This is a genomic window from Pseudomonas sp. GW821-FHT04C07 (assembly GCF_059420325.1).
The window spans coordinates 569757-627427 of the sequence record NZ_JBWKTM010000001.1; the positions used below are offsets into that span (position 1 = coordinate 569757).

51 protein-coding genes and 3 pseudogenes (2 of these 54 cut by a window edge) are annotated in these 57671 nt (G+C 56.7%); 23 read left to right on the top strand and 31 right to left on the bottom strand.

Features of this window, described 5'->3' with window-relative positions:
* The 7 genes in view from gmd to AC07UI_RS02745 are tightly spaced (at most 3 nt apart) and all read left to right on the top strand, a layout consistent with a single transcriptional unit that may run on beyond the window.
* Positions 1-284 carry the final stretch of a GDP-mannose 4,6-dehydratase gene (gene gmd, locus AC07UI_RS02715; protein WP_494991010.1) on the top strand. 688 nt of this gene lie to the left of the window's left edge, so the window shows 284 of its 972 coding nt (coding positions 689-972); its start codon lies off the left edge, out of view; its stop codon occupies positions 282-284.
* A gap of 3 nt (positions 285-287) precedes the next feature.
* On the top strand, positions 288-1730 hold the full coding sequence (locus AC07UI_RS02720; RefSeq protein WP_494991011.1) for a mannose-1-phosphate guanylyltransferase/mannose-6-phosphate isomerase: 1443 nt from the start codon (positions 288-290) through the stop codon (positions 1728-1730).
* Positions 1731-2528 (top strand): ABC transporter permease, encoded by a 798-nt coding sequence (locus AC07UI_RS02725; RefSeq protein WP_494991012.1) that lies wholly within the window; start codon positions 1731-1733, stop codon positions 2526-2528. It abuts the gene before it with no gap.
* Positions 2528-3793 carry an ABC transporter ATP-binding protein gene (locus AC07UI_RS02730; RefSeq protein WP_494991013.1) on the top strand — a complete coding sequence of 422 codons (1266 nt, stop codon included), beginning with the start codon at positions 2528-2530 and terminating at the stop codon, positions 3791-3793. The genes AC07UI_RS02725 and AC07UI_RS02730 overlap by 1 nt, the downstream gene beginning before the upstream one ends.
* The gene (locus AC07UI_RS02735) at positions 3790-5157 is read left to right on the top strand and encodes a glycosyltransferase family 4 protein (RefSeq protein WP_494991014.1); all 1368 of its coding nucleotides are present in this window, start codon (positions 3790-3792) and stop codon (positions 5155-5157) included. The genes AC07UI_RS02730 and AC07UI_RS02735 overlap by 4 nt, the downstream gene beginning before the upstream one ends.
* Positions 5141-6271, top strand: a complete 1131-nt coding sequence (locus tag AC07UI_RS02740; RefSeq protein ID WP_494991015.1) for a glycosyltransferase family 4 protein — start codon at positions 5141-5143, stop codon at positions 6269-6271. The genes AC07UI_RS02735 and AC07UI_RS02740 overlap by 17 nt, the downstream gene beginning before the upstream one ends.
* Entirely contained in the window at positions 6272-7402 is a 1131-nt protein-coding gene (locus tag AC07UI_RS02745; RefSeq protein ID WP_494991016.1) for a glycosyltransferase family 4 protein, read from the top strand.
* A gap of 33 nt (positions 7403-7435) precedes the next feature.
* Here AC07UI_RS02745 and AC07UI_RS02750 read toward each other — a convergent pair.
* The 5 genes and pseudogenes from AC07UI_RS02750 to metC all read right to left on the bottom strand — a co-directional run.
* Positions 7436-8386: pseudogene (locus AC07UI_RS02750) on the bottom strand (FAD-binding oxidoreductase); the annotation flags it as partial.
* 68 nt (positions 8387-8454) lie between these two features.
* The gene (locus AC07UI_RS02755) at positions 8455-9084 is read right to left on the bottom strand and encodes a glutathione S-transferase family protein (protein ID WP_494991017.1); all 630 of its coding nucleotides are present in this window, start codon (positions 9082-9084) and stop codon (positions 8455-8457) included.
* Between the two features lie 130 nt (positions 9085-9214).
* Positions 9215-10117 carry a LysR family transcriptional regulator gene (locus AC07UI_RS02760; protein WP_494991018.1) on the bottom strand — a complete coding sequence of 301 codons (903 nt, stop codon included), beginning with the start codon at positions 10115-10117 and terminating at the stop codon, positions 9215-9217.
* A 360-nt stretch (positions 10118-10477) separates the two neighbouring features.
* Positions 10478-10822, bottom strand: coding sequence for a DUF3088 domain-containing protein (locus AC07UI_RS02765; RefSeq protein WP_494991019.1), 345 nt, complete (start codon positions 10820-10822; stop codon positions 10478-10480).
* Between the two features lie 116 nt (positions 10823-10938).
* Positions 10939-12126, bottom strand: coding sequence for a cystathionine beta-lyase (gene metC, locus AC07UI_RS02770; protein WP_494991020.1), 1188 nt, complete (start codon positions 12124-12126; stop codon positions 10939-10941).
* 167 nt (positions 12127-12293) lie between these two features.
* Between metC and AC07UI_RS02775 the strand changes: the two genes are divergently transcribed.
* The gene (locus AC07UI_RS02775; protein WP_494991021.1) at positions 12294-12761 is read left to right on the top strand and encodes an Lrp/AsnC family transcriptional regulator; all 468 of its coding nucleotides are present in this window, start codon (positions 12294-12296) and stop codon (positions 12759-12761) included.
* 61 nt (positions 12762-12822) lie between these two features.
* Here the strand turns inward: AC07UI_RS02775 and AC07UI_RS02780 are convergent.
* Both AC07UI_RS02780 and AC07UI_RS02785 read right to left on the bottom strand, forming a co-directional pair.
* Positions 12823-12993, bottom strand: a pseudogene (locus AC07UI_RS02780) (D-cysteine desulfhydrase); the annotation flags it as partial.
* Positions 12994-13095: 102 nt separating this feature from the next.
* Positions 13096-13249: pseudogene (locus AC07UI_RS02785) on the bottom strand (Lrp/AsnC family transcriptional regulator); the annotation flags it as partial.
* A gap of 129 nt (positions 13250-13378) precedes the next feature.
* On the opposite strand from AC07UI_RS02785, the gene AC07UI_RS02790 reads away from it, so the two are divergent.
* The 10 genes from AC07UI_RS02790 to AC07UI_RS02835 all read left to right on the top strand — a co-directional run bounded on the left by AC07UI_RS02790 (position 13379) and on the right by AC07UI_RS02835 (position 22565).
* Positions 13379-13759 (top strand): Rid family detoxifying hydrolase, encoded by a 381-nt coding sequence (locus tag AC07UI_RS02790; RefSeq protein WP_494991022.1) that lies wholly within the window; start codon positions 13379-13381, stop codon positions 13757-13759.
* A gap of 14 nt (positions 13760-13773) precedes the next feature.
* Positions 13774-14817, top strand: a complete 1044-nt coding sequence (locus AC07UI_RS02795; protein WP_494991023.1) for a PLP-dependent cysteine synthase family protein — start codon at positions 13774-13776, stop codon at positions 14815-14817.
* A 22-nt stretch (positions 14818-14839) separates the two neighbouring features.
* Complete coding sequence (locus AC07UI_RS02800) at positions 14840-16018, top strand: trans-sulfuration enzyme family protein (RefSeq protein ID WP_494991024.1); 1179 nt, start codon at positions 14840-14842, stop codon at positions 16016-16018.
* 94 nt (positions 16019-16112) lie between these two features.
* A complete protein-coding gene (locus tag AC07UI_RS02805; RefSeq protein WP_494991025.1) occupies positions 16113-16958 on the top strand; it encodes an ABC transporter substrate-binding protein in 846 nt (281 codons plus the stop codon).
* 42 nt (positions 16959-17000) lie between these two features.
* Positions 17001-17696 (top strand): amino acid ABC transporter permease, encoded by a 696-nt coding sequence (locus AC07UI_RS02810; protein ID WP_494991026.1) that lies wholly within the window; start codon positions 17001-17003, stop codon positions 17694-17696.
* 2 nt (positions 17697-17698) lie between these two features.
* Positions 17699-18388: an amino acid ABC transporter permease gene (locus AC07UI_RS02815; protein ID WP_494991027.1), complete on the top strand. Its 690-nt coding sequence runs from the start codon at positions 17699-17701 to the stop codon at positions 18386-18388.
* 4 nt (positions 18389-18392) lie between these two features.
* Entirely contained in the window at positions 18393-19151 is a 759-nt protein-coding gene (locus AC07UI_RS02820) for an amino acid ABC transporter ATP-binding protein (protein ID WP_494991028.1), read from the top strand.
* A gap of 88 nt (positions 19152-19239) precedes the next feature.
* Complete coding sequence (locus AC07UI_RS02825) at positions 19240-20103, top strand: MBL fold metallo-hydrolase (RefSeq protein ID WP_494991029.1); 864 nt, start codon at positions 19240-19242, stop codon at positions 20101-20103.
* A gap of 59 nt (positions 20104-20162) precedes the next feature.
* Positions 20163-21749 carry a bifunctional protein tyrosine phosphatase family protein/NAD(P)/FAD-dependent oxidoreductase gene (locus AC07UI_RS02830; protein ID WP_494991030.1) on the top strand — a complete coding sequence of 529 codons (1587 nt, stop codon included), beginning with the start codon at positions 20163-20165 and terminating at the stop codon, positions 21747-21749.
* Between the two features lie 9 nt (positions 21750-21758).
* A complete protein-coding gene (locus AC07UI_RS02835; RefSeq protein ID WP_494991031.1) occupies positions 21759-22565 on the top strand; it encodes a sulfite exporter TauE/SafE family protein in 807 nt (268 codons plus the stop codon).
* A 302-nt stretch (positions 22566-22867) separates the two neighbouring features.
* On the opposite strand, the gene glmS is transcribed toward AC07UI_RS02835, so the two are convergent.
* From glmS to rpmH, 21 genes are all read right to left on the bottom strand, one after another.
* Entirely contained in the window at positions 22868-24700 is a 1833-nt protein-coding gene (gene glmS / locus AC07UI_RS02840) for a glutamine--fructose-6-phosphate transaminase (isomerizing) (protein WP_494991032.1), read from the bottom strand.
* Between the two features lies 1 nt (position 24701).
* Positions 24702-25478 carry a DeoR/GlpR family DNA-binding transcription regulator gene (locus tag AC07UI_RS02845; protein ID WP_494991033.1) on the bottom strand — a complete coding sequence of 259 codons (777 nt, stop codon included), beginning with the start codon at positions 25476-25478 and terminating at the stop codon, positions 24702-24704.
* A 214-nt stretch (positions 25479-25692) separates the two neighbouring features.
* On the bottom strand, positions 25693-27060 hold the full coding sequence (gene glmU / locus AC07UI_RS02850; RefSeq protein ID WP_494991034.1) for a bifunctional UDP-N-acetylglucosamine diphosphorylase/glucosamine-1-phosphate N-acetyltransferase GlmU: 1368 nt from the start codon (positions 27058-27060) through the stop codon (positions 25693-25695).
* A gap of 114 nt (positions 27061-27174) precedes the next feature.
* Positions 27175-27600 (bottom strand): F0F1 ATP synthase subunit epsilon, encoded by a 426-nt coding sequence (locus AC07UI_RS02855; RefSeq protein WP_494991035.1) that lies wholly within the window; start codon positions 27598-27600, stop codon positions 27175-27177.
* A 44-nt stretch (positions 27601-27644) separates the two neighbouring features.
* Positions 27645-29021 (bottom strand): F0F1 ATP synthase subunit beta, encoded by a 1377-nt coding sequence (gene atpD, locus AC07UI_RS02860; RefSeq protein WP_494991036.1) that lies wholly within the window; start codon positions 29019-29021, stop codon positions 27645-27647.
* Positions 29022-29048: 27 nt separating this feature from the next.
* Complete coding sequence (gene atpG, locus AC07UI_RS02865; RefSeq protein WP_494991037.1) at positions 29049-29909, bottom strand: F0F1 ATP synthase subunit gamma; 861 nt, start codon at positions 29907-29909, stop codon at positions 29049-29051.
* A gap of 50 nt (positions 29910-29959) precedes the next feature.
* Positions 29960-31504, bottom strand: coding sequence for a F0F1 ATP synthase subunit alpha (atpA, locus tag AC07UI_RS02870; protein WP_494991038.1), 1545 nt, complete (start codon positions 31502-31504; stop codon positions 29960-29962).
* A 21-nt stretch (positions 31505-31525) separates the two neighbouring features.
* Positions 31526-32062 (bottom strand): F0F1 ATP synthase subunit delta, encoded by a 537-nt coding sequence (locus tag AC07UI_RS02875; protein ID WP_494991039.1) that lies wholly within the window; start codon positions 32060-32062, stop codon positions 31526-31528.
* Between the two features lie 12 nt (positions 32063-32074).
* Positions 32075-32545 (bottom strand): F0F1 ATP synthase subunit B, encoded by a 471-nt coding sequence (locus AC07UI_RS02880; protein WP_494991040.1) that lies wholly within the window; start codon positions 32543-32545, stop codon positions 32075-32077.
* 58 nt (positions 32546-32603) lie between these two features.
* Complete coding sequence (gene atpE, locus AC07UI_RS02885; RefSeq protein WP_019694395.1) at positions 32604-32861, bottom strand: F0F1 ATP synthase subunit C; 258 nt, start codon at positions 32859-32861, stop codon at positions 32604-32606.
* A gap of 135 nt (positions 32862-32996) precedes the next feature.
* A complete protein-coding gene (gene atpB, locus AC07UI_RS02890; protein ID WP_494991041.1) occupies positions 32997-33866 on the bottom strand; it encodes a F0F1 ATP synthase subunit A in 870 nt (289 codons plus the stop codon).
* Positions 33867-33882: 16 nt separating this feature from the next.
* Positions 33883-34290 (bottom strand): F0F1 ATP synthase subunit I, encoded by a 408-nt coding sequence (locus AC07UI_RS02895; protein ID WP_494991042.1) that lies wholly within the window; start codon positions 34288-34290, stop codon positions 33883-33885.
* Positions 34291-34438: 148 nt separating this feature from the next.
* Positions 34439-35311, bottom strand: a complete 873-nt coding sequence (locus tag AC07UI_RS02900) for a ParB/RepB/Spo0J family partition protein (protein WP_494991043.1) — start codon at positions 35309-35311, stop codon at positions 34439-34441.
* Between the two features lie 9 nt (positions 35312-35320).
* The gene (locus tag AC07UI_RS02905) at positions 35321-36118 is read right to left on the bottom strand and encodes a ParA family protein (RefSeq protein WP_494991044.1); all 798 of its coding nucleotides are present in this window, start codon (positions 36116-36118) and stop codon (positions 35321-35323) included.
* A gap of 18 nt (positions 36119-36136) precedes the next feature.
* Positions 36137-36781, bottom strand: a complete 645-nt coding sequence (rsmG, locus tag AC07UI_RS02910; protein WP_494991045.1) for a 16S rRNA (guanine(527)-N(7))-methyltransferase RsmG — start codon at positions 36779-36781, stop codon at positions 36137-36139.
* Entirely contained in the window at positions 36778-38670 is a 1893-nt protein-coding gene (gene mnmG / locus AC07UI_RS02915; protein WP_494991046.1) for a tRNA uridine-5-carboxymethylaminomethyl(34) synthesis enzyme MnmG, read from the bottom strand. The genes rsmG and mnmG overlap by 4 nt, the downstream gene beginning before the upstream one ends.
* Positions 38671-39247: 577 nt before the next feature.
* Positions 39248-40618, bottom strand: a complete 1371-nt coding sequence (mnmE, locus tag AC07UI_RS02920; protein WP_494991047.1) for a tRNA uridine-5-carboxymethylaminomethyl(34) synthesis GTPase MnmE — start codon at positions 40616-40618, stop codon at positions 39248-39250.
* Between the two features lie 79 nt (positions 40619-40697).
* Entirely contained in the window at positions 40698-42380 is a 1683-nt protein-coding gene (gene yidC, locus AC07UI_RS02925) for a membrane protein insertase YidC (protein WP_494991048.1), read from the bottom strand.
* A 2-nt stretch (positions 42381-42382) separates the two neighbouring features.
* Entirely contained in the window at positions 42383-42628 is a 246-nt protein-coding gene (gene yidD, locus AC07UI_RS02930) for a membrane protein insertion efficiency factor YidD (protein WP_074872215.1), read from the bottom strand.
* Positions 42621-43022, bottom strand: coding sequence for a ribonuclease P protein component (rnpA, locus tag AC07UI_RS02935; protein WP_208492426.1), 402 nt, complete (start codon positions 43020-43022; stop codon positions 42621-42623). The genes yidD and rnpA overlap by 8 nt, the downstream gene beginning before the upstream one ends.
* Before the next feature lie 16 nt (positions 43023-43038).
* On the bottom strand, positions 43039-43173 hold the full coding sequence (gene rpmH / locus AC07UI_RS02940; protein ID WP_003213577.1) for a 50S ribosomal protein L34: 135 nt from the start codon (positions 43171-43173) through the stop codon (positions 43039-43041).
* A gap of 565 nt (positions 43174-43738) precedes the next feature.
* Between rpmH and dnaA the strand changes: the two genes are divergently transcribed.
* The 5 genes from dnaA (at position 43739) to AC07UI_RS02965 (ending at position 50572) form a co-directional block, all read left to right on the top strand.
* Positions 43739-45253, top strand: a complete 1515-nt coding sequence (gene dnaA / locus AC07UI_RS02945; protein WP_494991049.1) for a chromosomal replication initiator protein DnaA — start codon at positions 43739-43741, stop codon at positions 45251-45253.
* Positions 45254-45292: 39 nt separating this feature from the next.
* Positions 45293-46396 carry a DNA polymerase III subunit beta gene (gene dnaN, locus AC07UI_RS02950; protein WP_494991050.1) on the top strand — a complete coding sequence of 368 codons (1104 nt, stop codon included), beginning with the start codon at positions 45293-45295 and terminating at the stop codon, positions 46394-46396.
* Between the two features lie 20 nt (positions 46397-46416).
* Complete coding sequence (gene recF / locus AC07UI_RS02955) at positions 46417-47520, top strand: DNA replication/repair protein RecF (RefSeq protein WP_494991051.1); 1104 nt, start codon at positions 46417-46419, stop codon at positions 47518-47520.
* 4 nt (positions 47521-47524) lie between these two features.
* The gene (gene gyrB, locus AC07UI_RS02960; RefSeq protein ID WP_494991052.1) at positions 47525-49942 is read left to right on the top strand and encodes a DNA topoisomerase (ATP-hydrolyzing) subunit B; all 2418 of its coding nucleotides are present in this window, start codon (positions 47525-47527) and stop codon (positions 49940-49942) included.
* 327 nt (positions 49943-50269) lie between these two features.
* Positions 50270-50572: a hypothetical protein gene (locus AC07UI_RS02965; protein ID WP_494991053.1), complete on the top strand. Its 303-nt coding sequence runs from the start codon at positions 50270-50272 to the stop codon at positions 50570-50572.
* A 4-nt stretch (positions 50573-50576) separates the two neighbouring features.
* On the opposite strand, the gene AC07UI_RS02970 is transcribed toward AC07UI_RS02965, so the two are convergent.
* The 3 genes in view from AC07UI_RS02970 to AC07UI_RS02980 are tightly spaced (at most 59 nt apart) and all read right to left on the bottom strand, a layout consistent with a single transcriptional unit that may run on beyond the window.
* Entirely contained in the window at positions 50577-53708 is a 3132-nt protein-coding gene (locus tag AC07UI_RS02970; protein ID WP_494991054.1) for a BPTD_3080 family restriction endonuclease, read from the bottom strand.
* Positions 53708-56719, bottom strand: a complete 3012-nt coding sequence (locus tag AC07UI_RS02975) for a site-specific DNA-methyltransferase (RefSeq protein ID WP_494991055.1) — start codon at positions 56717-56719, stop codon at positions 53708-53710. The genes AC07UI_RS02970 and AC07UI_RS02975 overlap by 1 nt, the downstream gene beginning before the upstream one ends.
* A gap of 59 nt (positions 56720-56778) precedes the next feature.
* A protein-coding gene (locus tag AC07UI_RS02980) for a DEAD/DEAH box helicase (RefSeq protein ID WP_494991181.1) crosses the window boundary here: on the bottom strand, positions 56779-57671 show its 3' end. 1519 nt of this gene lie beyond the right edge of the window; the window shows 893 of its 2412 coding nt (coding positions 1520-2412); its start codon lies off the right edge, out of view — the gene reads right to left on this strand; it ends in the stop codon at positions 56779-56781.

Sequence of the window (57671 nt, forward strand, 5' to 3'; positions counted from 1 at the left end):
TGTGGCTAATGCTGCAGCAGGAAAAGGCCGACGACTATGTGGTGGCGACCGGTGTCACCACCACTGTCCGTGAGATGTGCCGTATTGCGTTCGATCACGTCGGCCTGGACTACCGGGACTTTGTGAAAATCGATCAGGCATTCTTCCGTCCGGCCGAAGTTGACGTGTTGCTCGGCAACCCGGCCAAAGCGCAACGCGTCCTGGGCTGGAAGCCCAAAACCAATCTCGAGAATCTGATCCGCATGATGATGGATGCGGACATGAAACGCGTCGCCAAGGAGTAAGGCATGCTGATTCCTGTGATTCTTTCCGGTGGTGCCGGGACTCGTTTGTGGCCGGTTTCGCGCGAAGGTCATCCCAAGCCGTTCATGACCTTGCCCGATGGCCAGACCTTGCTGGGCAAGACCTACCGACGCGCGGCCGGGCTCCTGGCTGCGGGCGGCAATATCGTCACGGTGACCAACCGTGACTACTACTTTCAAAGCAAGGATCACTACCAGGCGGCCAGACTGGAACGCCACCGCGGGCACTTTCTCCTGGAGCCTGTGGGACGCAACACGGCACCAGCGATTGCTGCCGCTGCACTGTCCTTGCAAGCCTTGCACGGCGACGATGTGATTCTGGTGGTGATGCCGGCTGACCATCTGATTCAGAACGAAGACGCTTTCGGGCGCTCTGTCGAACATGCCGTACAGCTGGCGAAGGCTGGGCATCTGGTCACGTTCGGCATCACCCCGACCGCGCCGGAAACGGGTTTCGGTTACATCGAAACCGGCGAACAACTGGATGAGCAAGGCGCGGCCAGGGTTCAGCGCTTCGTCGAGAAGCCCGACCTGCAGACCGCGACCCACTACCTGGAAAGCGGCAATTTCCTATGGAACTCGGGCCTGTTCTGCTTCTCGGCCGCGACCTTGCTGGCTGAGTTGCAGATCCATGCGCCAGCGCTCCTGGAGCTAGGCAAAGCCTGCCTGGCGGCCAGCGCCCCGGTCGAGACAAGCGGGGGCATTCAGCAGGAATTGTCAGCGGCGCACTTCGCCGACATGCCGGATATCTCCATCGACTATGCCTTGATGGAGCTGTCCGACAAGGTTGTGGTGGTGCCTGCGGGTTTCGACTGGAGCGATATCGGCTCCTGGGGTGCGGTCAGCGACTTGATCAAGGCTGATGCCCAGAACAATCGGGCCAGTGGCGACGCGCTGTTCATCGACAGCCACAACAATTTTGTCCAGAGCGAAGGACGTCTGGTAGCCACGGTCGGCGTCGACAATCTGATCATCGTCGATACCGCCGATGCGGTTCTCGTCGCCCATGCCGATCGCGCGCAGGATGTGCGCAAGGTGGTGAAGCAACTCAAGGATAAAAAGCACGAAACCTATCGCCTGCACCGTACGGTCAGTCGCCCCTGGGGCACTTACACCGTGCTGGAGGAAGGTCCGCGCTTCAAGATCAAGCGTATTGTGGTGAAGCCTGGAGCCTCCCTCTCCCTGCAGATGCACCACCATCGCAATGAACACTGGGTCGTCGTCGAAGGCATGGCCAAGGTCACCAACAACGGCGACGGCTCGCACTTTGTCGCCAAAAACGAATCCACCTTCATTGCCGCCGGGCACAAGCATCGTCTGGAAAACCCGGGGGTGATCGACCTGGTCATCATTGAAGTTCAGAGCGGCGAGTACCTGGGAGAGGACGATATCGTTCGCTTCGAAGATAAATACGGAAGGACGGTCTGAATGCTGCTCAATCTGTACCGCTCGCTGTGGGGCTATCGGGGTTTCATCCTCGGTAGCGTCAAGCGAGAGTTCCAAGCCCGCTATCGCAACTCGCTGTTCGGTGCCCTTTGGACCGTCCTTAACCCGCTGTCGATGATCGTCGTCTACACGGTGATTTTTTCCCACGTGATGCGTGCGCGTCTTCCCGGCGTGGATGACGGGATGGCCTACAGCATTTACCTCTGCGCCGGTTTGCTGACCTGGGGACTGTTCTCCGAGATCACCCTGCGCAGCCAGAACATGTTTCTGGAAAATGCCAATCTGCTGAAGAAGATCAGTTTCCCGCGCATCTGCCTGCCGGTGATCGTGCTGCTCAATGCCGGGATCAACTTCGCAATTATTGTGTCGTTGTTCCTGGGCTTTCTGCTGATCACCGGGCGCCTTCCCGGTATGGCCTTGTTGGCATTGGTGCCGTTGCTGGCGTTACAGGTTATTTTCTCGGCCGGTCTGGGGATGATTCTCGGCGTGTTGAATGTGTTCTTCCGCGACGTAGGGCAGTTCTTCGGGATTTGCCTGCAATTCTGGTTCTGGTTTACGCCTATCGTCTATCCGATGTCGATTCTCCCGGAGCCGATCCAGCGGCTGCTCTGGCTCAACCCGATGACTGCCTTGATGGTGAGTTACCAGAACCTGTTTCTGTATGGTCAATGGCCGGTCTGGAGTTCGCTGTTGCCGGTCCTGATCATCGGCGTGCTGTTCTGTGTCCTGGGGCTGCGGCTATTCCGCCGACGAGTGGGTGAAATGGTGGATGAGCTCTGATGGGACACATACGCGTTAGTGGCCTGAGCAAGGCCTACAAGCAATATCCGACACGCTGGAGCCGCCTGCTCGAATGGATCATCCCCTTCTCTGCGGCGCGTCATCGCGAGCACTGGATCCTGCGTGACATCGACTTTGAAGTCGCCCCCGGTGAAGCCGTAGGGATCGTCGGGGTCAACGGTGCCGGCAAGAGCACCTTGCTGAAGATCATCACCGGTACCACCCAAGCCACTTGTGGACAACTTCAGGTGCAAGGACGGGTGGCCGCGCTACTGGAACTGGGCATGGGCTTCCACCCGGATTTCACTGGTCGCCAGAATGCCTTCATGGCTGGCCAGCTGCTGGGCATGCAGGTAGAGGAAATCGAGGCGCTGATGCCGGAAATCGAGGGTTTCGCGGAGATTGGCGAAGCCATTGATCACCCGGTGCGCACCTATTCGAGCGGCATGCAGATGCGTTTGGCCTTCAGTGTCGCGACTGCGCGTCGGCCGGATATTTTGATTGTCGATGAAGCGCTGTCGGTAGGCGACGCCTACTTCCAGCACAAGAGCTTCGAACGTATCCGCAGTTTTCGTCGAGCAGGAACGACCTTATTGATCGTTTCCCATGATCGTTCAGCGATCCAGTCGATCTGCGATTCCGCGATCCTTCTGGAAAACGGTCGCATGGCCATGCACGGTAAACCCGAAGAGGTCCTGGACTACTACAACGCCCTGATGGCCGAGCGCGAGGGCCAGACGGTGCGTCAGGAAATGCTCGCCACCGGCCAGGTCCAGACCATCTCCGGTACCGGTGAAGCAGGCATCTTGAGTGTGCGCCTGCTGGATGCACACGAGCGATCGGTGGAGGTCGCCGAGGTGGGCCAGCCGATGGTGCTGGAAGTGCAGGTCGAGGTACGCCAGGACATCGAGCGGCTGGTGCTGGGCTTCATGATCAAGGATCGCCTTGGACAGTCCATGTATGGCATCAACACCCATCGGCAGGGACAAGCACTGACGAACTTGAGTGCCGGTGAACGGGTCACGTTCCGATTTGCCTTCACCATGCGCCTGGGCAAGGGTAATTATTCCGTAGCCCTGAGCCTGTCGCGCCTGGACTCGCACCTGGACCGCAATTTCGAATGGCGAGACTACGGCCTGGTCTTCCATGTCCTCAACAACCGTCATGAAGACTTCGTCGGCTGCTCCTGGCTCGAAGCCCAAACCACGATCACCCGTTCGACCGTTGCCCCTGCCGGGTCAGTCGCCTTGCAGGCCACGCCATGACGCGCCTGTTGGTCGAATGTACCCATGTGTTCGAGCACCCCAAGGTCAACTCGGGTATTCAACGGGTGGTGCGCAATGTCATCAAGCAGTTGCCCGAGGCCGTGGAGGGTGTGGAATGCCTTCCGGTGGTGATACTCAAGGGCAAGCTCTACCGGGTGCTGAGTCTGGCACCGCTGGATACGCCTTTTTTCAATGCGCTGATGGGTTTCGGTACGCGCCTGGAGCGGGTCGCCCACAGGTTCTGGCAACTTCACCAAAACCTGGAACAACGCTGTCAGTCGCGCTTCGCCCGGCGCGCGCTGTACGTGATGTATCGGCTCACAGCGCTGGCCTGTTTCAGTGTGCCGTTACGTCTGATCGGGCTGGTGAACCAGAAACAACTGCCGAAACGTTGCACACCTTTGCAGCATCAGCCGGGTGATCAACTGGTGCTGCTGGATTCGTCCTGGCACGCCAACTTTTTTCCCATGGCCGAACAGCTCAAGCGTGAAGGGGTGGACATCGTCTCGGTAATCTACGACCTGATCCCACTGACCCATCCACAGTTCTACGACACCCGGCTGGTGCAGATTTTCAACGAGTGGTTCGACTGGATCGCCAGAACTGCAGACGGATATGTCGCCATTTCGGCAACTGTGTGTGACCAGGTCCGCGAAGAGCTTCTGCGCAGGCTTGGACCGCAGCAGGTCAAAACGCTCTGGTTCGATTATTTCCACCTCGGTTCCGAACTGGACCTGAGCAACGATGGGGCGGTTGTGGAGCCGCGTCTTGTGCGGCTGTTCGAAGGGCAAGATCCGGTTTTCCTCATGGTCAGTACCATTGAGCCGCGCAAGAACCATGACTACTTGCTCGACGCCTTCGAACGCGCCTGGGCCGCGGGCTCAAACGCCCGGCTGTGCATTGCCGGGCGTATTGGCTGGAAGTGCGATGCGCTGGTCGACCGCGTTCGCCAGCACCCGGAACTGAACAAGCGACTGTTCATGTTCAACACACTCACCGATAAAAGCCTTGAGCATGCCTATGCACAGGCAACAGCGCTGGTATTCCCGTCCTATGTCGAAGGCTTTGGCTTGCCGCTGGTCGAAGCCATGCAGCGCGGGCTGCCGGCGATAGGCAGCGATATTCCGGTCTTTCGTGAGATTGGTGGCGAGTTCATGGCCTATTTCGATCTGGCCGATCCACAAAGCCTTGCCAATCTGGTTGCGCGCATGGAAAGCACTGGTGAGTTTCCGGCAGTGCGCAATGTCAGCGAGTGGCGCTGGCTGGGCTGGCGCGAGGCCAGTACCCAGTTTGTCGAACGCATCCAGCGCAACTTGAAGAAGGTGCCTGCGCCGGTAGAGAGGCAGCATGCGGATTGCCCTTAACGCACGGATTCTCCAGGCACCACGCACCGGCATAGGTCATTACCTGGCCGAACTGGCGACGGCCCTTATGGCAGAGCCGGACCTGGAGCTCTCGCTGTTTCATGGCTGGGGCTGGAGTGCTGCCCTGCCGGCCGCCGCCATGCCCGGCTATTCCCGAATGACACCTTGGTTGCGACGAGTACCGGGGGCCTACCAGGCCCGTCGTTGGCTGGAGCAGCGGCGCTTCGACCAAGGACAGTCCCAAGCCATCGATCTCTATCACGAGCCGAGCCTGTGGCCCCTGGCGTTCAAGGGTCCGACCATCATCACCCTGCACGACCTGACCCACCTGCACTATCCCTCGACCCAGCCATCGGCCCGGTTGAAAGAGATAGAGCGCCGACTTGGTCATGGCGTGCAGCAGTCACGATTGATTTTGACCGACTCGCAGTACGTGGCCGATGAAGCCCAGCGCTATTTTGGCCTTCCCCATGAACGCTTTGTCGTTGCACCGCTTGGGGTAGCCGCGCGCTTCCATCCACGCTCGATCGAGGCGTTGCAGGAGGCACTCACACCCCATGGAGTGCAACCGCAGACGTATTTCCTCTGTGTAGGAACGCTGGAACCGCGCAAAAACCTGTCACTGGCCTTGCACGCTCACGCGCGATTGCCAGAGCTGATGCGTCAGCGTTTTCCTTTGCTGATTGTCGGAATGGCCGGTTGGGAACGTGGGCAGTTCAGTGATGAGTTGCAAAAGGCCTTGGCCTCCGGCTATGTCCGCCTGATGGGTTATCTGCCGGATGAACAGGTCGCACAGCTCGTGGCCGGGGCCAGAGCGCTGGTGTTTCCGTCTCTCTACGAGGGCTTTGGCCTTCCGGTTCTGGAAGCCATGGCCAGTGGTACTCCGGTGATCCTGACCCGACGCTCGGCAATGCCGGAGGTCGCAGGTGACGCGGGCAATTATATTGAACCTGACGATGTAGACGGCTTGCGCGACGCGATGAGCCGATTGATCGACGATCAAACGCATTGGCTGGAATGCCGAGAGGCTGGATTGCAGCAAGCGAAGCTTTTTTCCTGGGGGCGCTGCGCGAAGGTAACAGCAGGCGCATACCGTCAGGCTATGGGAGGTTGAATGCGCGTTCTACATTTCTTCAAGACATACCTGCCTGACTCGGTCGGCGGTATCGAACAGGTCATCTTTCAGTTATGCGAAAGTGGAGCCCGGCACGGCATTGAGAGCCAGGTTCTGACATTGAGCGCCGAGCCCACGCCTGCGGTCGTCAAGATCGGTCAGCATGAGGTGCATCGGGCCAAACTGGATGTGCAGTTCGCTTCCACCGGTTTTTCCTACAGTGTCTTCAAACAGTTTCGCGAAATGGCCGCGGAGGCGGACGTGGTCAACTACCACTTTCCTTGGCCATTCATGGACCTGGTGCATTTCATCAGCGCCACGAACAAACCGTGCGTGGTGACCTACCATTCGGACATCGTTCGTCAGCAGCATTTGCTCAAAATGTACCGCCCACTGATGAATCGATTCCTCAATAGCGCCGACCGGATTGTCGCCGCCTCGCCCAACTACTTCCATACCAGCGATGTCTTGCAGAACCACCGGGAAAAGACCCGGGTCATTGCTTATGGCTTGAACAAGTCAGGTTATCCACAACCCGAGCCTGAGCGCCTGGCCCATTGGCGGCAACGTCTGGGTGAACGCTTCTTCCTGTTCGTCGGTGTGATGCGTTATTACAAAGGACTGCATATCCTGCTCGATGCACTTAAAGAGGTGGATTACCCGGTCGTGATCGTCGGCGCAGGCCCGCTTGAGTCGGAGTTACATGCCCAGGCAGCCGCTCTGGGCTTGCGCAATCTGCACTTTCTAGGACGCCTGGGTGAAGAGGACAAAGTGGCGCTGCTACAACTGAGCTACGCGATCGTGTTCCCATCGCATCTGCGTTCCGAAGCGTTCGGTATCTCATTGCTTGAAGGCGCGATGTATGGAAAACCGATGATCTCCAGTGAGATCGGTACCGGGACCAGTTACATCAATATCCATGGCGAGACCGGTTTGGTCGTTCCCCCGAGTAATCCACAGGCCTTTCGTGAAGCAATGCGTACCTTGTGGGAAAACCCGCAGCGTGCGGCAGAAATGGGACAGCGAGCCGAAGCCCGCTATCGCCAACTGTTCACCGCCGATGAAATGGGCCGTAAATGGACAGAGTTGTACCAAGAGCTGTTGGAGGAAAAGGCACTTTCCTACGCATGACGTTGGTTGGCGCCAACTGCTGCCCAACGCCTAATCCTGCAAACGTGTCGTGGCCTGATCCCAAGTTCCAGTCATTCGGCTATTGGGCGAGAAACCCTCGAACCGCCAGCGCAAACCCAGCGCTGCCGGTCGGCGCACCATGTGCTCCACATACAGCTTCCAAAGCCGCTCGGCGCCCTGAAAGGCGCTGATTTGCGGCCCGTCGAGGATAATTTCGGTGCGCCCGCTGACCTGCAGCAAATCGCCCGAGGTGAAATCGATGAACAGCAAGCCGGCGCGCGGATTGAGCAACAGGTTGCCCAACGTATTGAAGTGCAAGTTGCCGGCGAAATCGGGAATGGTCAGGCAATTGCCGTCCACCTGGACGAAACCGCTCTGCCCTCCCCGATGAGAGACGTCCACCGAGCGTTGGTTTTCAACGTCAACGTAACTGGCGACAAAGAAGGTGTCGGCTCCACGAATCATCGCGCTCGCCTCGTCATCCAGTTGACTCAGACGCTGCACCACACGCATCGACGGATCTGCGACAGGCACCGATTCAAATTGGCGCAGCTGGATGTACTTAGGGCAATTGCCGAAAGCCTGTTGGACCGCCACGGTAAAGCCGTTATCGGCCATATCGCTGACCTGGCCATTGATTCGGTTCCGCCGCCGCGTGTGCAACTCGATACCCAGCAGGCCGATAGCCGCGCCAGTGTGTAATTGAGCGGGGTCGTTCTGCCCTGGCAGACTGTCCAGCTGCAACAGGGCAGGCTCGGGAGAACAGGCAAAACCTGGTTGCCCCTCGAGAATACTGGCCCAAGGATTACCATCTACATCCACCGCGCCAAATAGCATGAAGGGCAATTGCTGATAGAACTGACGATGTTGATCAGGCAAGTAATTACGGATGACCTTGGGTCCGAACGCTTCCATACGCTCAGCGACACCGACGTGCGCCTGCAGCTGCTTTTCGCCGGCATGCCAGGGTGATTGAAGGTTCATCGCGTTTCTCCCCTGCGCCGAGGGCACAGTCTGAAGGGCACAGCCAGGCTGGGCCGCAGTCACTCATATCAGGCAGTCTGCAAGCCGGCCACCGTGCGCGGCATCGCAACAAAACCGGGCAAGGCTTCGATGCGTGCCAGCCAGGCCCGCACATTGGCATAGTCAGCCAGAGACACATTGCCTTCGGGCGCATGGGCGATATAGCTGTAGCCGGCGACATCAGCAATGGTCGGTTCATCACCCGCCAGATAGGCAGTGTGAGCCAGTTCCTGATCAATCACCTTGAGCAGGCTGTGGGAACGGGCGATCACCTCTTCAGCGTTGTAAGGCGCGCCAAACACAGTGATCAGTCGAGCCGTGGCCGGTCCTGAGGCAATCTGCCCGGCCGCAACCGACAACCAGCGCTGAACCTTGGCCGCACCGACCGGGTCCGCCGGCAACCAGCGGCCTTTGCCATATTTCTGCGCCAGGTACACCAGAATCGCGTTGGAGTCAGCCAACACCACGCCTTGGTCATCGATGACCGGAACCTGGCCAAAAGAATTCAGCGCGAGGAAATCCGCCTGTTTGTGAGCACCGCTGACGAGATCGACGAACACCAGTTCAGTCGGCAGTTCGAGTAAGGACAGCATCAGCTCGACACGGTGAGCATGACCGGAGCGCGGGAAGTTATAGAGTTTGATGGCGGGTTTGGACATGGTGAACTCCGCGGGGCGATCGCGCAGTTCAGGAGAGATCCGCGCCGATGGGAGCTACCTTCCACTTTCGATTAAAACAACAGAATAACCAAAAAACACAATCCATTATTTCAGCAAGTGCAATAAAGCGTCAGGCCTGCAACGCCGGATGTTCGCGAAGCGCCTTCACCGCAAAATCCACAAAGCTGCGCACCCGCGCTGGTGCCTTGCGACCCCCCTGATACACCACATGGATCGGCAGCGGCGCCAGCTCAAAGTCTTGAAGAACGATTTCCAGCTCGCCTGCGGCCACCTTGCTGGCGACCTGATAAGACAGTACCCGGGTCAACCCCCAACCCAGACAAGCCGCAGTAATCGCCGCCTGATTCGCAGTGACCACCAAACGCGGCTCCGGGCGAATGCTCAGGGCTGTTCCTTGCTCCACAAACTGCCAGCTCCTGACCTGCCCAATGGAAGAGGTAGCGACAATCCGTGCCTGGCACAGGTCATCAGGATGCCGAGGTCGACCGTGGCTTGCGAGGTAACCGGGAGACGCGCAGATCACACGTCGTACTTCACCCACCTGGATCGCGTGCAGATTGCTGTCCGGCAATTGTGCGATACGCACCGCGACATCAATCCCCTCCTCGACCATGTTCACCACACGGTCGACGAGTACGGCATTGATACTGACCTCGGGGAACTGATCAAGGTAACCGACCATCACTGGCGTCACGAATAGCTCACCGAACAACACCGGCGCCGTGATGGTCAGTTGCCCCCGGGGCTGGGCGTGGCTGCCTGCCGCCGAGGCTTCCGCCTCCTGGAGCTCAGCCAGAATGCGCCGGCAGTCTTCCAGATAACGCTGACCGGCCTCGCTCAGGTGAATACTGCGGGTAGTGCGCACCAGCAGCTGGGTGCCTATGCGCTTTTCCAGCGCCGCGACCGCCCGTGTGACGCTCGCAGCCGACATGCTCAAGCGCCGCGCGGCAGCAGAAAAACTCTGCTCTTGCGCCACGGTGAGGAACACCTGCATTTCCTGAAACCTGTCCATGGAGCAAACCTCTATTGGTGCCGAACAAAATATTGTGACAACGCAAGACCAAACCAGATAGCTGCCGAGATGTCAGCACTTTAGAGTGCACAGCAGTGTGGCTCATTGCGCCAATTCCAAATAATGGCATCAACCTACCGATCCAACAGAGTCCCTATAAAAAGAACAAGTATCGGAGGAGTCAGCGTGACCTCCCTCCCCAATACCTACTGGCAAAAGTGCATTCCAAACGGCTGTGTCGTTCAGCTCTGGTCGCGCCAAAGGAACGGGCCGGCGGCTCACAAGCGAACCGTCGGCCCGTGGCCTGCCGTCACGAGGAGCGGCGGACCGTTTTCGATGCGTGCGCCTGAGCGCTACCGATCACGACGCCTGCGCGACGCTGTACTGTGACGACAGGTAGCGCCGGATATCGTCGGGCGCGTTGATGAAGCGCGTGCCGTTGTGCTCCTGAACCGCGATGGACGTGTCCTTCGGTACCTGCCTGTTGCCGAGCACGATCACTGGCGCAGACTGGTTGTCTTCGCCGATCAGCGCGACGATCGCGTTGCGCGGACGAGGCGCGTCGATGTAAGCGACCTCGACCACGTCTCGAAGCTGTGGGAAGAAGCTCAGCAAGCCTTCGACGGATACCGAGTCGCCGCAGTAGAACGGGCCTTCGGCGCCGCTGAAGAAGCCCGGACGAAGAATGAGCAGTTTGTCTTTCATGGTTGTCTCTCTGTGGGTGGATGTAGAAAGTTGAGGTGATGTGGCGGCGATGCGCGTGATCGTCGCGTCGCGAACCGAAGCATCGATACGCGAATCTTCGACCTGCGCGGGTCGGATCAGACTTCCATTCGCGTCAGCCCAGCGGCGCGCAGCCGTGAGAATGCGGCTTCGAGATCGGCGATCATGTCGTCCGGGTGCTCGAGGCCCGCGTGAATTCGTAGCAGCGGGCCTTCCCACGGCCATTGCGTCGCCGTGCGGGAGCTCGCCGGGTTCGACCGGAGAATCAGGCTCTCGAAACCGCCCCAGCTATAGCCCATGCCGAAGCAGGTCATGCCGTCGAGCATCGCGCGCATCGCTTCGTCCGATTGCGGATTCAGCACCACGCCGAACAGGCCGCTCGCACCCGTGAAATCGCGCTTCCACAGCGCGTGCCCAGGTGAATCCTGCCGCGCCGGATACAGGATCTGAGCGACTTCCGGCTGCTGCGCGAGCCATTCCGTCAGAGCATGCGCGTTGCGCTGGTGCCGCTCGAGCCGCAGCGACAGCGTGCGCAAGCCGCGCAGTGCGAGATACGCGTCGTCGCCGCTCACGGTCATGCCGAGCTGCCGATAGAAACGGTTGATCTTCGCAAAGAGCGCCTCGGTCGTGAGGATCGCGCCCATTAGCACGTCGGAGTGCCCGGAGATGTATTTCGTCGCCGCGTGAATCGATACGTCGACACCATGCTCGAATGAACGGAAATGCAGCAGCGTGGCCCAGGTGTTGTCCATCAGCACGATTGCGCCGTGCCGATGCGCGATCCGGCTGATCGCCGGAATGTCCTGCACCTCGAACGTCAGCGAGCCGGGCGACTCGACGAACACTGCGCGCGTGCTCGGACGCATCAGCGCTGCGATGTCCGCGCCGATCGACGGATTGTAGTACGTCGTTTCGATGCCCAGGCGCGCGAGCGTCTCGGCGCAGAACGCGCGAGTCGGATCGTAGACCGAGTCTGTCATCAGTAAATGATCGCCGGGACCGAGCACCGCGAGCAGCGATGTCGTGATCGCACTGAGCCCGCTCGGCGTGAGCATCGCTCGATGCGCGCCTTCGAGGCGGGCGAGCGCGTTTTCGAGCGCGCGGGTGGTCGGACTGCCGCCGCGGCCGTATGCGTTCGGCGTACCGCTCGCCGTTTTCAGCGCCTCGATGCTGTGAAAGAGCAACGTCGATTGCCGGTAGACCGGCGGGTTCACCGGCGCGCCGAGCTGGCTGTGCGTGCGGCCCTCGTGGACCAGAACGGTGTCGGTCGAATACGTGGTGTTCAAGGCGTGATCCTTTTTCGTCGGTTCAATCGAGGCGAATCAAGCGGTGCCGCATCGTCGCGGCAGTCGCTGTGCTTGATGACATGTTAATTGCGCGAAGACGAAAATAGTTTCCAAAGAATGGCGTCGATCCAGATAAGATTAGAAAAAATTTCTACATCGGAGGCGATATGGACAAACGCGATGCACAGATGCTCACGATGCTTCAGGCGGATGCGACGATCGGTCTGAACAACCTGGCGAAGGCGGTGAATCTGTCGCCGACGCCATGCTGGCGAAGGTTGCAGAAGTTGCGGGACGACGGTGTGATCTGCCGGCAGGTTGTGCTGTGCGATCCGGCCAAGCTGAACCTGGGGCTCACTGCATTCGTGACGGTGCGCTCGAACCAGCACGGCGATGCGTGGACATCGCATTTCGTCGAGGCTGTTTGTGCGATTCCGGAGATCATCGAGATCTACCGGATGAGCGGCGACGTCGATTACCTGCTCAAGGTCGTCGTGCCGAATATTGCCGGATACGACAGAGTCTACAAACGGCTGATCAAGAGCGTCGAGCTGATGGACGTGAGCTCGGCATTCGCGATGGAGGTGATCAAGCGCACGACCGCGCTGCCGACCGATTACATCGTGACGGAATGATGCAAACAGCGCCGCCCACGATCGGCGACGAGCGGCGCGTTCTGCGTTATTGCGGCGAGGAGACGGCCGCGAAGTCGAGCCCCGCCGCAGAGATCTGCTGCTCGAGCTCGAGGCCCGCGCGAACGTAGCCGAGCGCATTCGAGCCGCCAATCGGGATCACGTATGGGCGACGGCCTTCGTCGCGCAGACGCTGAGCCGCAGCGTCGAGCTGCCGGTCCGCGGTGTCGAAATCGTTCTGGTGGTCGGCGGAGTCAATGCGACACACGCCGCCCGGAGAGCAGGCCCGTCATCATCCCCGTCAGCGCGCATTCACCGTCCGGTCTTTGCCTTTATTAACCTTGGCTCTGATATAGCCCCCTTCCTCGAGCTTGTTTACCCACTTCCAGCAGGGGAGTTGTTGAAAGGTTGACGGCCTCGGCCAGTTCTTTGAGGAGGATGGTGGTATCGCGTTGCAAGAGGGAGAGGATGTGGCGATCGAAAATATCAATTTCTCTAATGACGGCAAATTGTAGAATTTTTTTCTAAAAACCAGCGTAAAGAGCAGGAAGTTTAAAACTCTTTTCCTGGAGGGCGACTGTAAAATTTATCCCATGAAACGTGCCCGGAGAGCCCCGAATATGAAGAAGATCATCACCACCCGCGCCGCTCCTGAGGCGATTGGCCCTTACTCGCAAGCCGTACAATGCGCAGCCACCCTTTATGTTTCCGGTCAGATCGCCCTGGACCCACAGAGCATGCAGATGGTCGTAGGCATCGAAGCACAGGTCCGGCAAGCCTTTGCCAACCTGGGTGCGATTCTCGAAGAGGCCTCAATGGGCTTCGCCGATGTGGTCAAGCTGACCATCTACCTGACTGACTTGAGCCATTTCGCCTTGATCAATTCGGTGATGGAAGAGCTGTTCGCCAAACCCTATCCCGCACGAGCGGCGATCGGCGTGAGTAGCTTGCCGCGGGCAGCATTGGTGGAAATTGACGCGATCGCTGTGGCCGCATGCTGAGCCGGGGGAAAACTATGATGAATGAATGGATCCGGTCTGCGACCAGGAGTATCTCCTGCGACCTGTTACGCTCCGCCGACACCCATATCCACAAGCTGGACATTCCGGGGTTGAAGGGCGTCGACATCTACCTCAAGGACGAGAGCACACATCCAACCGGCAGCCTCAAGCACCGGCTGGCACGCTCGCTGTTCTTGCACGCCATTTGCAGCGGCAAGATCCGCGAGGGCACCCATGTGGTCGAGGCTTCCTCGGGTAGCACGGCCGTGTCCGAAGCCTATTTCGCCAAACTGCTTGGCCTGCCTTTCACCGCGGTCATGCCGCGCAACACCGCGAGCAAAAAGATCGTACAGGTTGAGCAGCTCGGCGGACGTTGCCACTTCGTCGATCAATCGTCCCAGGTCTATTCCGAGGCGCAGCGCCTGGCGCGCGAAAGCGATGGCCACTACATGGACCAGTTCACCTATGCCGAGCGGGCAACGGATTGGCGCGGCAACAACAATATAGCCGACAGCATCTTCCAGCAGATGACCGGCGAGCCGCACCCCATTCCCCACGCAATTGTCATGAGTGCAGGCACCGGCGGCACCTCTTCGACCATCGGCCGCTACATCCGCTACAAGGGGCACGATACCCGATTGATAGTGGTGGACCCGGAGAACTCGGTGTTCTATGAAAGCTACCGAACAGGCGACTCAAGTCTCACCAGCACCCATAGCAGCCGCATCGAAGGCATCGGTCGTCCCCAGGTGGAGCCGTCCTTCCTGCCGGACGTGATCGACGACATGCTGAAGATTCCCGACGCTGCCAGCATCGCCACTCTCTACTGGCTGGAAAAGTTGCTCGGCAAGAAAGCCGGTGGCTCCACCGGTACCAATATGTGGGGCGCGCTGAGTGTTGCGTTGCGGATGCAGGAGCAAGGTCTGAAGGGCTCTATCGTGACCCTGATGTGCGATAGCGGCGAACGCTATCTGGACACCTACTACGACCATGACTGGGTCGCTCGTACTATCGGTGACATCACACCCTATTCGAAACAACTCGATCGCTATCTTTAGTCTTCGCAAGGTATTACCGACTATGAGCCAGAACAAGAGCAACTTTTCCACCCAAGTGATCCACGCCGGCGAACAGTCGACCTACGCGGACAACACGATCTTCCCCTCGATAGTCACCTCCAGTTCGTTCATCAAGCGCAGCCTTGACGACAGTCCAGACTATGCCTACGGGCGCGTCGGCAACCCCACCCGCCATGCCTACGAGAGCTGCATTGCACAGTTGGAGAGCGGCCGTGGTGCTGTGGCCTGCGCTTCGGGCATGGCTGCCACCGCCACCGTGCTCGAGCTCCTGCCGAAGGACTCCCATGTGATCGTGATGGCTGGCGTCTACGGTGGCACCTTCCGCCTGATGGAGGACTACCGAAGCAAGACCTCCGGGCTAAGCGCCAGCTACATCGACCTCAACGACCTTGAGTCACTGGCAGCGAGCCGCCGCGATAACACCCGGATGATCTGGATCGAAACGCCGACCAACCCCCTTCTGCAACTGGTCGACATCCAGCGCGTGACAGAGTTCGCCCGCGCTCACGGCATCCTGACCTGCGTCGACAACACCTTCTGCTCGCCCTGGAACCAGCGCCCGATCGAGTACGGCGTCGACCTGGTGATGCACTCGGCGAGTAAATACATCGGGGGGCACTCCGACCTGATCGGTGGCGTGGTGGTCGCGGCTGACGAGTCACTATTCGCTCGCCTGCGCTCCATCAGCATGGCCATCGGCGCGGTCCAGGGGCCGTTCGACTGCTATCTCGCCCTGCGCGGGCTGAAGACCCTTGACGTGCGCATGGAGCGCCAGTGCAGCAATGCGGCGAAGATTGCCCACTTCCTGAGCACTCACCCGCAGGTCGAGGAAGTATTTTACCCGGGGCTGGAAAGCCATCCGCAACACGCGCTGTGCAAACACCAAATGCGCTCCGGCGGCGCGGTGGTCTCGCTGAAGTTGAAGGCCGACCGTAAAGCGCTGACCCCCTTCATCGAGCAGTTGTCGATTTTTGTGCTGGCCGACTCCCTGGGCGGGGTGGAAAGCATGATCAACCACTCCTACAGCATGTCGCACAACTCCTTGAGCCATGAACAGAAGATCAGCCTCGGCATCACCGAGAATCTGATCCGGCTGTCCATCGGACTGGAGCACGTCGACGACCTGATCGCCGACTTGAGTGCGGGCTTCGAGCGGCTGCGTACTGCTTCCGCCGAATAACTAATACCACTATCGACAAGAGGCACCTCGACGTTCGCTCCACCCAATGCTGACTAAAACTGGAATGCTTTTTCACAATAATAAGGTCAAGAAAATGCAAACAAACCGCGTAGTCAAAGCCCACTGGAAAACTGCAGTACTGGCCCTGGCGCTTGCAACAAGTGTCTCGGCGTCAGCCGACCAACTCAGCGATATCAAGGCAAAGGGGGAGTTGGTCTGTGGCGTGCTCGGCACCGACGAGCCGTTCAGCTTCATGAAGAACCCGGCAACTCGCGAAATCGTGGGTTACGACGTGGATCTTTGCACTGCCATCGCCGCGAGTATCGGTGTCAAGCCGGTGGTGAAGCAATTGGCGAACACAGCACGCATACCCGAGCTGCAGCAGGGCCGTGTCGACCTCCTGACCGCCTCCTTGACCCATAGCAAGGAGCGTGAGGCATTGATCAACTTCTCGCTCTCGACCTTCATCACCGGTCAGAAGGTGATGGTCAAGGCTGACAGTGGCATTGATCAACTTGACCAGCTGGCAGGCAAGAAGATACTGACGATCAAAGGCACCACGATGGAGCAGAGCGTCAGATCGAAGATCCCCACCGCCCAGATCGTTTCGTTCGACACCAATCCTCAGGCCTTGCTCGCTCTGCAACAGGGCAAGGGTGTGGCTTACGCCAACGACGAGACTTCATTAGCCGGTAATTTCGCCAAGCTCGGTGATGCGGCAAAAGACTATCGGATCCTCCCGCAGAGCTTGTCGACCGAGCACTTGGCGTTGGGCCTGAAGAAAGGCGAGCCCGCCTTCCAGGAGCAGGTGAACAAGACTCTGCGTGATCTGGAGTCTTCCGGCGCGGCCGACAAGCTGTTCATAAAATGGTTTGGTCCGGACTCCAACATGAAGTTCGCCAGCCGGTCGTTCAAGATCGAAACCGACAACATCAACTGACTTGTTGAAGGCCCGGCCTTCGGCCGGGCCACGGGCCCATTTATGAATACGTTTGATTTGTCGATCGTGCTGTCCGGGCAGTATCAGGAATGGCTTGTCAGTGGCTTCCTGCTGTCCATCCAACTCGCCCTGATTACCTTGGTCATCGCGCTGCCTCTGGCTATCTTTCTGGCCGTCTTGCGACTCGCCCCCTACGCCCCGTTACGAGGCATCGCGATCACCTACGTGGAAGCGATCCGCAACGTGCCGCTGCTGGCGCACATGCTGTTCTGGTATTTCGGCGCACCGGAGCTGCTGCCGGCCCCCATCAAGTCCTGGATTTACCAGCACAACATTGAGGCGGTCAGTGCGGTCATCGCCTTGGTGCTCTATACCGCGGCCTATATGGCCGAGGACATCCGCAGCGGCTTGCGTTCCATTCCCAAGGAGCAAATGGAGGCGGGCCGCACTCTCGGTTTTGGCTTTATCAGCACCATGCGCCTGGTGATCCTCCCGCAGTCGTTGCGGATGACGGTGCCACCGCTGATCAGCCAGACGCTGAACCTGTGGAAGAACACCAGCATCGCCATGGTGATCGGCGTCGCTGAAATGATGTATCAGGCCCAGCAGGTGGAAAGCGCCACCTTCCGGGGGTTTGAGTCGTTCGCCGTAACCACCGCCGGTTATGTCAGCGTCTCGATCGCCATCACCCTGCTGTCCAGCTGGTACCAGCAACGCTATCCCGTACGGAGTGCCTGACGATGCTCGATATCATCCAAACCTATGGGCTGTACTACCTGATCGGCCAGTATCCGAACGGCCCTTTGGGTGGCTTGTTGATGACCCTGATTCTGGCGGCATTGGCACTGGTACTGGCCTTTCCAGTCGGGGTGCTGCTCGCACTTTGTCGCATCAGTCCGTTCGCGTTTTTACGCGTGCCGGTCACTGGGTTGGTGCATGTACTACGTGGCACCCCGTTGTTGATGGTGATCTTCTGGGCCTATTTCCTCCTGCCGACTATTACCGGTCAACGCACCGATCAATTCGGCACCATGCTTGCAGCCTTGGTGATTTTCGATGGGGTCTACCTCGCCGAAATCATCCGCGCCGGGATTCTTGGATTGCCGCGCGGGCAAATGGAAAGCGCTCGCTCACTGGGCTTCTCGTACCTGGCCTCGATGCTGTTGGTGATACTGCCCCAGGCCTTTCGCAACATGCTGCCCTCCCTGGTGAATCAGTTCGTCTCCACTATCAAGGAGACCTCGCTGGGCTACATCATCAGCCTCTCCGAAGTGTCGTTCGTCGCATCGCAGATCAGCGCTCAGCTGCCGACCAAACCGGTCGAGATCTATGCACTACTCGGCCTCACTTACTTCGTCATGTGCTTCAGCCTGTCGCGCTTCGCCTTCTGGCTGGAAAAGCATCTCGCCGTCCGTTCTGCAAAGGTTTAATCCCATGATCAAACTAGAAAACGTCAACAAGTGGTACGGCAGCTACCATGCTCTGGCTGACATCAACGAAACCGTGGCCAAAGGTGAAGTGGTCGTGGTCTGTGGCCCGTCTGGTTCAGGCAAGTCGACGATGATTCGCACCCTCAACCGGCTGGAAGCCATCCAGAGTGGCAACATTTTCATCGACGGCGTGGACATCTATGAGCGCTCCGTCAGTGTCAACGCACTGCGTAGCCGGATCGGCTTCGTGTTCCAGCAGTTCAATCTGTTTCCACACCTCACCGTGTTGCAAAACTGCACCCTGGCACCGCGCCGCTTGCGCAAGCTGCCCGCCAAGGAAGCGGACGACCTGGCCATGAGCCTGCTGGAGCGCGTCGGCCTGGCCCACAAGGCCGGCGCTTATCCCGGTGAGCTCTCGGGCGGTCAGCAACAGCGCGTGGCCATTGCCAGGGCACTGGCGATGAACCCGCCGGTGATGCTGTTCGATGAGCCCACCTCCGCGCTGGATCCGGAAATGGTCGGCGAGGTGCTGCAAGCGATGAAAGGTTTGGCTAAGGAAGGTATGACCATGGTCTGCGTCACTCACGAGATGGGCTTCGCCCGCGAAGTGGCCGATCGAGTGATCTTCATGGATCAGGGCAAGGTGCTCGAACGCGCGACACCCGAGACATTTTTCCAGCATCCAGAGCACCCGCGTGCGCAGCGCTTCCTGTCCGATATTCGCTCGCCATTGGCCGGGGGCGGTATGTCGCTGGCGTCTTGAATGGAGTACAGCAGTGCGGCTCAACCGCCGCGCTGCTGTGCGTTGCCGGCAGTACTGACCCAGACGATCCGAGCGTGGAAAAGTGACTATGCAGTTTGACATTGAACCTGTCTTCGACCCGGATAGCTGCACCTACAGCTACCTGATCAGCGACCCGAAGACCCGCCGCTGTGCGATCATCGACCCGGTGCTCGACTACGATGCCGCCGCCGCCCGCATCTCGTACGCCAGTGCCGACCGCCTGATCGAACAGGTGCGCACCAACGGGCTTGTGCTTGAGTGGATTCTGGAAACCCACGTGCATGCCGACCACCTTTCGGCTGCCCGCTATCTGCAGGGGCAACTGGGCGGACAGATCGGCGTTGGCGATCGTATTCCTCAGGTACAGAGCACCTTCGCCAGGCTGTTCGACGCCGAAGACGGATTCAAGGCAGACGGCAGTCAGTTCGACCGCCTGTTCGCCGACAGCGAAACATTCCACATCGGTGAGCTGGCCGTCCGCGTACTGCACACCCCCGGCCATACTCCGGCTTGCGTGACCTATCTGATCGAAGATGCGGCTTTCGTCGGCGACACCCTGTTCATGCCCGACTGCGGCACGGCCCGCTGCGACTTTCCCGGTGGCGACGCACATCAGTTGTACCGTTCGATTGGCCGGCTGTTCGAGCTGCCAGGTAGCACCCGCCTGTTCATGTGCCACGATTACAAATCCCCCAGCCGCGACGTCTACCGTCACCAGACCACGGTGGACGAGGAGCGCGTGCACAACATCCATGTCGGCCAAGGCATCGGCGAAGTTGAATTCGTTGCCTTGCGCACTGCGCGCGACAAAACCCTGAATCAGCCCAGGCTGCTGCTGCCGTCAGTGCAGATCAACATGCGGGCCGGGGAGAGCCCCGTGGCGAAGGCCAATGGCATCAGCTACCTGAAGATTCCGCTCAATGTGTTCTGAATCCTTTTATTGAATTCAGGCAGCGCGACATGGATAACCTCTTTAAGAGTCTAAATGGCATGCAAGTCACCACTCATAGCAAAGATTTTGCAACAACCGGTCAAATAGCCCCGGAAGATCTCAACGAAGCGGCCAGGCTAGGGTTTAGCTCAATCATCTGTAACCGACCGGATCATGAAGGTGGCGTGGATCAACCTGCCAGTGCAGCCATTCAAGCCGAAGCCAAACGGCTGGGCCTGGACTTTGCCTATCTCCCGGTCCAGCCCAATAACATCAGCGACCGTGAAATCCAGCAGTTCGGCCAACTGTTGGGTACTCTACCTGCACCCGTTTTGGCGTTTTGTCGTACCGGTAATCGCTCAACCCAGCTCTACCAACAAGCGTCGGCGAGCGCCGCTCTCAGCGAAGTCGCCACAAGTCACGCCGATATCAGCGCCGACATCGTGGTCATTGGTGGAGGATCGGCGGGCATCGGGGTCGTGGCAAGCCTGCTCAAGCGCGCTCCCGATCTGCAGATCACGCTCATTGAGCCCAGTGACAAGCACTACTACCAACCGGCCTGGACGCTGGTTGGCGGGGGGGCGTATGACGTGCGCAAGACCGTCAGACCCATGTCGCAGGTCATTGCGCGTGGCGCAACCTGGATCAAGGCTGCTGTGGTCGAGGTCCTGCCAGACAGCAAGCGCCTGTCGCTGAGCGACGGTAAAAGCGTCGCTTATCAAAACCTCATCGTCTGCCCGGGGTTGAGGCTTGCCTGGGAAAAAATCGAAGGGCTGGAAGAAACCCTGGGCAAGAATGGGGTGACGTCCAACTACCGCTATGACCTATGCGCCTACACCTGGCAGCTGGTGAAGGGGTTACGCCGCGGTACAGCCCTCTTTTCCCAGCCAGCCATGCCGATCAAATGTGCCGGCGCCCCGCAAAAGGCCCTGTACCTTTCCTGCGATCATTGGCAAAAATCAGGCGTGCTGCAGGACATGGATGTCGAGTTCAATCTCGCTGGCGCAACGCTGTTCGGCGTGGCGGCCTTTGTCCCGCCACTGATGAAGTACATCGAGAAGTATCAAGCGCAGCTGAAATTCGGCTCGAATCTGGTCAAAGTCGACGGCCCGGCCAAAACAGCCTGGTTCGAAAGCCTGGACGAGCTCGGCAAGCCCACTCAGTGCGCCAAAAAATTCGACATGCTCCATGTGGTCCCGCCACAGGTATCCCCCGACTTCATTCGCAGCAGCCCCTTGGCGGACTCAGCAGGCTGGTGCGAGGTAGATCCGGCGACGCTGCAACACAGCCGCTATCCGGACGTATTTGCGCTTGGCGATATCTGCTCCACCAGCAACGCCAAAACCGCTGCCGCAGCCCGCAAGCAAATCGTCGTAGTGGCCAAGAACCTCCTGGCGTTGCGCCGCCATCAACCTATGTTGCTGCGCTACGACGGCTACGGGTCGTGCCCGCTCACGGTCGAAAAAGGCAAGGTGGTGCTCGCAGAGTTCGGCTACGGCGGGAAATTGCTGCCATCGTTCCCCCTGGACCCGACTGTAGCCCGGCAGTGCGCATGGTTCCTGAAAGCCAGATTCCTGCCCTGGTTTTACTGGAACGGCATGCTCAAGGGGCGTGAGTGGCTGACCAGTCTCTCCAAGGCTGAGTGAGGGTCCAGCATGCTACTTAGTGCAATGTTCGGGACAGTCATTGGCATCATTCTTGGCCTTACCGGTGCCGGTGGCGGCATTCTGGCCGTACCCGCACTGGTGATCGGCTTGGGCTGGTCCATGACGGCGGCAGCCCCTGTGGCGCTGTTTGCCGTCAGCGCTGCGGCGACGTTAGGGGCCATGGATGGACTCAGGAAAGGGCTGGTACGTTATCGTGCAGCCCTGGTGATGGCGCTGTTGGGCGCCGTGTTCTCGCCCCTGGGCGTGCACATTGCCCATTCGCTGCCCAACACTGTACTGATCTCCCTGTTCAGCATGGTGATGGTCGTTGTGGCGATACGCATGATTCGACAGACGCGCGGCAGTAAGGCTGAAACCGCAGACACTGAGCAGCGTTGGCAACACAAAAACTGCATGCTCAACCCTGAGACCGGCCGCCTACGCTGGACACTGAAATGCTCAACCACCTTAGCCCTCGTCGGCTCGCTCTCAGGGCTGTTAACGGGGATGCTCGGTGTGGGTGGAGGGTTCCTGATCGTGCCTGCATTTCAACAATTTTCAGACATCAGAATGCATGGCATCGTGGCTACCTCGCTCATGACCATTGCCCTGATCTCAGCCACTGCGGTGACGGGTGCTATTCACGCAGGTGCCCACATAACGGCTACAGGTGGGGTTTTTATAGCCACCAGTGTCGGCGGGATGCTGTTGGGAAGAATCATCTCCCCCAGGATTCCCGCCAAAGCCATACAACTCGGTTTTTCTGCGGTGTGCGTTGTGGTTGCTGGCTACCTGATGCTCAAAACCTGGATGTAGAAAACATAATCAGGATGGCCGCTGCTTACTTTTCCAGGGAGTGCGGCTGAATTACGTCTTCATCTGCCAGATGGCTGCGGGTATTCCATCCGGCGGCATTGCCTGACATTGAATGCCCCCCAGCGACTACTACGCCTGGCTCGGAGAACCAAAGTCTGTACACGGCAACCAGACGAAAGCGGGATGAGGAAAACGGACAAACGGCTCTCTAAACAAGCAGAACCCCCCGAAAATCGGGGGGGTTTAGGCATTGTGTCTAACTATGTTGTCTTGTGTCAGACAGACCGCTGGCTGTGGATAACTCACTCCACCGTTACAGATTTCGCCAGGTTGCGTGGCTGGTCAACGTCCGTGCCTTTGAGCACCGCGACGTAGTACGACAGCAGTTGCAGCGGGATGGTGTAGAGGATCGGCGACAGAATGTCGTGGATGTGTGGCATGTTGATAACGTGAGTACCTTCGCCATTGGTCATGCCGGCCTGTTCGTCAGCAAAGACGATCAACTCGCCGCCACGGGCGCGAACTTCCTGCAGGTTGGATTTGAGTTTCTCCAACAGCTCGTTGTTCGGCGCCACGGTGACCACCGGCATGTCGTTGTCGACCAGCGCCAATGGGCCGTGCTTCAGCTCACCGGCCGGATAAGCTTCAGCGTGAATGTAAGAGATTTCCTTGAGCTTGAGCGCACCCTCCATCGCCACAGGGTATTGCGCGCCACGGCCGAGGAACAGGGTGTGGTGTTTGTCGGCGAACAGCTCGGCAATTTTCTCGACCGTGCTGTCCATCGCCAGGGCTTCACCCAAGCGAGTCGGTAAGCGACGCAGCTCTTCAACCAGCTTGGCTTCCATACCATCTGCTAACGTGCCACGTACCTGGCCCAGGGACAGGGTCAGCAGCAACAGCCCGACCAGCTGAGTGGTGAAGGCTTTGGTCGAGGCCACGCCGATTTCGCGACCAGCCTGGGTCAGCAGGGTCAGATCGGACTCACGCACCAGTGAACTGATCCCAACGTTGCAGATCGCCAGGCTGGCGAGGAAGCCCAGCTCCTTGGCATTACGCAGCGCCGCCAGGGTGTCGGCAGTTTCACCGGACTGCGAGATAGTCACGAACAGAGTATCCGGTTGCACCACTACTTTGCGGTAGCGGAACTCGCTGGCGACTTCGACCTGGCACGGAATCCCGGCCAGCTCTTCCAGCCAGTAACGGGCAACCATACCGGCGTGATAGCTGGTACCGCAGGCGACGATCTGCACGTTACGGACCTTCGCAAACAGCTCTGCAGCCTGCTGACCGAATGCCTGGACCATTACCTGATTCTGGCTGAGACGACCTTCCAGCGTACGTTGCACCACAGACGGCTGTTCGTGGATTTCCTTGAGCATGAAGTGGCGGAACGCGCCCTTTTCGGCCGCTTCGGCGCCATCGCGATATTGCACGGCTTCGCGTTCGACCGACTGACCGTTGACGTCCCAGATCTGCACGCTATCGCGATGGATCTCAGCGATGTCGCCCTCTTCCAGGTACATGAAACGGTCGGTGACCTGCCGCAACGCCAATTGATCGGAAGCCAGGAAGTTTTCGCCCAGCCCCAGGCCGATCACCAACGGGCTGCCACTACGTGCCGCTACCAGGCGATCAGGTTGGCGGGCGCTGACAACCGCCAGGCCATAAGCGCCGTGCAGTTCTTTGACAGTGGCTTTGAGTGCCACGGTGAGGTCACTATGGTGTTTGAGTTTGTGGTCCAGCAGGTGGGCGATGACTTCGGTATCGGTCTCCGAAGTGAACACATAATCCAGCGCTTTCAATTGCTCGCGCAGAGCTTCATGGTTCTCGATGATGCCGTTGTGCACCACCGCCAGATCACCGGAGAAATGCGGGTGGGCATTGCGCTCGCACGGTGCGCCGTGAGTTGCCCAGCGAGTATGAGCGATACCGAGCCGACCTGTTAGCGGCTCACCGGCCAGGGCTTGCTCCAACTCGCTGACCTTGCCCGGGCGGCGAACGCGCTCAAGCTTGCCGGCATTACTGAAAACCGCCACGCCCGCGCTGTCATAACCGCGGTATTCCAGGCGCTTGAGGCCTTCGAGCAAAATGGCGGTGATATTCCGTTCAGCGACCGCGCCAACAATTCCACACATGCTATTTCTCCTGGCTGACTGCCGCGCAAATCAAGTTAATGCCGCGGGCCTGAATCTGTTCGCGTGCCTCGAGTGGCAAACGATCATCAGTAATAAGGGTATGGACGCTGCTCCATGGCAGCTCCAGGTTGGGGATTTTGCGGCCGATCTTGTCGGCCTCGACCATTACGATCACTTCACGGGCCACTTCCGCCATCACCCGGCTGAGGCCAAGCAGTTCGTTGAAAGTGGTGGTGCCACGAATCAGATCAATGCCATCGGCACCGATAAACAGCTGGTCGAAATCATAAGAGCGTAGTACCTGCTCGGCGACCTGCCCCTGGAAAGACTCTGAATGCGGGTCCCAGGTTCCGCCGGTCATCAACAGCACGGGTTCGTGCTCCAACTCGCTCAAGGCATTGGCAACATGCAGGGAGTTGGTCATGACCACCAGACCTGGCTGTTGGCCGAGTTCCGGGATCATCGCGGCGGTAGTGCTGCCGCTGTCGATAATGATCCGCGCGTGTTCGCGAATCCGCGTAACGGCGGCGCGTGCAATGGATTGCTTGAACTTCGAGACGGGCTGGCCGATCTCGCTGACCAACTCTTGCGGCATGGTGATCGCGCCACCATAGCGGCGCAACAACAGACCATTGCTCTCCAGGGCAGCCAGATCCTTGCGAATCGTGACTTCAGAGGTTTCGAAACGTTTGGCCAACTCATCCACACTGACTTCGCCCTGCTCATTGAGCAAAGCGAGAATGTTATGACGACGTTGTGGTGTATTTCGTTTCGACATGGGCTTATAAGTTTCGTTTCGAAAGATAGCGAAGGCAATCAAAACCTATCTGAAGAAAATCGTCAAGCGGGCGGAATGAAAAAGATCTGTGGATAAAAGCATCGCGGGCAAGTCTCGCTCCTACAAATGATAACGTCTGTAGGAGCGAGGCTTGCCCGCGATAGCTATCTGATGAGCGCCACAGACGCCGAATCGGAAACGCTCTGTGGATAACTCAGCTCTTCTTGATTTTCACCGGCCGTTTCCAGCCATCGATATTGCGCTGACGAGCGCGGCCGACTGCCAACTGTTCGACACCCACGTCAGAAGTAATGGTCGAACCCGCCGCCGTGGTCGCTCCAGATGAGATATCCACAGGCGCCACCAACGAGTTGTTGGAGCCGATGAATACGTCTTCGCCCAGTATCGTCTTGAACTTGTTAGCGCCGTCATAGTTGCACGTGATGGTGCCAGCGCCAATATTGGTGCGCGCGCCGATCTCTGCGTCGCCCAGATAGGTCAAATGACCAGCCTTCGCGCCTTCGCCCAGGTGGGCATTCTTCAGCTCTACAAAGTTACCCACATGGGCGCGGGCTTCCAGCACAGTCCCCGGACGCAGTCGAGCAAACGGGCCGGCATCACTGCCCTCGCCCATGACTGCACCTTCGATATGACTATTGGCCTTGATTACCGCACCTTTGCGCAGGGTGCTGTCTTTGATCACGCAGTTCGGACCGATGACCACATCATCTTCGATGACCACCCGACCTTCGAGAATCACGTTGATGTCGATCAGCACATCACGACCGACACTGACTTCGCCACGCACATCAAGGCGCGCCGGATCACGCAACGTCACGCCCAGCGCCATCAAGCGACGACCTTCACGCAATTGGTAGTGGCGTTCCAGCTCAGCGAGTTGCTTGCGATCGTTGGCGCCCTGCACTTCCATGGCGTCATGGGGTTGCTCGGTGGCGACGACCAGACCATCGTTGACCGCCATTTCGATCACATCGGTCAGGTAGTACTCGCCCTGGACGTTGTTGTTCGACAAGCGGCCCAGCCAATCAGCCAAACGCGCGCCAGGCACCGCGAGAATCCCGGTGTTGCCTTCGCAAATGGCCTTCTCGGCGTCAGAGGCATCCTTGTGTTCGACAATGGCAGTGACGTTACCCTCGGCATCGCGGACGATCCGGCCGTAACCGGTCGGGTCTGCCAGGGTTACGGTCAACAGTCCGAGTTGTTCAGGGCTGGCTTTCTTCAGCAGACGCTGGAGCGTCTCAACTTCAATCAGTGGCACATCACCGTAAAGGATCAGCACATTTTCAGCCGTCAGAAACGGCAAAGCCTGAGCGACGGCGTGACCCGTGCCGAGCTGCTTGTCCTGCAAGACGAAATTCAGATCGTCTGCGGCGAAACGTTCGCGCACCACATCGGCACCATGGCCGATGACTACGTGGATGCGCTGTGGATCAAGTTGCCGGGCGCTGTGGATAACATGACCAAGCATGGAATTGCCCGCGACCGGGTGGAGAACTTTCGGCAGTGCCGAACGCATGCGAGTGCCTTGACCGGCAGCGAGAATAACGATTTCGAGAGACATGACTGGCTACCAATCCTGGGTGGTCAGCGGCTGTGACCAGAAAGTGAATTGCACAAAAAGAAAAAGGGTAGCCGAGGCTACCCTTTTTAATCAATCACACAAAAAGCTGATGGCTTAGCCGCCGAACTTCTTGCGGATCTGCTGGACGGTGCGCAGCTGAGCTGCAGCCTCGGCCAGACGAGCGGCAGCAGAACCGTAATCGAACTCCGCGCCTCTTTCATGCAGGGCCTTCTCGGCAGCCTTGACGGCTTCCTGAGCGGAGGCTTCGTCCAGGTCGGCAGCACGTTGCACAGTGTCGGCAAGAACCTTGACCATGTTCGGCTGAACCTCGAGGTAACCACCGGAGATGTAAAACACCTCGGCTTCCCCACCCTGTTTGATCAGGCGGATCGGACCCGGCTTCAGTTCAGTGATCAGCGGAGCGTGACCTAGAGCGATACCAAGATCACCCAGGCTGCCGTGCGCGATCACCATCTCGACCAGACCGGAAAAGATTTCTCCTTCCGCGCTGACGATATCGCAATGGACTGTCATAGCCATCTGCTTGCCTCAACCTGATTAGCGCCCGTTGCCGGGCGCCGGGATTACAGTTTTTTGGCTTTCTCGATCGCTTCTTCGATGCTGCCGACCATGTAGAACGCTTGTTCTGGCAGGTGGTCGTAGTCACCGTTGAGGATGCCTTTGAAGCCAGCAATGGTGTCTTTCAGGGAAACGTATTTACCCGAAGCACCGGTGAAGACTTCAGCCACGAAGAACGGCTGCGACAAGAAGCGCTGGATCTTACGAGCACGGTTTACCAACTGTTTGTCGGCTTCCGACAGCTCGTCCATACCCAGGATCGCAATGATGTCCTTCAGCTCTTTGTAGCGCTGCAACACATACTGTACGCCGCGAGCGGTGTCGTAGTGTTCCTGGCCGATAACCATCGGGTCCAGCTGGCGCGAAGTCGAGTCCAGTGGATCGACCGCTGGGTAGATACCCAGGGAAGCGATGTCACGGGACAGTACGACGGTGGCGTCCAAGTGGGCGAAGGTGGTCGCTGGCGACGGGTCGGTCAAGTCATCCGCCGGTACGTATACCGCCTGGATCGAAGTGATCGAACCTTCCTTGGTCGAAGTGATACGTTCTTGCAGAACGCCCATCTCTTCAGCCAGGGTCGGCTGGTAACCTACTGCCGAAGGCATACGGCCCAGCAGTGCGGATACTTCAGTACCAGCCAGGGTGTAACGATAGATGTTGTCGACGAACAACAGTACGTCGTTACCTTCGTCACGGAACTTCTCGGCCATGGTCAGGCCAGTCAGTGCTACGCGCAGACGGTTACCCGGCGGCTCGTTCATCTGACCGTAAACCAGTGCAACTTTGTCCAGAACGTTGGAATCCTTCATCTCGTGGTAGAAGTCGTTACCCTCACGGGTACGCTCACCCACACCGGCGAACACGGAATAACCGCTGTGCTCGATGGCGATGTTACGGATCAGTTCCATCATGTTTACGGTTTTGCCTACACCGGCACCACCGAACAGACCGACTTTACCACCCTTGGCGAACGGGCAAACCAGGTCGATAACCTTGATACCGGTTTCCAGCAGGTCGTTGCCGCCAGCTTGTTCAGCGAAGGATGGCGCAGGACGGTGAATGCCCCAGCGCTCTTCGGTGTCAATCGGGCCTGCTTCGTCGATCGGGTTGCCCAGAACGTCCATGATCCGGCCCAGAGTCGCTTTACCGACCGGTACGGAGATGGCTGCGCCGGAGTCGATAACGCCCAGACCGCGCTTCAAGCCTTCGGTGGAACCCATCGCAATGGTACGAACTACGCCGTCGCCCAGCTGTTGCTGAACTTCCAGGGTAGTTTCCGCGCCTTGTACTTTCAGCGCGTTGTAGATGCTCGGTACGCTGTCGCGTGGAAATTCCACGTCGATAACGGCGCCGATGATTTGAACGATACGTCCGCTACTCATAGCTGGATCCTCTGAATATTTGAACCGTTAAACCGCGGCAGCGCCGCCGACGATTTCCGAGATCTCTTGGGTGATCGCAGCCTGACGCGCCTTGTTGTAGATCAGCTGCAAATCGCTGATCAAATCACCGGCGTTGTCGGTAGCGTTCTTCATCGCGATCATCCGCGCTGCTTGTTCAGCTGCGTTGTTCTCGACCACCGCCTGGTACACCTGCGACTCCACGTAGCGCACCATCAAGCCGTCAAGCAGCTCTTTGGCGTCTGGTTCGTAGAGGTAGTCCCAGTGATGCTTGAGTTCTTTTTCCGGGGTCGCCACCAATGGAATCAACTGCTCCACGGTAGGCTGTTGCGTCATGGTGTTGATGAACTTGTTGGATACCACGGACAGGCGGTCAATACGGCCGTCCAGGTAGGCATCCAGCATCACCTTGACGCTGCCGATCAGATCATTGATCGACGGCTCTTCACCCAGGTGGCTGATAGCAGCGACTACGTTACCGCCGAAGTTGCGGAAAAATGCCGCACCTTTGCTGCCGACCACGCACAGATCGATCTCTACGCCGCGTTCGCGGTTTACCGCCATGTCCTTGATCAAAGCCTTGAACAGGTTGGTATTCAAACCACCGCACAAACCACGGTCACTGCTCACTACGACATAACCGACGCGCTTGGTTTCGCGGTCGATCATGAACGGGTGGCGATATTCCGGGTTGGCGTTGGCCAGATGACCAATAACCTGGCGGATGCGCTCCGCGTAAGGACGGCTAGCAGCCATGCGCATTTGTGCCTTGCGCATTTTGCTGACCGCCACTTTTTCCATGGCGCTGGTGATCTTTTGCGTGCTTTTGATGCTCGCAATCTTACTGCGAATCTCTTTTGCGCCTGCCATGTAACACCTATCAGGTTAGCAAGCGGGAGCCTCTCGGCCCCCGCTGCGGCTTACCAGGTTTGGGTGGCCTTGAACTTTTCGATACCGGCTTTGAGGCCAGCGTCGATTTCGTCATTGAAGTCACCCTTCACGTTGATCTTCGCCATCAAATCGGCGTGATCGCGGTTGAAGTAAGCAATCATGGCCTGCTCGAAGCTACCGATTTTTTGAATCTCGACGTCAACCAGGAAGCCACGTTCAGCGGCATACAGGGACAACGACATGTCGGCGATGGACATCGGCGCATATTGCTTCTGCTTCATCAGCTCGGTAACGCGCTGACCATGCTCAAGCTGCTTGCGAGTGGCTTCGTCCAGGTCAGAAGCGAACTGAGCAAATGCAGCCAGTTCACGGTACTGAGCCAGAGCGGTACGGATACCACCGGAAAGCTTCTTGATGATCTTGGTCTGAGCGGCACCACCCACACGGGATACCGAAACACCGGCGTTCACAGCCGGACGGATCCCGGAGTTGAACATGGCCGATTCCAGGAAGATCTGACCGTCGGTGATGGAAATCACGTTGGTCGGAACGAACGCGGAAACGTCGCCAGCCTGGGTTTCAATGATTGGCAGAGCGGTCAAAGAACCGGTCTTGCCAGTCACGGCACCGTTGGTGAACTTCTCTACGTACTCTTCCGAAACGCGGGATGCACGCTCCAGCAGACGGGAGTGGAGATAGAACACGTCGCCTGGGTAAGCTTCACGGCCTGGTGGACGGCGCAGCAGCAGGGAAATCTGGCGGTAGGCCACTGCTTGCTTGGAGAGATCGTCATAAACGATCAGCGCGTCTTCACCGCGGTCGCGGAAGTATTCGCCCATGGTGCAACCGGAGTACGGTGCCAGGAATTGCAGCGCAGGAGATTCGGAAGCACTGGCAGCCACGATGATGGTGTTTGCCAGGGCGCCGTTTTCTTCCAGCTTGCGAACCACGTTAGCGATGGTCGATTGTTTCTGACCGATTGCTACGTAGACGCAAAAGATGCCGCTGTTTTTCTGGTTGATGATCGCGTCGATCGCCAGAGCGGTTTTACCGATCTGACGGTCACCGATGATCAGCTCACGCTGGCCACGGCCGACAGGGATCATGGCATCGACAGCCTTGTAGCCAGTCTGTACAGGCTGGTCTACCGACTTACGCCAGATCACGCCTGGTGCAACTTTCTCGACCGCATCGGTCTCGGTGTTGTTCAGCGGACCTTTGCCGTCAACTGGGTTACCCAGTGCGTCGACTACGCGACCCAGCAGTTCCTTACCAACTGGAACTTCGAGGATGCGGCCAGTGCACTTGGCGCTCATGCCTTCAGCCAGAGACTGGTAAGAGCCCAATACAACGGCGCCTACAGAGTCTTGCTCCAGGTTGAGGGCCATACCGAAGACGCCGCCCGGAAACTCGATCATCTCGCCGTACATGACGTCGGCCAGACCGTGAATCCGCACGATACCGTCAGATACGCTGACGACAGTGCCTTCGTTACGGGCTTGGGAGGTCACATCGAGCTTGTCGATGCGGCCCTTGATAATTTCACTTATTTCGGAAGGATTGAGTTGCTGCATTGCTCTGCTGCCCCTTCAAACTCAAGATTTCAATGCTTCGGCAAGGTTCGCGAGTTTGCCGCGAATCGAGCCATCGATAACCAGGTCGCCGGCGCGAATGATGACACCACCGATAAGGGTGGAATCCTCCGCAACTTGCAGGCGCACTTCCCGGTCGAGTCGTGCACTGAGAACCTTGGCGAGTTTGTCTTGCTGTTCTTGGTTCAATGCAAAAGCACTGGTGACTTCCACGTCTACCGATTTCTCTTGTTCGGCCTTGTACAGGTCAAACAGAGCGGCGATCTCCGGCAAAAGCTGAAGACGGTCGTTCTCGGCTGCAACGTGAATGAAGTTCTGTACCTTCACATCAAACTTCTCGCCACACACGTCAATAAACGTGGTGGCCTTGTCTGCGCTCGTCAGTCGCGGGGCCTTGAGCACGCGCTGCATGGTGTCGTCTTGCGACACTGCTGCAGCCAGGCCGAGCATGGCTGACCAAGAGGCCAGCTGCTGGTGGGCCTGGGCGTGCTCGAAGGCTGCCTTAGCGTAAGGTCGGGCCAACGTGGTCAGTTCTGCCATGATCGCCCTCGCTTAAATTTCAGCAGCCAGTTTGTTAACCAGCTCCGCGTGCGCGTTTTGATCGATTGTGGCACCCAGGATCTTCTCGGCACCGCCAACGGCCAGAGCACCCAGTTGGGCACGCAGCGCGTCTTTGACACCATTCAGTTCCTGCTCGATCTCGGCCTGAGCCTGAACCTTCACACGTTCAGCATCGACACGGGCTTTATCAACAGCCTCATCGACGATCTGATTACCGCGTTTCTTGGCTTGCTCAATGATTTCGGCTGCCTGAGCTTTTGCTTCGCGCAGTTGTTGACCCACTTTATCTTGGGCCAATTCCAGGTCGCGAGCTGCTCGGGCGGCAGCGTCCAGTCCATCCGCGATCTTCTTCTGACGTTCGTGCAAAGCCGCGATGACCGGAGGCCACACGAACTTCATGCAAAACAGTACAAAAATGAAGAACGCAACGGACTGGCCAATCAGGGTTGCATTAATGTTCACGCCAACACCTCGCTCGTTCGTTGTCCATCACACTTGCTCAACTCGAAAAACCGAGTAATTAGTGAGCGAGTTGACCAACGAAAGGGTTCGCGAAGGTGAAGAACAGAGCGATACCAACGCCGATCATGGTTACGGCGTCGAGCAGACCGGCAACGATGAACATTTTAACTTGCAGCATTGGAACCATTTCTGGCTGACGCGCTGCGCCTTCCAGGAACTTGCCGCCCAACAGGCCGAAACCAATTGCGGTACCCAGTGCGCCCAGGCCGATCAACAGTGCAACAGCGATAGCGGTTAGACCAACTACAGTTTCCATCTTTCCTCCCGACTTTTACGTCGTATGGTTTAGGTTTTTTAGATTAAAGCGGTAAAACAAAATCGTTTGATACATCAGCCCCAATGGGCACCCTCGCGCCAAAACGAGAGGGTCATCAGACTCGCCAGGCGGGTCTTAATGGTTCTCTTCGTGCGCCATCGACAGATAGACGATGCTGAGCATCATGAAGATAAACGCTTGCAGGGTGATGATCAGGATGTGGAATACAGCCCACGCCCATTGCAGCACCACGCCCAGGCCGCTGAGCCAGAGCAGGCCGCTGCCGAACATGACAGCGATCAGGATGAACACCAGCTCGCCAGCGTACATGTTGCCGAACAGACGCAGTGCCAGAGAGATCGGTTTGGCAACCAGCGTCACGAATTCAAGCAGGAAGTTCACCGGAATCAGCAGAGCCTGAACGAAAATGTTCTTGCTGCCGAACGGGTGAAGGGTCAGTTCGCCGATGAAACCGCCGATGCCCTTGACCTTGATGCTATAGCAAATGATCAACGCGAACACCGACAGGGACATGCCCAGAGTCGCGTTCGGGTCAGTGGTAGCAACGGCGCGGAAGACCAGATGTTGGTCCCCGGAAATCATTGCGGCCAGTTTAGGAATCCAGTCGACCGGTACCAGGTCGATAGCGTTCATCAGGAATACCCAGACAAAAATCGTCAGGGCCAATGGCGCGATCAACGGGTTACGGCCGTGAAAGGTGTCTTTCACGCTGCCGTCGACGAACTCGATCAGAACTTCAACAAAGTTTTGCAAAGCACCTGGTTGACCGGAAGTCGCCTTCTTTGCCGCCATGCGGAAAAGAAGGACGAAAATCAGACCCAACGCAACAGACCAGCCGAGGGTATCGACGTGGAATGCCCAGAAGCCCATTTCTTTGGCTTCTGCTGCGGTGTGGGCAAAACCCCAGCCACCGTTAGGTAGATGACCGAAGGTCAGGTTCTGCAAGTGGTGCTGGATATAGCCCGAAGCGGTTTCTGCTGCCATGGTTGCCTCAAACGCCCTAAGGTCTCGAAAGTCTTGTTTTCATTAGCAGGGGAGCGAACCAGCTGACCAGTTGGGTCAGCACGAAGACGCCAAATACAGCTAATGGCGCCAATGGCTTCACACCTGCAAACGTCAGTGCAAACAGCACAGCCGTCAAAATCAGTTTGCCCGCCTCGCCAGCATAAAAAGACCGGACGATGGCTTGAGCTGCTCGGGCGCCGGAAAACCGAAATGCCCTGTGAGCGAAATACACATTGGGCAGCAAGGCTATCAGTCCTCCGCAGAGTCCCGAGTATCCGGCTACGACTCCATGCCATCGCCAGAGCGCCAAAGCGGCGAGCAGCAAAACGACAAATTGAGCCAATAACACCGGAAATACCGCCAAGCGATGGAACGGCAAGCGGTTTGGCGTGCGGCTTTCCATCACTATTGCCCCCCAAGGGCCGGCTACCAAAATTCAATAACTTGGCATAATTTGTGCCGACAAAATGCGCGCAGAGTATAGGGGCGGTTCTGCCCCTATTCAACTGCCAGGTAGTGATTTCCGTCTGCGCGCTACATATGGATTTGTTTCAGCGGATGTGTGCGAGAACGCCTTGCAACTCATCGAGTGAGTTATAACCGATGACCAACTGTCCTTTGCCCTTCTTTCCGTGGCGGATCTGCACCGCAGAGCCCAGGCGCTCAGCCAGACGCTGCTCGAGACGGGCAATATCAGGGTCAGGTTTGGTGGGTTCGGCAGGCTCCTGTTTACCACTCAACCACTGGCGAACCAGGGCTTCAGTCTGGCGAACAGTCAGGCCACGTGCGACAACGTGTCGCGCCCCTTCAACCTGTTGATTTTCCGGCAAACCCAGCAATGCACGTGCATGACCCATTTCCAGGTCACCATGGGACAGCATCGTCTTGATTACTTCAGGCAACGTGATCAAGCGCAGCAAGTTGGCCACGGTCACGCGGGATTTACCCACCGCCTCGGCGACTTGCTGCTGAGTCAGCTGGAATTCCTGCTGCAAGCGCTGCAGGGCGACCGCTTCCTCGATAGGGTTGAGGTCTTCGCGCTGGATGTTCTCAATCAGCGCCATGGCGATCGCGGTCTCATCCGGCACATCGCGCACCATCACCGGGATGGTTTCCTGGCCGGCTTGTTGACTGGCACGCCAGCGGCGTTCGCCAGCAATGATTTCAAAGCGACCGCCACCGATCGGGCGAACCACAATCGGCTGCATCACACCCTGTGCCTTGATCGACTGAGCCAGTTCTTCCAGCGCTTGTGGATCCATGTCCCGACGTGGCTGGTATTTGCCACGTTGAATCAGGTCCAACGGCAAGTGCTGCAGCTCACGCTGATCTGCCTGCACCGCCTGCTCTTCCAGCAAGCTGACAGTCGGACCACTCAGCAGTGCATCCAGTCCACGTCCGAGACCTCGTTTCTTGACGGCCATGGGGATTCCTTAAGTTGCCTGAGCAGCGGCAGTGCGTGAGTTTTTGCGTTGGCGACGAACCATCTCGCCCGCCAGGGCCAGATAGGCCAGCGCGCCACGGGATTGTTTGTCGTACGCCAGAGCCGGCATGCCATAACTCGGTGCTTCGGCCAGACGAATGTTGCGCGGAATCACAGTGTCGTACAGCTGCTCACCGAAGTGTTCCTTGAGCTGGGCTGAAACGTCGTTCATCAGGCTCAGGCGCGGGTCATACATGGTCCGCAGCAAGCCTTCGATTTTCAGGTTCGGGTTCAGCAGTTCAGCGATACGCTTGATGTTATCCACAAGGTCGCTCAGACCTTCCAGTGCGAAATACTCGCACTGCATGGGGATAATCACGCCATCGGAAGCCACCAGAGCGTTGAGCGTGAGCATCGACAGCGATGGCGGGCAGTCGATCAGAATGTAATCGTAATTCTCACGGATCGGCGCCAGGGCGCTGCGCAGACGGCTTTCTTTCATCTGCATTTCCAGCAGAACGACTTCTGCCGCAGTCAGATCGCGGTTGGCCGGTAGCAGTTGATAACCGCCATGCTCGGAAAAATGCATGGCCTGGGCCAGATCGCATTCACCGATCAGCAGGTCATAGACCGAATTTTCCAGGCCGTGTTTATCCACACCGCTACCCATGGTGGCGTTGCCCTGTGGATCGAGATCGATCAACAGCACCCGACGCTTGGTCGCGACCAGGGATGCTGCGAGGTTGATGCAGGTGGTGGTCTTGCCCACACCACCCTTTTGGTTCGCTATCGCGAATACCTTAGCCATTCTTGCTTGTGTTCCCAATCATGCCGTGCGGCGCAGTATCAGCAGATGGCGTTGGCCTTGGCAACCAGGTACGGCCAGGGCATGTTCGCTATCGAGGTGGAAGTCTGCCGGCAATGCTACCAGCTCATCCGCAGGATGAACGCCCTTCATTGCCAGCCAACGTGTGTCGCTATCGCCTAAGTGGCGAGTCCAGTTGCTGAAGTTCTCCATACTGCTGAACGCCCGGGAAATGATCCCGTTGAATGGCAGTTCGGGCTGGAAGGCTTCGACGCGACTGTGGATAACTTGCAGGTTATCCAGTTTTAGTTCGAGTTTGACCTGGGTCAGAAAACGGGTTTTCTTGCCATTGCTGTCCAGGCAGGTCACTTGTGACTCGGGAAACAGGATTGCCAACGGGATGCCAGGCATCCCGCCGCCGCTACCGACATCCAGCCAGCGACCGTTTTCGATGAAGGACATCACGCTCAGGCTGTCGAGCAAATGCCGTGAAACCATTTCGTCCGGATCACGTACTGCCGTGAGGTTGTAAGCCTTGTTCCATTTTATCAACAGGGCCAGGTAGTCCAGCAGCTGCGCATGTTGGGCGTCTGTCAGGCTGACACCCAGCTGGCGAGCGCCTGTGGATAACTCTTCGGCGTGTTGCGAGGTGACCAACGAACTCAAGCGCTTTGCTCCAACTGACGGCCCGCGCCGCGTTTTTTCAAATGAATCATCAACAGCGAAATCGCTGCCGGGGTAACGCCCGGAATCCGCGAAGCCTGGCCCAGGGTCTCCGGGCGGGTCGCGCCGAGCTTGCTTTGAATCTCTTTGGAAAGCCCCGAGATGTTCGTGTAATCGATATCCACAGGCAACCTGGTGTCTTCGCTGGCCCGCAGGCGAGCGATTTCATCTTGCTGGCGATCGATGTAGCCGGCGTATTTGGTCTTGATTTCAACCTGCTCGGCGACTTGTGGATCTTCCGTGCCCGCGCCAGTCACCGAGATCAAACCAGCGTAGTCGATTTCCGGACGGGTCAGCAGGTTCAGCAAGTTGTATTCGTGAGTCAGCGGCGTGCCGAATTTTTCAGAGATTGCATCGCCTTGTTCGGTGCCAGGGCGAACCCAGGTACTTTTCAGACGCTGTTCTTCCAGCTCGATGCTTTCGCGTTTCTTGCAGAAAGCCGCCCAACGCACGTCATCCACCAGACCCAATTCACGACCTTTTTCGGTCAAACGCAGGTCCGCGTTGTCTTCGCGCAGGATCAAGCGGTATTCGGCGCGGGAGGTGAACATCCGGTACGGTTCCTGAGTACCCAGGGTAATCAGGTCGTCGACCAATACGCCGATGTATGCCTCGTCGCGACGCGGGCACCAGCTGTCTTTGCCCTGGGCACGCAGTGCCGCGTTGGTGCCGGCCAGCAAACCCTGGGCACCGGCTTCTTCGTAACCGGTGGTGCCGTTGATCTGCCCGGCGAAGAACAGACCGCCGATGACTTTGGTTTCCAGGCTGTACTTCAGGTCTCGCGGATCGAAGTAGTCGTACTCGATGGCGTAGCCCGGGCGAACAATGTGAGCGTTTTCCATGCCACGGATCGATTGCACGATCTGCAGCTGCACATCAAACGGCAAGGATGTGGATATCCCGTTCGGGTACAGCTCGTGAGTGGTCAATCCTTCCGGTTCGATGAAGACCTGGTGGCTTTCCTTGTCGGCAAAGCGGTGGATCTTGTCTTCGATCGACGGGCAGTAACGCGGACCGATACCTTCGATCACCCCGGAATACATCGGCGAACGATCGAGGTTCGAGGCGATGATCTCGTGTGTACGGGCATTGGTGTGGGTAATCCAGCAACTGACCTGCGCTGGATGCTGTTCTTTGGACCCCAGGAACGACATCACCGGAATCGGCGTATCGCCGGGTTGCTCGGTCATTACCGAAAAGTCCACAGAGCGGCCATCGATACGCGGTGGCGTACCGGTTTTCAGGCGACCCACGCGCAAAGGCAGTTCACGCAGACGATGTGCCAGGGCGATCGACGGTGGATCGCCGGCACGACCGCCGGAATAGTTCTGCATCCCGATGTGGATAAGTCCGCCGAGGAAGGTGCCAGTGGTCAACACCACGGAGTCTGCGAAGAAACGCAGGCCCATTTGGGTGACAACACCACGCACTTGTTCCTGTTCAACGATCAGGTCATCGGCAGCCTGTTGAAATATCCACAGGTTTGGCTGGTTCTCGAGAATCTCGCGTACAGCGGCCTTGTACAGAACGCGGTCGGCCTGAGCACGAGTAGCGCGCACGGCTGGGCCTTTGCGGCTGTTCAACACACGAAACTGAATGCCACCTTTATCGGTAGCCATGGCCATCGCGCCACCAAGGGCATCGATTTCCTTGACCAGATGGCTCTTGCCGATCCCGCCAATCGCGGGATTGCAGCTCATTGCTCCGAGGGTTTCCACGTTATGCGTAAGCAGCAGGGTTTTTACCCCCATGCGTGCTGACGCAAGTGCAGCCTCGGTACCGGCATGACCGCCGCCGATGACGATCACTTCAAAACGGGAAGGGAAATCCACCACGCACCTCGTGCCTGCTTCTATGGGTTATTCGGATAGACCGGCAAGTATAGGGACTTCGACCTTCTTAAAGAACCCTTTGCACAAAATTTAACCAGCTGTGGATGAATCACAGATAATAGAAATTAAAAGAGAGAGATTTATTAAATCTTTGTTTTTATGTTTATTTCTACTGAGCCTGTATTCTGTGGATAGATCTATACAGGCCTTTATTTTCAATGTGTACAGAGATTTATAAGTCTGTGGTTAGGTGGCAATGAGGCCCTTGGATAACCGGTTTAAGCCTGTGGGTAAAAGTGATGGTTGTCCACAGGCGGGGTTTTCCTCAGTTTTCTGGCCCTGTTATCAACTGAGCCTAAGGGCGGTTATTCACAGGGCTTAATCCACAGAAAAGCGCTGAATGGAACAAATTCCACCCACGGCGAAACCACCGAAGCGGTCGATGCCGCCTGCGGTTTAAATAATTTGGAGAAATGTGCAGAGGTGGGAGCCTGGCTTGCCAGCAAACGATGCGATGCGGTTTGTCAGATAGGCCGCTTCGCGAGCAAGCTTGGCTCCTGCAGAGGGAGTGGTGAGGTTATTTGCCGATGCAGAAGCTGGAAAAGATACGGCCAAGCAGATCATCGGAACTGAATGCACCGGTAATCTCACCCAAAGCCTGCTGGGCCTGACGCAAATCTTCTGCCAGAAGCTCACCAGCACCAGCAAGGGTCAATTGCGCACGACCATGCTCGAGTGAGGTACTGGCATGGCGCAAAGCTTCCAGATGTCGCCTGCGAGCACTGAAGCTGCTTTCCGAGGTCTGCTCATAGCCCATGCAAGCTTTGAGGTGATCGCGAAGCAACTCCAGGCCTTCGCCGGCAGACCTGGCGCTCAGGCTGATAGTCACGTGGCCATCCTCACTGACTTCCAGCGCGATCGCTTCCCCCGTCAGGTCGGCCTTATTGCGAATCAAGGTTACTTTTGCCGGATCCGGTCGCTGCTCCAGGAACTCAGGCCACAGCGAAAACGGATCAAGGGCTTCGGGGGCGGTGGCATCGACCACCAACAAGATCCGATCAGCTTCACCAATAGCCTTTAGAGCTCGCTCGACGCCAATTTTTTCGACCTGGTCATCGGTGTCGCGTAACCCTGCAGTATCGACCACATGCAGCGGCATGCCATCAATGTGGATATGTTCGCGAAGGATATCCCGAGTGGTTCCGGCAATTTCCGTGACGATCGCCGCTTCACGCCCGGCCAGCGCATTGAGCAGGCTGGATTTGCCGGCATTTGGCCGACCGGCGATCACTACGGTCATGCCATCACGCAGCAATGCCCCTTGCCCGGCTTCACGCAGTACTGTTGATAACTCGTCACGCACCGTATCGAGCATCTTCAACACATGGCCATCGGCAAGGAAGTCGATTTCCTCCTCCGGGAAATCAATCGCCGCTTCGACATAGATACGCAGGCTGATCAGCTGTTCCGTGAGGTTATGCACACGCTGCGAAAACGCGCCTTGCAACGAACGCAAAGCATTTCGTGCGGCCTGTGTAGAACTGGCTTCAATCAGGTCGGCGATGGCTTCAGCCTGAGCCAGGTCGAGTTTGTCGTTAAGAAACGCTCGTTCGCTGAATTCCCCCGGACGGGCCAGACGGCAGCCCAATTGCAGACAGCGCTGAAGCAGCATATCGAGCACGATCGGACCACCGTGGCCCTGGAGCTCGAGCACGTCTTCGCCGGTAAATGAATTCGGCCCCGGGAAATATAGGGCAATGCCTTCATCCAGAACTTCGTCCTGCTCGCTGAGGAACGGGCCGTAGTGCGCAAAACGCGGTTTCAGTTCACGGCCGCTGAAGGCTTTCGCGGCGATGCTTGCGAGCGGTCCGGAGATTCGGACGATGCCCACACCGCCACGACCTTGAGCGGTAGCGACGGCAGCGATGGTTTCACGAGGGACGCTCATAACCCAATATCCAGACAAAAGTGACAGATAGCAAAACGCCCCACTAGGGGGCGTTTTCAGTGGTTATCAACAGAGTAAGTTACGCAGCGGCTTTTTTGGTAGCAGCTTCGATCTTACGCGTGATGTACCACTGTTGTGTGATCGACAGGCAGTTGTTGACCACCCAGTACAGCACCAGACCAGCCGGGAACCACAGGAAGAAGAAGGTGAAGATGATAGGCATCAGCTTCATCACCTTGGCCTGCATCGGATCCGGAGGAGTCGGGTTCAACTGCTGCTGGATGAACATGGTGGCGCCCATGATGATCGGCAGAATGAAGAACGGATCCTTGATCGACAGGTCAGTAATCCACAGCATGAAGGGTGCCTGGCGCATTTCCACGCTTTCCAGGAGAACCCAGTACAGCGAGAGGAAAACCGGCATTTGCACAAGAATCGGCAAGCATCCACCCAGCGGGTTGATCTTCTCTTTCTTGTACAACTCCATCATCGACTGCGACAGTTTCTGCCGGTCATCACCATGTTGCTCTTTCAGAGCCGCCAATTTCGGCGCTACTGCACGCATGCGTGCCATGGATTTGTAACTGGCTGCCGACAGCGGGAAGAAGAGCCCTTTGATCAGCATGGTCAGGAAGATGATCGACCAGCCCCAGTTACCGACCAGCGCGTGGATATGTTGCAGCAACCAGAAGATCGGCTGGGCAATGAACCACAGAATGCCGTAGTCGACAGTCAATTCCAGGCCTGGGGACAACTCTTTCAGTACGGCCTGGCTTTTCGGACCGGCATAAAGCGTAGCGGTCGTTTCAGCCTTGGCGCCTGGCGCAACGGTCAACGCCGGGCCAGTGTAACCAATGATGTAGTTACCTTTGCTGTCTTTACGGGTCTGGACGATGTTGCTTTCGCCTTTCGCCGGAATCCACGCAGTCACGAAGTAGTGCTGCAACCAGGCAACCCAACCACCTTGAACGGTTTCTTTCAGCGAGCCTTTGTCCATGTCCTTCATCGACACTTTCTTGTACGGCTCGGAACTTGTCCACAGGGCAGCGCCCAGGTAAGTAGCGGTGCCGGTAGCAGTGCTGGAAGAAGGATCGGCGCTGTTGTCACGCTTCAATTGCGCGAACATTGCACCGGACCAAGGCTGAGCGCTTTGGTTGTCGATCAGGTAGGAAACGCCTACATCGTACAGACCACGCTTCAAGGTGAAGCGCTTGATGTAATTGACGCCGCCGGCGCTGTATTTCAGGTCGACGATCAGTTGGTCCTGACCGTCAGCCAGTTGATAAGTCTTCTTCTCGGACGAGAATACCGGGCGACCCGATGAACTGGCATCCGGACCGTTGGTCCCGATCAGACCGCTTTGCGCCAGATAGGTCCGTTCACCGCCGTTATCGAACAGCTGGAATGGAATTTCCGGGTGATCCTGACGACGTGGATACAGCGGCAGCTTCAGCTGGGCGATATCACCACCTTGTGGATCGATAGCCAGGTCGAGCACATCCGTTTTGATCTGGATGAGGTCTTTGCTTGCAGCCACTGGAGCTTCGGCTGGTGCACTGGTATCGCTTGCCGCGCGTGGAATGTCGTCACTAACGGAGGCGTTATTGCCAGTCGCCGTTTCCGGCAGGCCCGGTGCGGTAGTACTGGCGGCAACATTCTGAGTCGGCAGGGCAGCCTGACCATAGTCCTGGTTCCATTTAAGAACCATAACGTAGGACACGATTGCCAGGGCGACGATCAGGATCGTGCGTTTAATATCCATGATTACTCGGCCATCGAAGAAGAACGGGAGGTAGGGATAGATGGAACCGGGTCATAACCACCGGGATTCCACGGATGACAGCGACCTAAACGACGAAAGGCCAGCCAGCCACCGCGCAGAAGGCCATGATTTTCTATGGCTTCGTACGCGTAGCAGGAACAACTGGGGTAGAAACGACAGTGACTGGCCATCAGAGGACTAATGGCATAGCGGTAAAACTGGATCGGAACGAGTGCCAGTTTACGCATCGGGACTGTCTACCCCTACAGTTTCGGTTTTGACTGCTGGTACCGGCTTGCTGCGTGCCAGACGTTTCCAGAGTTTGCCGAAATGCTGAATCAATTCGGGGTTTTCTACGTCACCCAAACCTTTGCGCGCGACGATAACGATGTCCCAACCGACCAGAGAATCCTGGTGGAGGCGAAACGATTCGCGCATCAGACGTTTGAGGCGATTGCGCTCAACGGAGAGCTTTACGCTCTTCTTGCCGATCACTAACCCCAGACGGGGGTGATCCAGATCGTTGTTACGCGCAAGGAGCAGGAGATTTTTCCCCGGAACCTTGCCGGTGGGGGAGTCAAAGACTGCCTTGAAATGCCGGGGTGTAAGCAGACGCTTTTCCCGACTGAAGTCCTGACTCACCACCAGTACCGGATTATCAAACTGCCAGACGCGCACGACCTTTGGCGCGGCGACGCGACAGGACTGCACGGCCGTTTTTGGTAGCCATGCGAGCACGGAAGCCGTGAGTACGGGCGCGTTTGATGGTGCTTGGTTGGAAAGTACGTTTCATGTCGTGTTACCTGGTTCGTCCACAACGGGCCGGAATGGCCCCCGTTTTAAGAGACCGGCGATTCTAGAGAAAGCAAGCCTCTAGGTCAATTTCCAACCAGCTTTTCCTTAAATTAGATGTCTGTGGGTTTTTGCCGTCTGACAGAGGGTGACCAGATATAGAAATAAAGAAGGGAATTATTTAAAGCTTTTCTGTAAAGCTTATAAAAGCTAGGGCCGCCGGCATCTGTGGATAAGTACCTTCAAGCCTTACATCACTTGATGTACAGAGAATGACAACCATGGTGAGAAACGGTGTTCTGCCTGTGCTGCGCTATCGGATAAGCTGTGTGTGGAATGCCATGTTATCCACAGGCAGGTTATCCACCGGGTTTGCCCCCCACTTGTACAACGAGCTCAGGCGGGCTTATCCACAGAGCTTATACACATACCATTGGTCGTGTTTTTTATGGATAAGGCGTTGATTCTTCATGACCTGTCAGCAACCTACATGTGGATAAGTGTGCGTCTGGTCGCTACAATGGCGGCTGTTTTTGCCTCACCGGCTTTCAACTTAGGGGATATCCGTGTCAGTGGAACTTTGGCAGCAGTGCGTGGAGCTTCTGCGCGATGAGCTGCCTGCCCAGCAATTCAACACCTGGATCCGTCCACTACAGGTCGAAGCCGAGGGCGACGAGTTGCGTGTCTACGCACCGAATCGTTTTGTTCTCGATTGGGTCAACGAAAAGTACCTGGGCCGCGTGCTCGAGCTACTTGATGAGCATGGCAATGGCCTGGCGCCTGCGCTTTCCTTATTAATAGGTAGCAAACGCAGCTCGGCACCTCGTGCTGCGCCTAATGCACCTTTGGCTGCGGCGGCGTCTCAAGCCCAGGCTGCGGCGACACCTGTGGTCAATACCCCGGTGCCGACTGCGCCAGCCAAACGCTCTACGCAAAAGGTTGCCCAGGTCAGTGAAGAGCCTTCTCGCGACAGCTTCGACCCAATGGCCGGCGCCAGCTCGCAACAAGCCCCGGTACGCTCCGAGCAGCGCACCGTGCAGGTTGAAGGCGCGCTAAAGCACACCAGTTACCTGAACCGCACCTTCACCTTCGAGAATTTCGTCGAAGGTAAGTCCAACCAATTGGCCCGGGCTGCTGCCTGGCAGGTCGCGGACAATCCCAAGCATGGGTATAACCCGCTCTTCCTTTATGGTGGGGTTGGTCTGGGTAAAACCCACTTGATGCATGCTGTGGGTAACCATCTATTAAAGAAGAACCCGAATGCCAAGGTTGTGTACCTGCATTCCGAGCGCTTCGTCGCGGACATGGTCAAAGCGTTGCAGCTCAACGCAATCAATGAGTTCAAGCGCTTCTACCGTTCGGTCGATGCGCTGCTGATCGATGACATCCAGTTCTTCGCCCGCAAGGAACGTTCCCAGGAAGAGTTCTTCCACACGTTCAACGCACTGCTTGAAGGTGGCCAGCAGGTCATTCTTACCAGTGACCGTTACCCTAAAGAGATTGAAGGGCTTGAAGAGCGTTTGAAGTCGCGCTTCGGTTGGGGGTTGACGGTTGCCGTGGAGCCGCCGGAACTGGAAACCCGCGTTGCGATTCTGATGAAGAAAGCCGATCAGGCCAAAGTCGATCTGCCCCATGACGCTGCGTTCTTTATTGCCCAGCGTATTCGCTCCAACGTACGTGAGCTGGAGGGTGCACTTAAACGTGTTATCGCCCACTCGCACTTCATGGGCCGCGACATCACCATCGAGTTGATTCGTGAATCCCTGAAAGACCTGCTGGCACTGCAAGATAAGCTTGTATCTGTGGATAATATTCAGCGCACTGTCGCCGAGTACTACAAGATCAAGATTTCCGATCTGCTGTCCAAGCGTCGTTCGCGCTCGGTCGCACGTCCACGCCAGGTAGCGATGGCATTGTCAAAAGAGCTGACCAACCACAGTCTGCCGGAAATCGGCGATGTGTTCGGTGGCCGAGATCACACCACGGTCTTGCACGCATGCCGCAAGATCAACGAGCTCAAGGAATCCGACGCGGACATCCGCGAGGACTACAAGAACCTGCTGCGTACACTGACCACTTGATGAAGACCAGCGCAGCTTATTAAGGCAAGGGACTAGACCATGCATTTCACCATTCAACGCGAAGCCCTGTTGAAACCCCTGCAACTGGTCGCAGGCGTCGTTGAGCGCCGACAGACCTTGCCGGTGCTTTCCAACGTGCTGTTGGTTGTCGAAGGCCAGCAACTGTCGCTGACCGGTACTGACCTGGAAGTCGAGCTGGTCGGTCGCGTGCAACTCGAAGAGCCTGCCGAGTCAGGAGAAATTACCGTTCCTGCACGCAAGCTGATGGATATCTGCAAGAGCCTGCCAAACGACGCCTTGATCGATATCAAGGTCGACGAGCAGAAGCTTGTGGTGAAAGCCGGCCGTAGCCGCTTCACCTTGTCCACGTTGCCAGCCAATGATTTCCCGACTGTCGAAGAAGGCCCGGGTTCGCTGACCTGCACACTTGCGCAAAGCAAACTGCGTCGTTTGATCGAACGCACCAGCTTCGCCATGGCTCAGCAGGACGTTCGCTACTACCTCAACGGTATGTTGCTCGAAGTGTCCGCCGGCATCATCCGCGCAGTGGCTACCGACGGTCACCGTCTGGCCATGTGCTCGATGCAAGCCGATATTGGCCAGACCGATCGCCACCAGGTGATTGTGCCGCGCAAAGGTATTCTGGAGCTGGCTCGCTTGCTGACAGAGCCTGAGGGGCAGGTAAGCATCGTACTGGGTCAGCATCACATCCGTGCGACCACTGGTGAATTCACCTTCACTTCCAAACTGGTCGACGGCAAGTTCCCGGACTACGAGCGCGTTCTGCCTAAAGGCGGTGACAAACTCGTTCTGGGCGATCGTCAGGCGTTGCGTGAAGCGTTCAGCCGTACTGCGATTCTCTCCAACGAGAAGTACCGTGGTATTCGTCTGCAATTGGCCAACGGCCAGTTGAAGATCCAGGCGAACAACCCTGAGCAGGAAGAAGCCGAAGAAGAAGTCGGTGTGGAGTACAACGGCGGCTCGCTGGAAATCGGCTTCAACGTGAGCTACCTGCTAGATGTGTTGGGCGTGATGACTACTGAACAAGTACGTTTGATTCTGTCCGACTCCAACAGCAGTGCGTTGGTACAAGAGTCTGATAACGACGACTCGGCTTACGTTGTTATGCCGATGCGCCTGTAATCATGTTCAGCAGAAGCTAGATGTCCCTCAGTCGCGTCTCGGTCACCGCGGTGCGCAATTTGCACCCGGTGACCTTCTCCCCTTCCCCTCGCATCAACATTCTTTACGGCGCCAACGGCAGCGGCAAAACCAGCGTTCTGGAAGCCATCCATCTGCTAGGGCTCGCTCGTTCGTTCCGCAGTGCCCGTCTGTTGCCGGTTATTCAATATGAGCAATTGGCGTGCACCGTGTTTGGTCAGGTTGAATTGGCTGAGGGTGGGCACAGCGCCTTGGGGATTTCCCGTGATCGCCAAGGGGAGTTTCAAATCCGCATCGACGGGCAGAACGCTCGCAGTGCGGCGCAGCTGGCTGAAATACTGCCATTGCAATTGATCAATCCGGACAGCTTCCGATTGTTGGAAGGCGCTCCAAAAATCCGCCGACAGTTTCTGGACTGGGGTGTGTTCCACGTGGAACCACGTTTCATGTCCACTTGGCAGCGGCTGCAGAAGGCCCTTCGGCAGCGAAACTCATGGCTGCGGCATGGTACACTTGACGCCGTTTCGCAAGCGGTTTGGGACAGGGAACTGTGCCAGGCCAGCGCTGAAATTGATGAATACCGCCGCGCTTATATCAAAGCCTTGAAACCAGTCTTTGAACAGACCTTAAGCGAACTGGTTGAGCTCGAGGGCTTAACGCTTAGCTATTACCGAGGCTGGGATAAGGAGCGAGAGCTGAGTGCAGTGCTCGCCACATCCCTTCATCGGGATCAGCAAATGGGACATACCCAGGCCGGACCACAACGTGCTGATTTGCGTCTTAGATTGGGCGCACATAACGCCGCGGATATCTTGTCCCGTGGTCAGCAGAAGTTGGTGGTCTGTGCGTTGCGGATTGCCCAAGGGCATTTGGTCAGCCAAGCCCGGCGTGGCCAGTGTATTTATCTAGTGGATGACTTGCCGTCCGAACTGGACGAGCAGCACCGCCGCGCACTTTGCCGCTTGTTGGAAGACTTACGCTGCCAGGTGTTTATCACCTGTGTAGACCACGAATTATTGAGGGAAGGCTGGCAGACGGAAACGCCAGTCGCTCTGTTCCACGTGGAACAGGGCCGTATCACCCAGACCCACGACCATCGGGAGTGAAGGCATGAGCGAAGAAAATACGTACGACTCAACCAGCATCAAAGTGCTGAAAGGCCTGGATGCCGTACGCAAACGTCCCGGTATGTACATTGGTGACACCGACGATGGCAGCGGTCTGCACCACATGGTGTTCGAGGTGGTCGATAACTCGATCGACGAAGCTTTGGCCGGCCATTGCGACGACATCAGCATTATTATCCACCCGGACGAGTCCATCACCGTACGCGACAACGGTCGCGGCATTCCGGTAGACGTGCATAAAGAAGAAGGCGTTTCGGCAGCCGAGGTCATCATGACCGTACTGCACGCCGGCGGTAAGTTCGATGACAACTCCTACAAAGTCTCCGGCGGTTTGCACGGTGTAGGTGTCTCGGTAGTGAACGCTCTTTCCGAGTTGCTGGTGCTGACGGTTCGTCGCAGCGGCAAGATCTGGGAACAAACCTACGTTCACGGTGTTCCTCAAGAGCCGATGAAAATCGTCGGTGAGACCGAATCCACCGGTACCCAGATTCACTTCAAACCCTCTGATCTGACCTTCAAGAACATCCACTTCAGCTGGGACATCCTGGCCAAGCGGATTCGTGAACTGTCTTTCCTGAACTCCGGTGTCGGTATCGTCCTCAAGGATGAACGCAGCGGCAAGGAAGAACTGTTCAAGTACGAAGGCGGTCTGCGTGCGTTCGTTGAATACCTGAATACCAACCGGACTGCGGTCAATCAGGTGTTCCACTTCAACGTCCAGCGTGAAGATGGCATCGGTGTAGAAATTGCCCTGCAGTGGAACGACAGCTTCAACGAGAACCTGTTGTGCTTCACCAACAACATCCCGCAACGCGATGGCGGTACTCACCTGGTGGGGTTCCGTTCGGCGCTGACCCGTAACCTGAATACCTACATCGAAGCGGAAGGTCTGGCGAAGAAACATAAAGTCGCGACCACCGGTGACGATGCCCGTGAAGGTTTGACGGCGATTATTTCGGTCAAGGTGCCAGATCCGAAGTTCAGCTCCCAGACCAAAGACAAGCTGGTTTCTTCCGAAGTGAAGACCGCTGTCGAACAGGAAATGGGCAAGTACTTCTCCGACTTCCTGTTGGAAAACCCTAACGAAGCCAAGCTGGTTGTCGGCAAGATGATCGACGCCGCACGTGCTCGTGAAGCGGCGCGTAAAGCCCGTGAGATGACCCGTCGTAAAGGTGCGCTGGATATCGCCGGCCTGCCGGGCAAACTGGCTGACTGTCAGGAGAAAGACCCTGCCCTTTCCGAGCTGTACCTGGTGGAAGGTGACTCTGCTGGCGGTTCCGCCAAGCAGGGACGTAACCGCAAGACTCAAGCGATTCTGCCTCTGAAAGGTAAAATCCTTAACGTTGAAAAAGCCCGCTTCGACAAGATGATTTCCTCGCAAGAGGTTGGCACTTTGATCACTGCGCTGGGCTGCGGCATCGGTCGCGACGAGTACAATATCGAAAAGTTGCGTTACCACAACATCATCATCATGACCGATGCTGACGTCGACGGTTCGCACATCCGCACATTGCTGCTGACCTTCTTCTTCCGTCAGTTGCCTGAGCTGATCGAGCGTGGCTACATCTATATCGCTCAGCCACCGTTGTACAAAGTGAAGAAAGGCAAGCAAGAGCAATACATCAAAGACGACGACGCCATGGAAGAGTACATGACGCAGTCGGCGCTTGAAGACGCGAGCCTGCACCTGAACGAAGAAGCTCCGGGTATTTCCGGTGAAGCGCTTGAGCGTCTGGTGAATGACTTCCGCATGGTGATGAAGACTCTCAAGCGTTTGTCGCGCCTGTATCCACAGGAACTGACCGAGCACTTCATCTACCTGCCAGCGGTAAGCATGGATCAACTGTCCGATCACGCAGCAATGCAGGATTGGCTGGCCCAGTACGAAGTCCGTCTGCGCACTGTGGAGAAATCCGGCCTGATCTACAAAGCCAGCCTGCGTGAAGACCGTGAGCGTAACGTCTGGCTGCCAGAGGTCGAACTGATCTCCCACGGCCTGTCGAACTACATCACCTTCAACCGCGACTTTTTCGGCAGCAATGACTACAAGACGGTCGTCACCCTTGGCGCTCAATTGAGCACCTTGCTGGACGAAGGCGCTTATATTCAACGCGGCGAGCGCAAGAAAGCCGTCACCGAGTTCAAGGAAGCTTTGGACTGGTTGATGGCTGAAAGCACCAAGCGTCACACCATCCAGCGCTACAAAGGTCTCGGTGAGATGAACCCGGACCAGCTTTGGGAAACCACCATGGACCCAAGCGTGCGTCGTATGCTGAAAGTGACGATCGAAGATGCCATCGGTGCCGACCAGATCTTCAACACCCTGATGGGTGATGCGGTTGAGCCACGTCGTGACTTCATCGAAACCAACGCCTTGGCGGTGTCCAACCTGGACTTCTGATCAGGTGTAGGTAGGCAAAGTTATTTGCCTTTTCGGCCAGAGTTAAAGGATTCGGTCAAAGTTATCGAGCGATAACCTGAAATAGAAAGCCCCTGCTGATGTAAATCAGCAGGGGCTTTCTCGTTTTAGATGATCGTCTCAGCTTCTGATCAGTTGGCCAATCAGCCAAAAATGTCTCTGGTCTCTGTAGGCGATGCTTGGTCTTGTACTACCTCGACGACTCCTGCTGATTTCATCCTGCTGGGTCGGATTCCCGTAACTTACTCCTTGTGCTGTCTAGTAAAACTATCCTGTAAAATGGCGAATGAATTTTATGAGAGTCGCACTGTGAAACTGCTGAATACCTACGACGATCATGATGATGCCAAGGAGGCTTCTGAAAAGCTGGTTGGCGAGAAGCGCCTGGCCAGTGAGCGAGATGCCACAGTCGTGATCTACAACCTGTTTGGAACTCCCAGCTGGGGGAATTTTCACCGTCTGGGGATGTACAACTTGGTCGAGTTGAAGGGGCTGCTGGATCGAAAAGCTTCTTGGCAGGCTGAAGACGCTAAGCGCCATCAGGAAATCCTGGCCACTTTAAATATAGTGGCCAAGAACTACTCGCTAGAGCTTCCCTCTCACTGGCTGTAACAGGTCAAGCCGCGTTTCCTTGAAGCTTTTCCAGACTGAGCTGGTTGAGTTCCACACCCAGCTTGCTTGGATCCTGCACGACCATGTAATGCCATAGTCCGTGCTCACCGCTGCGGTTCACTGCATCAACCCAGCGCTGAGCTGCCTTGGCCTTGAGATCCGCGTCATCGTTGTACTGACCCTTGATCTCAATAATGACCTTCAGCTCGATATCAAGCTCAGCAATGAAGTCAGGCACATAGCTGTGCTTGATGTTTTGCTTACGATAACTGATGGCAAAGCCTAAACGATCATTTTTCACCCACTTCAAGACTCCGGGGTGAATGTCGAGCAGAAAGCCTGCACTCTGTTCCCACTTAGCGGTATCGGCCACCATCAAATTTAGATGGCACTTGGTAACAGCGCGCACAGGCTTAGTTGTATGAAAGTCCACATATAGCGTGCTTGCAAGCCCGGCAGAACCCTGAGGAATTATCGGCAAGAACCCGTGCCTTTCCTCTGTACCGCTTTGCAAGGCGTTGTATAGGCTACCGATCACTGACTGGGTGTAGTTACCGCTGGCCAGTACGTCGCAGGCATGAGAGTCACCCTTAAGAACGAGTTTCTCTCGTAAGAACCGCGAACACGCATTCAGTACCTTTGGAAACAGCGTTGCTATCGGCATGCTGTCACCACGCTCAGTGCGCCACTGTTTGCAGATTTCTTTGGCCAAGATGAAGGCTACCTGCTGATCACGGAAAAGATCTCGCCATTCAGCCAATGTCACTGAGGATTTCTTCCCTGCGCCAAAAGCGGTAAGGCTGCCATCAGGCGCTACCATCTGCCCAACCTGAACGGTTGTCGGCAGTGTCATAGGGTTGATAGTGACTTGGGCTACTTGAGACCAATCAACCACGACATCGAACTGATTCACCTCTTGGTAGCCCATGACGATGGGGAAGTCGATGCGATACTGCTCACGCTCCGGCATCGAGAAAATATGATGCTGCTCGCGCTCTGAAACTGTCGGATTAACCGAGCGGGTTTTGAATGGAACCAACTCGAATGGCACGCCAAAGACCTTGGCCGTCTCTTCAGTGAAGAGCCCTGTATCGTCATTAACTACATAGCTAGCACGACGCAGTGCACGCCCTACTACTTGCTCGCATAGGAGCTGCGAACCAAACGGACGTAGCCCGACGATATGGGTAACCGTGTTGGCATCCCAACCCTCGGCTAGCATGGCTACGGAGACGATACAGCGGATATCCCGGCCCGGCGGTATGCGCTCGTCGATCCATTGCAGGCCTTCGCTATCTTCCTCATCGTCGTCGCTGTTGAGCTTGTCATTGTGCTTGCGCACCAGTTCTGACCACTCCTCAGGTACTTTATCGCCCGGCCATTTGGCTTTGCCGATTGTGTTGAGGATAAAGCGCATACGCCTCACCTCATCGCTACCGCTGCCTGCCTCCATTTCCTCAGCGATCTTGGAGTCAACCCGAACAGTGAGTTCTTTGCGAGGGAAATTGCGGAACCACTCGGGGGCTTCACCATAGCCGCCATCGTTGTTGGCGAGCCAACCATGGACTTCCTTGGCAACTTTGGTATCGCGGCACACGACGATGAACACGGGAGGAATGGGATAGCGCTGTTTCTCTTTATGCAGCAACTCCCATTCCTGGTACTTCTTATACCAATCGGTTGCGAGCAGGGTAATGGGCGTACTGGCGTAGTTCATCACCAACTGTGGTGTGAGTTTCTTGCCATGGCCATCCTCTTCAGCTTTGGCTTCCACCCAGCGCCATACGTTGAAGTAGGCAGCTTCCTCGGTGCCGCCTACGTCAGCAGTTGGTAGCTCTGGGATCTTCACCAGGCCGGACTCGATAGCGTCAAGCAAACCGAAATCGGAGACGATCCAGGGGAATGGTTTGCCGACCTCATTTCCCGAACCCTGGATGTAAAACGGTGTGGCGGAAAGGTCTAGGCAGAGATTGATGCCGTTCTTGCGACCGTTAGCCAGTTTGTTGATGCGGTCGAGGCCTTCGATCCAAATGGTGGCTTCCTTGGCATTCTTCTTGGCTGTGTCTTTGTCGTCTTCGAGAGAGGTTTCGTCCTCTTCATCGATGTTGTCACCACGACGATAGGCATGGTGAGCCTCGTCGTTGAATACCAGCCAATGCTGGCTGCGGCCTCGTCCTGTACCTAGCTCCTGGCGCATACGCTTGAACCAGGCAGCATCGGACTCAAAGTATTTTACTTCGACTTTGCCTTTGTCCTTACCCGACTGCTTGGTGACCTCAACAGCTTCGCCAGTCTTAACCACTTTGGCCGAATCACCATTTACGGTGTTGCTCTCCAGCTTGGCGAGTTTGTGCCAGTTGGCAATCATCACTTCGCCCCGGCGCAGTTCTTCCATGCGTTGTACGGGCACAAGTTGGCGGGTACGGTAAAGCGATAAGTCGCCCAGCAGCGGGTCGAGTTCTTTGAGGCGCTCGCGGATGGTGACGTTGGGGCAAACGATCAGCACCGTATCGGAGAAACGATCATCCGTCGGCGCAGCAACTCGGTTAAGAATCGACCAGGCAGCCAGCATCCCCATGACGGTGGTTTTACCCGAGCCGGTTGCCATCTTGCTCGCGTAACGCGTAAAAGCGCGCAACCCTTTGGCTTTGCCTTCAGGGCCAGGTTCGTCCCTTGGGATACCGACGAGTCCTTTCTTGTAGACGTCTGCGGCTTCTACCAGAAAAATGATGGTCTCCGCAGCTTCAACCTGGGCGAAGAATAGGCGTTGTCCACGATCCTCGGCGCGCCAGAGCTCAATCAGCTCTTTGGTGACCCGAGAGGCGCCGTCATAAGGGGTGCCAGTCAACTTGCCAGCTCGCCACTCATTAAGACGCTGGCGAATCAGGTTGACCTGCCCCAGCTCTTCCTGGGAGCCAATGTCAGTTTCACCCAGCAGTTCTGCCTGTCGCTTGTTCTTACGGCCTGTACCGGCCCCTTCTGGTACCCGGTAGAAGTAGTAAGCGGCGCGGCGGCCTTCCGCTTTGATCGGCGCCTTACCGAAGGCCACTTGCCAGTGGTAAGTTGGCTCCACGTAAGGCGAGTTGATAATGGGTTCCGGTACTTCGCTAACTGGTACGGCAGTACGTCCGGTCATTACTTCGTCTCCGCCATGTTTAGCACACGCATCAACTCGTTACCGCGTTCATCGATCACTTTGATGGCGATCTGGCCCTTGCTGTCTGCGACAAACGGTTCACTTATAGTACCGGCCAGGTGCTCCCATACGCTGTCGTTGAACCGGCCTTTGAGCGCCTTTTGCAGGTTGTCCCAGGCGCTAGTGCGCGGGAAAAACACTTGGTTGGCGCAGAAGGCCATACCGTTGTAATTGGTATCTAGCATCCAGCAGGGCAGGTTTTCCGGCTCAACCGATTCAGTAGCCATGGTATCAGGGTGGAAGGTGTCCAGCCCCAGCAGTTCGACCTGATATAGAGCCCGACCGTCATCACGCAGACCCGCAGGCACAATGCGGGCATCCGGCAACCCAGTGATCGAGAACAACTGGTCGGTGTGACTTGTCTTGAGTAGGTCATCCATGGCTACATCGGGCGTCACGCTGATGTAGGTACAGGGCAAACGCAAGCGTTTCCGGTTATCCACCAGTTCACGGGCCTTGGCCTGGATGGCAAAACCGAAGAAGAACAGCTGACTGTATTTGAGGAAGTAAGCTTCACTGGCTGCTTCAAACACCTGATCTGAGCTGATCGCACCATCCTCAGGGCCAAAAACGATAGCAATACGCTGTTCCTGCTCGTCCACCGCTTCGGCATGCAGGAAGTCATTATCCAGCACACGAACCTGCTCCAACTTCAGGCTGCGATTGCCCGGCAGACGCAGGTTATGGCTACGTCGCAGAATATCGATCATGCGATCCAGGTAGCTGCGGGCGTTGTAGCCAGCGGCTTGTTCTGCTGCTTGGGTGGAGCCTTCCACTTCTAGCGAGTGAGCGGCCTGGATGGTGGCTTCCACTGTGAAGGGGCCGCAGACACGTGTGATGCCGGTATTGATTTCTGGATGATCTACCAAGGTGACGGTTTCAGGCTCTTCGCTATTGGCAATAGACTTCAATGTGATACGTGGAACCAAGCCCCCAACCTCTTCACCTCTGCGGTTTTGTTTACGCTTATAAGTGAATCCACCGGCAGGGCCACGTGTAGGGTTCTTTAGCTCATACCAACGGAAGGTAGCTGTAAGCAGACGTTGGCGCGCCAATGCCAGGGGTACGCGCGAGGTATCACACGTAATCCAGCGGCGACCGAGAGACTCTGCAACATAGGCACTTGTGCCAGATCCGCATGTAGGATCAAAAATCAAATCTCCAGGGTCAGTAGCCATAAGCATGCATCGTTCAATAACCTTAACACCGGTTTGAACAACATATAGTTTCTCATCAGTAAAACTTCCGGTTAGCGTATCTATCCAGAAATTACCTATTTGCTGATATGGAAAATCATCAGCAAATCGACGATATCTAATGCTATTTTTGGCAACGTGAATCCGCCCTGCTTCTGCTAACCGTTCTAAACCAATCGGGTAATTAGGTTTCCAATGGGAGTTTGCCCCTGGATTATAAATCTTACCTTGGAATTCGAACGGCTGTGGATCTTTGGATGCGCCTTGCGATTGAATATTATCTGGGCTGTATAAGCGAGCTCCTTTTGGAATATTAACTTCTCCTCTCTTTTCTTCAGCAGTAGTTCCTCGGTAAGTTCCATCATCAAAAATAACCCACTTCGAGTTCCCTTCGCCGACAACAGCATGTTGTCGATCATAAAGCTTGTTGCACTTTACGAGGGATTTGTCTTTAGCATACCATAGAATAAAGTCGCCAAGGGTGGGTAAAGTATTTGATGCAAAGCCGGAAGTTGTTTGGAACACTATTTGAGAGATGAAGTTTTTATCGCCAAATACTTCGTCTAAAACCTCTCTGACGTGATGAACATTATCATCTGATATTTGAATGAAAATACTACCATTGTCAGATAACAACTCTTTTGCCAGAACTGCGCGGTCTTTTAAATAAGTTAGATAAGAATGTAGTCCTAGTTGCCAAGTGTCGCGATATGCTTTTACCATTTCAGGCTCGCGAATCATGTATTCATCTTTTCCGTGATTATCTTTGACTTTTTTATCACGTACAAAGGGCTGAAAATTTGACCCGAATTTCACACCGTAAGGAGGGTCAATAAATACCATCTGCAACTGCCCCCCCATTCCTTCGTACTCCAGCAAGGAGTTCATCACTTGCAGGGAGTCCCCAAGGATCAAGCGATTCGCCCACTGCTCCTTATGGGTGTAGGCGTCGAGTTGGTCGGCGATGTCCTTGTCTGCGTTGTCGCCAAATAAATCCAGCATGGTGCCAGCGGCCCTGTGGGATTCGAGCGTCTTGAGGATGTTCTGTGTCGAATGCCGTTCGTGTACGAAGAGCGGCACGGTGGCTACGCTAATTTGCTGACGTTCTGCTTTACCTGCCCAGTTCAGGAAGGGTTGAGTCAGGCTTTTGAGGCGCGCAACGCACTGGCTCAGGCTGTTAAGGCGTTCACCATTACCTTTCCATACCTGCTCTTCGGTGAAGACGCTGGCTTCGCCTTTTTCTACGGCTTCTGCCACCAAGTTGAGCAACCATTCGGCAAAGTCACGCTGGGCGTTTTCATCCCAGCACAGTTCGGGTGCCAGGCTGGAGTCGTAGCGGTACTGCTTGGGCGGCTTTCTGGCATTGAACTGTTCTTGCACGCCTACATCCGGGCGGCTAGTGGCCTTGGTGTCGTACTGATAGGTGGAATAAGGATCTGCGCCTAGACCTGAGTCCGAAGTCGTCTGGTTGTCTTCAGTCTGTGGGCGGTGTTTAGCCAGTACCTGGTCTGCCAGAGATGACGGTTTGCTAGTTGACGGTTGCACCAGAAATACCGCCCCCCCACGCCCTTGGCCTTTGCCCAGCACACCATCGCCAATCAGAGCATCGCGAACGAGCCAGTAGTCCTCTTCGCTGAAGCTGAACGCGGCCGCCTCGGTCAACTGCTGCTGAAGCTTGATATTGCCGATGCTGCTGCCATCCTTCGGGATCAATTGAAGAATCAGGTCATGCAGGCTGGCGTCGTGTTGACTCATGGTGTTCTTCCTTAAATAAAACGGTGCGGCGCTTAGGCCTAAAGTGTGCGAAGTCAGTGCTACTGTGTCCAGCCTGCGGCAGCCCAGTCCAAATTCTCTGGTATCAGGTAGCGGTTACTGGCATCGGCCAGGCGATGGTTAGCCACCTCTTCTGCGGCCTTGAACAGTAATTTGGAGACTTGGCCATCGGGGCTCAGGGGGCTGTGTTCCGCTGGTTTCAGTAGCCATTGGCTGGCTTTTGTAGGGTTTAGTTTGGCTTTACCATCGTTAACCTGAATGGCCACAAACTCCTGTCGCATGCGTTTGCCCTGTGGGCCTTGCCAGCGCAGCATGGCACCGAGCAGTGCACCCTCACCGAGTTCTGGTGCTTTGAGCATTGCAGCCAATCCGCCGAAGTCGTACTCGCAGGCTTTACCCAGCAGGTACTGCATGAGCTTGGAGTTGAGGTCGAGCATATGGGTGTCAGGGCGATTAGCGGCCAGCATGCGATCCAGGGTAACGTCCATGCGTTGTGAGGCTTTGGGTGATAGGCCCATTTCACGCGTCACTTGATCAGATAGGCGAATACGCAATAGCCGCTCTTTATGGCTGCGTTCTGCCACCTCTATGCCAAGTTGATCGAACATGCCTAGGACAAAGCTGTAGAGGTGATCGACGGTGATTTCTAGCTCGTCGCGCAGTTCATTTGGGTCACTGGTGGCGGCGTGGGCAAACAGTTCACGTTGTTTTACGGCAGCAGTACGTGCCTGCTTTAACGCTTCATCGATGCGCTCTCGGGTTCGGTCGATACCGAGTTTTGTGGCTTGTTGCAGGATATCTTCCACATCAATCAACTCGGCTAGCTCACCGAGGATTTCGTCTTTCAGGCCGTCGTTGAATTCATGCTGCTGAACCTCGGCCAGGTCAGTCACCACGTTGTCGATACGCTCATACATTAGGTCTACGATGTTCT

Coding starts and splice junctions, on each gene's coding strand:
- AC07UI_RS02755 (WP_494991017.1), bottom strand. CDS start 9,084: ATGTCCAAACCCGCCATCAAACTCTATAACTTCCCGCGCTCCGGTCAT.
- AC07UI_RS02800 (WP_494991024.1), top strand. CDS start 14,840: ATGAGCCAGAACAAGAGCAACTTTTCCACCCAAGTGATCCACGCCGGC.
- AC07UI_RS02730 (WP_494991013.1), top strand. CDS start 2,528: ATGGGACACATACGCGTTAGTGGCCTGAGCAAGGCCTACAAGCAATAT.
- AC07UI_RS02845 (WP_494991033.1), bottom strand. CDS start 25,478: ATGTCGAAACGAAATACACCACAACGTCGTCATAACATTCTCGCTTTG.
- AC07UI_RS02875 (WP_494991039.1), bottom strand. CDS start 32,062: ATGGCAGAACTGACCACGTTGGCCCGACCTTACGCTAAGGCAGCCTTC.
- atpG (WP_494991037.1), bottom strand. CDS start 29,909: ATGGCAGGCGCAAAAGAGATTCGCAGTAAGATTGCGAGCATCAAAAGC.
- glmU (WP_494991034.1), bottom strand. CDS start 27,060: ATGTCTCTCGAAATCGTTATTCTCGCTGCCGGTCAAGGCACTCGCATG.
- yidD (WP_074872215.1), bottom strand. CDS start 42,628: ATGCGTAAACTGGCACTCGTTCCGATCCAGTTTTACCGCTATGCCATT.
- AC07UI_RS02975 (WP_494991055.1), bottom strand. CDS start 56,719: ATGAGTCAACACGACGCCAGCCTGCATGACCTGATTCTTCAATTGATC.
- AC07UI_RS02745 (WP_494991016.1), top strand. CDS start 6,272: ATGCGCGTTCTACATTTCTTCAAGACATACCTGCCTGACTCGGTCGGC.
- AC07UI_RS02760 (WP_494991018.1), bottom strand. CDS start 10,117: ATGGACAGGTTTCAGGAAATGCAGGTGTTCCTCACCGTGGCGCAAGAG.
- AC07UI_RS02805 (WP_494991025.1), top strand. CDS start 16,113: ATGCAAACAAACCGCGTAGTCAAAGCCCACTGGAAAACTGCAGTACTG.
- AC07UI_RS02790 (WP_494991022.1), top strand. CDS start 13,379: ATGAAGAAGATCATCACCACCCGCGCCGCTCCTGAGGCGATTGGCCCT.
- atpB (WP_494991041.1), bottom strand. CDS start 33,866: ATGGCAGCAGAAACCGCTTCGGGCTATATCCAGCACCACTTGCAGAAC.
- rpmH (WP_003213577.1), bottom strand. CDS start 43,173: ATGAAACGTACTTTCCAACCAAGCACCATCAAACGCGCCCGTACTCAC.
- AC07UI_RS02775 (WP_494991021.1), top strand. CDS start 12,294: ATGGACAAACGCGATGCACAGATGCTCACGATGCTTCAGGCGGATGCG.
- atpD (WP_494991036.1), bottom strand. CDS start 29,021: ATGAGTAGCGGACGTATCGTTCAAATCATCGGCGCCGTTATCGACGTG.
- AC07UI_RS02765 (WP_494991019.1), bottom strand. CDS start 10,822: ATGAAAGACAAACTGCTCATTCTTCGTCCGGGCTTCTTCAGCGGCGCC.
- AC07UI_RS02855 (WP_494991035.1), bottom strand. CDS start 27,600: ATGGCTATGACAGTCCATTGCGATATCGTCAGCGCGGAAGGAGAAATC.
- AC07UI_RS02835 (WP_494991031.1), top strand. CDS start 21,759: ATGCTACTTAGTGCAATGTTCGGGACAGTCATTGGCATCATTCTTGGC.
- AC07UI_RS02905 (WP_494991044.1), bottom strand. CDS start 36,118: ATGGCTAAGGTATTCGCGATAGCGAACCAAAAGGGTGGTGTGGGCAAG.
- AC07UI_RS02895 (WP_494991042.1), bottom strand. CDS start 34,290: ATGGAAAGCCGCACGCCAAACCGCTTGCCGTTCCATCGCTTGGCGGTA.
- atpE (WP_019694395.1), bottom strand. CDS start 32,861: ATGGAAACTGTAGTTGGTCTAACCGCTATCGCTGTTGCACTGTTGATC.
- gyrB (WP_494991052.1), top strand. CDS start 47,525: ATGAGCGAAGAAAATACGTACGACTCAACCAGCATCAAAGTGCTGAAA.
- AC07UI_RS02735 (WP_494991014.1), top strand. CDS start 3,790: ATGACGCGCCTGTTGGTCGAATGTACCCATGTGTTCGAGCACCCCAAG.
- AC07UI_RS02830 (WP_494991030.1), top strand. CDS start 20,163: ATGCAAGTCACCACTCATAGCAAAGATTTTGCAACAACCGGTCAAATA.
- AC07UI_RS02740 (WP_494991015.1), top strand. CDS start 5,141: ATGCGGATTGCCCTTAACGCACGGATTCTCCAGGCACCACGCACCGGC.
- AC07UI_RS02725 (WP_494991012.1), top strand. CDS start 1,731: ATGCTGCTCAATCTGTACCGCTCGCTGTGGGGCTATCGGGGTTTCATC.
- glmS (WP_494991032.1), bottom strand. CDS start 24,700: ATGTGTGGAATTGTTGGCGCGGTCGCTGAACGGAATATCACCGCCATT.
- AC07UI_RS02720 (WP_494991011.1), top strand. CDS start 288: ATGCTGATTCCTGTGATTCTTTCCGGTGGTGCCGGGACTCGTTTGTGG.
- atpA (WP_494991038.1), bottom strand. CDS start 31,504: ATGCAGCAACTCAATCCTTCCGAAATAAGTGAAATTATCAAGGGCCGC.
- dnaN (WP_494991050.1), top strand. CDS start 45,293: ATGCATTTCACCATTCAACGCGAAGCCCTGTTGAAACCCCTGCAACTG.
- AC07UI_RS02810 (WP_494991026.1), top strand. CDS start 17,001: ATGAATACGTTTGATTTGTCGATCGTGCTGTCCGGGCAGTATCAGGAA.
- recF (WP_494991051.1), top strand. CDS start 46,417: ATGTCCCTCAGTCGCGTCTCGGTCACCGCGGTGCGCAATTTGCACCCG.
- AC07UI_RS02795 (WP_494991023.1), top strand. CDS start 13,774: ATGATGAATGAATGGATCCGGTCTGCGACCAGGAGTATCTCCTGCGAC.
- AC07UI_RS02900 (WP_494991043.1), bottom strand. CDS start 35,311: ATGGCCGTCAAGAAACGAGGTCTCGGACGTGGACTGGATGCACTGCTG.
- AC07UI_RS02825 (WP_494991029.1), top strand. CDS start 19,240: ATGCAGTTTGACATTGAACCTGTCTTCGACCCGGATAGCTGCACCTAC.
- AC07UI_RS02820 (WP_494991028.1), top strand. CDS start 18,393: ATGATCAAACTAGAAAACGTCAACAAGTGGTACGGCAGCTACCATGCT.
- yidC (WP_494991048.1), bottom strand. CDS start 42,380: ATGGATATTAAACGCACGATCCTGATCGTCGCCCTGGCAATCGTGTCC.
- AC07UI_RS02815 (WP_494991027.1), top strand. CDS start 17,699: ATGCTCGATATCATCCAAACCTATGGGCTGTACTACCTGATCGGCCAG.
- AC07UI_RS02970 (WP_494991054.1), bottom strand. CDS start 53,708: ATGACCGGACGTACTGCCGTACCAGTTAGCGAAGTACCGGAACCCATT.
- mnmE (WP_494991047.1), bottom strand. CDS start 40,618: ATGAGCGTCCCTCGTGAAACCATCGCTGCCGTCGCTACCGCTCAAGGT.